The organism is Streptomyces sp. NPDC054842 (assembly GCF_053611025.1).
This window is the reverse complement of sequence record NZ_JBSGZN010000014.1, coordinates 55,936-112,569: the sequence shown is the minus strand read 5'-3', so window position 1 is coordinate 112,569 and position 56,634 is coordinate 55,936. Positions and strand designations below refer to the sequence as shown.

The window sequence follows — 56,634 nt, the reverse complement described above, 5'->3', positions numbered from 1 at the left end:
GTCGAACCTCGTTTGTCGTTGAGTCGCCGACCGGCCATTTACGCGCATCCGAATGGGGCCGCACCGGTAAGAGGATGCGGCCCCGGTCGAAAAGGGCGGGATTCACGCCGCGAGTACGGCCGATTCAGGCAGCGGGACCAGCCGGATTCGCTCGGCATCTCGGCGTCCAGGTGAAAGGACCGGAGCGCCGATCAGCACACCCAGAGTCCGTCGGCCTTGTCGTTGTTGGCGCTGCCGACGTTGGAGCTGGCCGACGGGGCGGTGGAGACCCACAGCTGGGCCCAGGACGAGCCCGTCCAGTTGTACACGTGGGTCTGGGTGCCGCGGCTCTGGTTGTTGTGCCAGGACGTGGTCTGGTCGTTGAAGCCCCAGTTGGCGAGGTTCTCGAAGTTGCAGTCCGACCAGGTCAGGCGACGGCCGTCGAAGTTGGAGTGCTCGTACAGGCAGGTCCAGAGGTAGCTGCAGTTGGCCGTGCCGAGCGCGCCCAGGGGCTCATTGACGGCCCTGGCCTGCTTCTCGCCCGGCAGCGGGAAGGTCATGACGGCCTTGCCGCCACGCCACGCGACCTGGTTGACGCCGATCTGCTTGCCGCCGGGCGTCTTGGCCATCTGCTTGTCGATCTGCCGCTGGAGGCCGGCCACTTCGCTCTTGTTGAGGCCCGCCTTCTGGGCCTGGGCCGCGATGGTGCTGTCGAGTTGAGTCGAGGCGGAGGTCGGTGCTGCCAGACCGAGCGTGGCCACGGCGCCGGCGGCCAGGGCGACGCCTATCTTGATTCTCGTGCGCATGGGGATCATTTCCCTTCAGTCACGATGCTCTTGAAATTCCCGAGCGCTCGAAACGCTAGTCATCACAATGATCGCTAGGCAGGAAGTTTCCGGCTATTCATTGACCGAAACATGCCACAACCCGGTTCAAGTGAACGGACCGGCTCTTTCCGTTCGCGGATATCCTTACGGCTTCCCTCTGGCTGCCCGACGTTCACCTATTCAGTCGATCAAGGTCTGACCAGCCCCTGTCGGGAATTCACCCTGGACGATTACCGTGCCGCCGTATCCGAATTAACTCATCCGCTTGTGACGTGCCAAGGATTTCAGCCAGTGGCGACTTCGGAGCAGTCACCCGCCGCACGGAAGTCGCAGGGGTACGAGCCCGATGTGGCCGGCGGTGCGACAGCTCGCTGCCGCCCTGGCGCGCGCAGCGGATAGGCCGCTCGGGCGCGCGCAGCGGATGGGCCGCTCGGGCGGTCCCGCCGCAGGACGCCGGTGCGGTTGCCGTTCGAGGAGGCTCGTCCCGACATGATGTGACACTCCATGACCCCTGCATGAAGAAGTAACCACCCGCTTGCTCGGCCCGGGGAAGGACGCGTATGCCGAAGCTGCCGTCCGTGGCCGCGTCCATCGGAGCGAGCCGGCGCGCAGTCCGCGTCACGGTGGCCGCGGCCACGGGGTTCTATCCCGCGGCCCACCTGCTGAGCCAACCCGTCATCGCCGTGTACGCCCTGTTCACGCCCATCGCGTTCGGGCTGCTCTCCCCGCTGCCCGGATCCGCGCGCCGACGGGCCGGAACCGTGCTGCGGGCGGTTCCGGCCGCCGTCGCACTGGTCGTGCTCGGCACTGTGCTCGCGATGACGACCTGGTCTGCCGTCGTCGGCATGTTCGTGGTCGCCTTCGTGCTCACCTTCGGAGCGACCTGCGCGCCCCGGCTCGCAGGCATCGCTCCGGGACTTCAGCTCTTCTACATCCTCGCCTGCTTCCCGCCTTACGAGCCGGACACCCTGCCCGAGCGGCTCCTCGGGCTCGCCGTCGGCACGATCCTGACGATCCTGTGCGAACTGTTCCTCTTCGCGGAGCCGTCGCAGCCGTCGTACCGGGAACGGATCGCCGACGCCCTCGACCTCGGCCACTACGCGGCGGGCCGTCTCGTACGGGGAGAGGCGACGGATCCGCACCTGGCGGCGCGGCTGCGCACGGCCGGCCGTGACCTGCGACTGTCGCGCCAGCCGCCGGCGAGCAGGCCCACCGGCGCGGGGCGGACGGATCGCGCGCTGGCGCAGGCGGGATCGGCGACCCGCCGTCTGCTGGACCAACTGGCCACGCTGACACGGCTCGCCCCCGTACCCGCGGACCTGGCCTCGGAGACGCTGCTGCGGGGAATCGCAGGGACCTGCGCCGACACGGCAGGCATCCTGCGCGGCGGGCGTGCCGTCGCCGGGCCCGGGCTGATCGAGGAGATGACCGCCCGGTTCCTGACCGAGCGCGGCACGAGCCGGGACGGCCACGGAGACTCCCTGCACGGGCTGTTGCGCCGCCAGTCGACCGTGCTGACCGTCGCGGTGTCGGCCGTGACCGCGCGCACGGCTGCCGCTCTGGCGACCGGTATCCGCCGGCCGACGCCCGGACTGCCCCACGAGCAGTTCTGGTATGCCGAGGCCTCGCCGGTCTCTCTGTGGTGGGTTCGCGTCCGGGGCAACCTCACCCCGCGCTCCGTCGTCTTCCAGAACACCGTCCGTACGGCGATCGGACTCGCGCTCGCCCGTCTGGTCGCCGGATCGCTGGACCTCTCGCACGGCTTCTGGGTGCTGCTGAGCGTCCTGACCCTGGCACGCACCACCGCGGGCGCCACGTGGTCCACCGTCCGCTCGGCCGCCGCCGGCACACTGATCGGCGCGACGGCCGCGGGCGTCCTCCTCCTCGCGGCGGGGGACGCCACCACGGTGTACGAGTACCTCCTGGTGCCGATGATGCTGGTGGCCTTCAGCGTGGGCCCCGTCGGCGGACCGGCATGGGCGCAGGGGCTGTTCACCCTCGTCGTGTCCACGGCGTTCGCCCAGATCGCCCCCGTGACCTGGCGGCTGGCGGAGGTCCGGCTCATCGACGTGCTGACCGGCAGCGCGGTCGGACTGGTCTGCGGTCTGCTGGCCTGGCCCTCCGGTGCGCGCGCCGAGATGCGGCGCAGCGTCGCCGAACTCTTCCGGACCGCCGCACCCGTCGTCCGCGCCACCACCGAGGCGGCGACCGGCCCCGCGGCCCGCGAGGCGGCGTCCGCCGTGTCGCTCTGGCCGACCCTGCACCGGCTGCGCATCGCTGAAGCCGCCTATGCGCAGTACCGCACCGAGCCTTCGTCCCACACGAGTGAGGACGGTCCCGACTGGCTCGCCGCCCTCAACTACGGCTCCCGCGTGCTGGTCGGTGCCTACTGGCTGCCACCGGCGGACGGGGCGCCCGGCCTGCCTTCCCCACTTCTGAGCTGGGCGCAGCGAGCCGCCACGGAACTCGTCTCGGCGACTCGCGAGGCGGCGGACCTGCCGACGGGAGGCGTCCACGTCCGACTCGCGCCCCTTCCCGCAGGCCTCTTGCCGCAGGCGTCACCACCAGCGCTCTCGCTGCTGATCGACGTGGAGGTGTGGCTGCACGCCCTCGCCGCGGACCTCGCCGCCGCCTCTGGTGCCGACAGCGCCGCGTCCACCCCCATCACCCAATGACAGGCGCCGACGTGTGGCCGGCGCGTCATGTGCTCGGCTGCCGCGTCGCGAGGGACACGAGCGGACTATCGTTGCCGTCATGGTCTCTCACCCTTCGGTACAACCCACCGTTCTCCAGGCTCCGTTGCGTGAGCAGTTCGAAGCGTTTCTCGATGAGCACCGCTCCGCCCTGCACGACTGCCTGAACGGGCTGACCGAGGAGCAGGCGCGCAGGTCGCTGGTCACGTCCAAGACCACTCTCCTGGGTCTGGTCAGGCACGCCACGTTCGTGGAGAAGGTCTGGTTCGACGAGGCGATCACCTGTCGGTCCCGCAGCGACATCGGCATCCCCGGCTCTCCCGACGAGTCCTTCGATCTCCACGAGGACGACACGATCGCCTCGGTGCAGCGCGCGTACCAGGAGGCTTGCGCGGCGTCCCGGCGGGCCACGGCGGTGCTGACTCTGGACGACCTCCTGCTCGGGAACCGTCGCGGCCCTCTGCCGCTGCGTTGGGTCTACCTGCACACGCTGCGGGAACTGGCCCAGCACTGCGGTCACGCCGACATCCTCCGCGAACAGATCCTCGACGGCCCCGCGCCCCGCGGCTGACCCCCGACCCTGAGCGCGCCCGGTTCGGCCGGCCGCTTCCCGGCCAACATGTCTCATATCAGAGTCTGTTGAGGACACGGAGTGGCTCGGGGCTCACTGCTCGGCCGAGGGTGCGGTGCGCCCCGGCCGGCGGCCGGGAGGTTGCCGGGGAGCAGCGGTCAGCCGAGGGCCGTCCGGGACCGGACGCGTGGTCGGCGAGGCGGTGGTGAGTGTGAGTGCTTCACCGTAGTGACGAATCGTCATGGGCGTGCCGTCCAGCAGCTCGTACGTGATCGACCCGGACTGGATCTCCACGCGCAGGCAGCGCTTCCGGAACGTCACGTGGAACGCGAGGCGCCTGAGTCTCTCGGGCAGGCCGGGCGTGAACGACAGTGTCTCTCCTTCGTGACGCATGCCGCCGAAACCACAGACCAGCGCCATCCAGGTGCCGGCGAGTGAGGCGATGTGCAGCCCGTCGCGGGTGTTGTTCTCCAGGTCGCTCAGGTCCATCAACGCCGCCTCGACGGTGTAGTCGTAGGCGAGTTCCTTGTGCCCGACCTCGGCCGCGATGACAGCCTGGCAGCAGGCGGACAGTGAGGAGTCCCGGACCGTGAGGGGCTCGTAGTAGGCGAAATTGCGGGCCTTGTGGCCGGCGTCGAAGGCCTCGCCGCACGTGTACATGGCCAGGATCAGGTCCGCTTGTTTCACCACTTGCTTTCGGTAGATGTCGAAGTACGGGAAGTGCAGCATGAGCGGGTACTGGTCCACGCGTGTGGCGCCGAAGTCCCAGGGTTGGTGGCTGGTGAACCCGGAGTGCTGCTCGTGCACTTGGAATTCGCCGTTGTACGGAACGTGCATCGCCGCCGCCGCGTCGCGCCACTCCGCCAGTTCCTCGTTGTCCACCCCGTACGCGGCCGCTCGCTCCGGATGCCGTACGGCGGCTTCGGCAGCCGACGTGAGGTTCCTGGCCGCCATGAGGTTCGTGTAGGTGTTGTCGTCCGCGACCGCACTGTATTCGTCCGGTCCCGTCACCCCGTCGATGTGGAACGCTCCGCGGCTGTCGTGGTGTCCCAGTGACATCCACATCCGGGCCGTTTCCACGAGCAGTTCGAGTCCGCTGTCCTGCTCGAACTCTGCGTCTCCCGTCGCGCAGACATAACGGGTGACGCTGTCGGCGATGTCCGCGTTGACGTGGAAGGCGGCTGTGCCGGCCGGCCAGTAGGCGCCGCACTCCGAACCGTCGATGGTGCGCCAGGGGAAGGCGGCGCCGCGCAGGCCGAGTTGCCGCGCCCGGTCGCGCGCCTGGGGAAGTGTGCTCTGCCGCCAGCGCAGCGCTTCCGCCACGGGCTCGGGGACGGCGTAGGTGAGCAGGGGCAGGACGAACATCTCCGTGTCCCAGAAGGAGTGGCCGTCGTAGCCCGTACCGGTCAGGCCCTTGCTGGGTATGGCCCGCTGTTCGGCCCGGGCGCCGGCCTGGAGCACGTGGAACAGCGCGAACCGTACCGCCTGTTGCAGCTCTTCGTCGCCGTCCATCTCGACGTCCGACCGGGCCCAGAAGGCGTCAAGATACCGGTGCTGTTCGTCCGCCAGGCCCTGCTGCCCGGTGGTGCACGCCGCCGACAGGGCCGCTTCCACCTGATCGCGCATGGCGGAACGCGAGCGCACGCTGGACCACCCGTAGGCGACGGTCTTCTCGATCCGCAGCCGCTGTCCGGGGGCCAGTTCCGAGGTAACGGTCAGGCGGGCCATGTCCGCGGAGCTCTCACTGCCGGCCCGGGTCGCGGAGGGCCCCTCGACGCTGTGGTCGGCCACCGCGGCCACCCGTAGCCCGCTCCTACGGGTGCGGTGGATCAGGGCCAGCCGGTTGCCCACCGCTCCGTTCTCCTCCGGAGCCAGGGGTGCCTGGAGGGCTGCGGCCCGACGCGGATCGTCGCCGGCCGAGGGCAGCTGCTCGTTGGCGATGAGTTCCGACTGCACGACGATGCGTACGGGGGCGTGCACGGCCTCCACCTCGTAGGTGACGGCGCCGATGGAACGCTGGGTGAAGGAGATCATCCGGGTCGAGCGGACTCGGACCGTGCAGCCCGACGGAGACGTCCACTCGCAGCTGCGGGTCAGCACGCCCGCCCGCAGGTCGAGGATCCGTTCATGGCTGTGCAGCCGGCCGTAGCGCAGGTCGAACGGCTCGTCGTCGACCAGGAGCCGCAGGATCTTCCCGTTGGTGACGTTGATCGCCGTCTGACCCGATTCCGGGTTGCCGTACCCGCTTTCCGCATAGGGCAGCGGATGCAGTTCGTGAACCCCGTTGAGATAGGAGCCGGGCAGTCCGTGCGGCTCACCCTCGTCCAGATTGCCGCGCCAGCCGACATGACCGTTGGACAGCGCGAAAAGCGACTCGCTCTGCGGAAGCAGATCCAGGGCCAGAGATGTTTCTTTCAGAGACCATGGATCGACCGCGTAACAGTCGGCCGTGATCATGACGAAGCGCCGTTCCCGGCATCTCGGTGCCGCACACAAGCATGGGGCCGGAACGATCGGCGCTCACCTGCCATCCCCATGCCTGGCCGCCCGTAATCGCCGGTGCGCGCGCCGAAAGGTGAATGAGCAGCCATCTCATCCCTCCCGGGCTTGGCGTATTCCACCGACACTACGCCGCCCTACCTGCGTCAGCGACCCGCTCCGGGGCGCGTGGCAACGGCCCGACCGTGCGAGCGGTGAGGAGCCGCCGCGCGGGCGGTCGCACCGGCGGCCCCTTAGACTGGAGCGGGCCACAATGAGGCGATGACCGGTTGCGGAATCGACGGCGGCGCCGCCAGGAATAATGACGCGCACATTGTGCGTCCGTGAGTTCGCGCGGCGCCCGCAGGCCGGCCCTATTCAGGTCGTGTACTCCGCCGCGAGCATTTCGTAGCCATTGACAGCCTCGGCCTTTTCCCATCGAGAAGGAGATCGCTGTGGATGTCGACTCTGATGTCGCTCTGTCCTCCCTGGGGAGTCATCTCACGTACACCCCCAATCCGAGCCGCGCCGAGACCCGGGAGCAGCTCTCCAGGGCGACGTACGACCTCCTCGTGATCGGCGGCGGCATCCTGGGCATCTCCACCGCCTGGCACGCCGCGCAGTCCGGGCTGCGGGTGGCTCTGGTCGACGCCGGCGACTTCGCCGGCGCCACGTCCTCCGCCTCCTCCAAGCTCCTCCACGGCGGTCTGCGCTACCTGCAGACCGGCGCGGTGAAGCTGGTGGCGGAGAACCACTTCGAGCGCCGTGCGGTCTCCCGCGAGGTCGCTCCCCACCTGGCGAACCCGCTGACCTTCTACCTCCCCGTGTACAAGGGCGGCCCGCACGGCGCCGCGAAGCTCGGCGCGGGCGTGTTCGCGTACTCGGCGCTGTCCGCCTTCGGCGACGGCGTCGGGCACCTGCTCTCCCCCGCCAAGGCCCAGGCCGAGGTGCCCGAGTTGCGCACCGAGAACCTGAAGGCCGTCGCCGTGTACGGCGACGACCAGATGAACGACGCCCGGATGGCCGTGATGACGGTCCGCGCCGCCATGGAGTCCGGCGCCGCCGTACTCAACCACGCCGAGGTCACCGGCCTGCGCTTCACCCAGGGACGCGTCACCGGAGCCGAGCTGAGGGATCAGCTGTCCGGCCACGAGTTCGGTGTGACGGCGCGCCTCGTGCTGAACGCCACCGGTCCCTGGGTGGACCTCCTGCGCGGCATGGAGGACCCGAACGCGGCGCCGTCCATCCGTCTGTCCAAGGGCGCTCACCTCGTCGTGAAGCGGGCGGCTCCGTGGCGGGCCGCGCTGGCCACCCCGATCGACAAGTACCGGATCACCTTCGCCCTCCCCTGGGAGGACATGCTGCTGCTCGGCACGACCGACGAGGAGTACGACGCCGATCCCGCCGACGTCGCCGTCACCGAGAAGGACATCGCCCAGATCCTGGACGAGGCGGCCGTCTCCGTACGCGACGAACAGCTGTCCCGTGATCTGATCACGTACTCCTTCGCGGGCCTGCGGGTGCTCCCGGGCGGTCCCGGCGACACCTCCAAGGCCAAGCGGGAGACGGTCGTCACCGAGGGCCGCAGCGGAATGCTCTCCGTTGCGGGCGGCAAGTGGACCACCTTCCGCCACATCGGCCGCACGGTCGTGAGGAAACTGGAGTCGCTGCCCGGTCACCCCCTGGGCGAGAACGTCGAACCGATCTCCGAGCTGCCGAAGAAGCCTCCGCTGCCCGGCATCGCCAATCCACGCGCCGTGGCCCACCGTCTGCTGACCGACACCCAGACACTGGGACACGGCATGACGGCGGACACGGCCACGCACCTGGCCACGCACTACGGTTCACTGGCTTACGACGTGGTCCGCCTCACGAACGACAAGCCCGAACTGGCGCAGCGCATCCACCCCGACGCCCCGGAGATCTGGGCCCAGGCCGTCTACGCCCGGGACTACGAATGGGCCGGAACGGTGGACGACGTGCTGCGCCGACGCACGACGCTGGCCATTCGCGGGCTGGCGACGGACGAGATCCGCAGCAAGGTGGACTCCCTCTTGCGAGCGCGCGGCGCTTGACGTCACGCCCCTGGCCCAAGGCAAGGGGTCCCATGTCCTGAGGTGAGGCCGATGTGGCCGTCCGGACTCTCCCCTCGGACCTGGCCGCGTCCTAACCTCTGCAGCGTGTGGTGGTCCCCCCGAAGCCGAACATCCTCGCCTTCGGCATCGCCGACCCTGACCGGTCAGCCCCGCCGGAAGACGGCAGCACCGGCCGGATGGTGCAGGCAGTTACAGGCCCTCGCGCGACGCTCGGCTCGCCGGTCGCCGGTCGCCGGCCATCGCGTGAGAGCGGCGAAACGCGCACCCCACACATGAGACCTACCGGAAAGCGGCCGAAAGGCGCACCATGCCTCAGCAGATCACCTGGCGCGGATTCGACGAGACGACCCGTCCAGGGGACGGTGCGCGGGTACTCGTCGACCGAGTCTGGCCCGACGGCGCGCTCTCACACGGCGCGCCTCTCGACACGTGGCTGCGGAACATCGCACCGTCCGCCGGCCTGCAACGCTGGTACGGGCAACATCCCCTGCAGTTCGGTGAGTTCCGCCGGCGCTACCTCACCGAGCTGGACGATCAGGAACACCGGCAGGCAGCCGCCCGACTCCGCGACATGGCCGAACACAGCAGCCTCACACTGCTCAGCGCCAGCCAGGACCTGGACCACAGTCACGCCGCGGTTCTCGCCGCCTGGCTGACCGCCGACAGGCACGATGACGCATCACCTCCCGACGCCCGGCAGCCATCAGAGCCCGGGCACGCGGACCCCGGTCCCCCTCCCACCGGCCCCCGCGCAGCGCTCTCCGCCGCGGTGGCGAACCTCAACGCGGGCGCGCTCGCGTTCGTCATGGGCACCGGCATCGTCTCCACCGCCCTCCACACCACCGGCGCCGACGCCGCGTCCGCCCTCCTGCTCTGGGTGGCCCTGGCCGGATTCGCCGTACTGGTGCCCGCCTACGGCTGGCGTCTGGTACGTCAACGTCGGCGCTTCGTGGCCGATCTCGTCGGACCCCGCTCCTTCGCCTTCCTCACCCTCGCCATCTCGGCCAACGTACTTGCCGCCCGCCTCGTACCCACGGGCCACACCACGATCGCCGCGGTGTTCCTGGCGTTCGGCACGTTGATGTGGGTGGTGCTCGACTACGGCATCCCCTTGGCACTCATCACCTCCGTCAAACGGGGCCCCTCGCTCGACCAGGTCAACGGCACCTGGTTCCTGTGGGCGGTGGGCTCGTTCTCGGTGGCCGTCGCCTCGGCATCCCTGGCCGCCGCGGTCTCCAGCAAGGAGCTGGCCGTACTGGCGGCGTTCTGCTGGGGCCTGGGTCTGATGCAGTACCTCCTCACCGCCGCGGTCGTGCTGACCAGGCTGCTGGCGCGGCCCGTCCAGCCGGAAGGTCTGATGACGTCGGTCTGGATCTTCATGGGAGCAGCGGCGATCGCCGTCTTCACGGGAGTACGACTCACCGCGCTTCCCCAGGACAGTGTGCTGCTCGCACGTCCACTGATCGTCGGGTCCTGCGTCGTGCTGTGGTCGTTCTCGAGCTGGCTGATCCCACTCCTGCTGGCCTTGGGCGTGTGGCGGCATGCGCTGCGCCGGATTCCGCTGCGCTACGAGCTCGGCTGGTGGAACATCGTCTTTCCCGTCGGCATGTACGCGGTCGCCACCCACGAGCTGGGGCGCGCGACGGGTACCGCGTGGATGACGACGATGGGCCGCTGGGAGGTCTGGACGGCCGCAGTGGTGTGGGCCGTCGTGTTCGCCGCGATGGCGGCCGTCAGACTCGATGCCGCGTGGACGAGCGCGCACGCACCGGCCTCCGGCGCGAGGCACGCTCCCTGACCGGGGATTCCCGACGAGGCGGACCTCAGCGCGGCGGGGCGCAGCGGCGGTACACCTGCGTCAGCTCAACGTGACCCGCTGATGCGGCTGACGCGCTGATGCGGCTGAGCAAGAAGCCTGTCATGGGTGGCGAGAGCCCGTTCACGCAACGCCGCGAGCCGGGCCATCTGCTCACCCATGCCGCGCGTACCGGCCAGTGGCATCAGGGTGTGCGGCCACACGCCGCGTACCAGACTGACGTGTCGTGCACCTCCGAGAGCCACCACCGGGTCGCGGGGCAGGAGACCCCGCGACGCCGCTTGTTCGAGGAGGATTTCGGCCGTCACGGACTCCGCCGCTCCATGACGTGTGTCGTACGGCTCGATGACGTCATCGAGGTCGAGGAGACCGTGCCGTGCGGAGAGGATGAGCAGCAGGGCCGGTCGTAGCGCTTCCGCTGCCCGGCGGCACGCACGGTGATAGGAGCCGACGTACATGTCCGCCGCCCGCGCCGCGCTGCCTAGCTTGCGGCTGCCGCACGGGATGACCACGAGTTCGGGTCCGATGCTGCTGACACAGTCACTCTCGTTCATGACGCCCGCCTGTCCGTTCCGTGGGGCCCTGGTGCTACGGCGGAGCGGGCCACGGGCGAGCGGCATCCGCCCATCCGCCCATCCGGACGTTCCGCGTCCGGCGGCCGCACCTCCCCGTCAGTGACAGCATCCCAGTCCCGAACCGCACTGCGGACGTGATGTCCCGATGTGCGGCTGTCATGGCAGTCACGGCACCATGGAGTGGGATACGCGGCGGTGGACGAGCCGCCCCGACCGGTGACCGAAGTGAGGCTTCGGCGCTGGTGAACGGCCTTGTGCTGACGCCGGTCGTACGGAATTCGGCACGGAGCAGTCCAGCCGTCACGCGTGCCGCCGCCCATGCCCTGCGAAGCGGTTCGTTGAACGAAGCCGGAAGGCGTCGGGGCCACCCACCTGATACCGGCTGAAGAAGCCGCACGGCGTGGAAGGACCACACAACGGACGGAGGAGCAGTGAACGATCTCTCGGAAAGCACCGTCGTCATCGTCGGGGGCAGCTCCGGTATCGGCCTGGAGACCGCTCGCCGGGCACGAGCGGCCGGCGCGAGCCTCATCATCACGGGCCGGGACCAGGAACGCCTCCGGCACGCATCCGACGAGCTCGGCGCCCCGGCGGCGACGCTCGACCTCGGCGACGCCGAGGGCCTGCACCGGTTCTTCGCCTAGTTGCCGGCACCCGTCGACCACGTGCTGGTGGCCGGAGGCGGGCCCATATACGCGCCGATCGCCTCGATGGACTTCGACCAGGTGGGAAGTGTGCTCGACGAGCATCTGGTGGGATCGCTGCGCGTCGCCCAGGAGTGTGCCCGGTGTGTCCTGCCCCCTGGATCGCTGACGTACATCACCGGGACCCACGCCCGCCGTCCCGGCGAGGGTCTGACCGTCGCGGCCATCGCGGCGGCCGCGCTTCCCGCCATCACGGCGAACGCCGCCCTCGAACTCGCTCCGGTCCGGGTCAACGCGATCGCGGCGGGGTTCGTCGACACCCCTCTCTCGGCCCGCCTGCTCGGTGACGAACTCGACTCCCGCCGGCAGCAACTACGCGCCACGCTACCGATCCAGCGAGTCGTGGGCCCCTCGGACGTGGCAGCACTCGCCTTGCACCTGATGACCAACACCGCGCTCACGGGGGCGACTTACGACATCGACGGCGGGCAGCAGCTCATCCGCTGAGGTCTGCTTCCGGAGCGGACTCGCAGCCGCTGATGGGCAGAGACTGCCGTTCGCATGGTCCAGCGGCTTGCACGTCTCCGGACAGCGGCCTACGCCGGCTCACGGGCAGGCCGCGGCACAGACCGCTGACCGACCGGCTGCGACACAGGCCGTACTGGCCGAGGGGCCGCGCCCAACGGTGAGCTGATCGGGATCAGGTGCGGCGCGCCTGGACCTTCGGGACGGTGGCCGCACCGAGGATCGGCTCAGTGGCGGCGCCGGAACAGGCCGCCCGGCACCGACCACCACGTGAAGAGGTCCAGTTCATGACGGCCTTCGAGACAGCAGCGTTGCGGTTCCCGCCCGAGTCGGCGTCGAGACGTGCCCACGTCGACATTCCTGGCGTCGTCACGGCGGCGTCGTGAGCGGCAGCGCGGACGCGCCGGACGGCGGCCGCTACGGCGAAGCCGTCTTCCCTCCCGACCGGGCCGGTGAGGGCGAGCGCATCGACTTCGGCGCGCTCGCCTACGACGACTTCACGATGGCCCGGCTGCGGAGCCTCGGCGTGGGACCCGGATGGCGCTGTCTGGACGTCGGGGCCGGGACCGGCACCGTCTCGCGCCGGCTGCTCGACGAGGCCGGGGTGGCGAGCGTGCTCGCCGTGGACCGCGACGTGCGTTTCCTCGATGCGCGGCCCGTGAGAGGGCTCGACGTGCTGGAGGCGGACATCAACGCCCCGCTGTCCGTCCCCGGCCCCTTCTCGCTCGTGCACGCGCGATTCGTGCTGATGCACCTGCCCTCCCACGAGCGGCTCATCGGCGAGCTGGCCCGGCTCGTCGCGCCCGGGGGTGTCCTGGTGCTCAGCGACGCGGTCGACCTGACGAGTGAGCGCACGCCCGACACGTCCTACGGCACTGCGATGCGGGCGATGTGGCAGGGACTGCGGACCACCATCGGCACCGATGTCTCCTGGGTGCCGTCGTACCCGCAACTGCTGCAAGGGGCCGGGTTGTTGTGCGTCGCAGCCGAGATGCACGTGCCGCCGCTGCTGCCGGGCAGTGCCATCAGCCGGTTCTGGGCGGACACTTGGGAGCGCAGCAGAGAGGCGATGCTGGCCACCGGTCTCCTCGATGACCCTGCCCTGGACCGGGCGATCCGCGACCTGAACTCGCCGGAGTGCGCCGCGCTGTCGGCCGGCATGCTCACCGCTTGGGGGTGGAAACCCGACGAGCAGCCGCGCTGACTGGACGGCGACGGCGCGGCGACAGTCGCTGCCTGGCAGCAGCCACCGAGGGACACGGACGTCGACCGATGCGTGCAGTGCATGGTGAGCCCGGCCCCTGGGGTCCTCCGGGAAAGATCGCCGCGGAAAGAACCTGACTGCCCTGCGACTACGTGTCTGTGCCGCTCCTACATGCCCTGAGGCGAGCACCCGATGTCAGCGACGTTCGTGGTCACCGTGGGTGTCGCCGCGGGCTCGGCTACGGCACGGTCCTCGAGTCCACGGCCGATGTGGATCCGCAGCAGCCCTTCGATGCCGCGGACCAGGGTCTCGCCGGCCTGGACGGGATCGCCGAGGTACCCGGCGCTCATCGCGCCGTCGCGGAGCATGACGTAATGCCGTCCGGCGTGCTCGGGGGGTGCCTCCGAGGCGCGTGCGAACAGTTCCGTGATGGTCTCCAGGTACCAGTCGCGGTGCCGTACGACGGCCCGGTGGACCGGGTGGTCGGGTGCGGGGAACTCCGCCGCCGCGTTGAGGAAGGCGCATCCGCGGTAGCCGGGCGAGCGGATCTGCTCGACCAGGGACGCGCCGATGCCCTGCAGGATCTCGACCGCTGACAGGTTCGCCGCCATCAGTGAGCCGACCTGCGCACGGATCACCTGGTCGACGCTTTCGATGTAGGCGACGGCCAGGTCCTCCTTGCTGGGGAAGTGACGGTAGAAGGTCGCGTTGGTGACCTGCGCCGCGGCCACCAGGCGGTCGACGCCCACCGTGTGGATGCCCTCCGCGTAGAAGAGCTGCCCCGCGGTCTTCAGGAGCCGCTCCCGGGCCGCGGACACCCTTCTGCCGGTTCCGGCTTCCGTCTGCGTCATGCCCCCACGTTAACAGGTAGAACGCTCTCTCTTGTTTTGCGGCCAGAGCTGTGTCAGGCTGCGAACAAGAAAGAGCGTTCTACCCATCTCGGCGCTCCGCCTGTCCCGGAGATGGAGTCTCCGGTCGAAACCCGGCACACGGCGGGGCCCACGCCCCCTGTCCGCGCCTCGACGGCGCAATGACGAACCGGGTCGGCCCGGCCTCCCCCCTCCCACCCAGGTACTCACCACCCACACACTGGAGATCCCCATGGCATCCGTCGCCTCCGCCGAGCGCAGCGGCACCGCGCCCGCCCTCAGCCGGCTCTACCTCGTCCGTTTCGTCTTCGCCGCCGCGTGGGCCGCGTTGCTGCTGCTGACGGGATCGGATCTCTCGACCGGTACCAAGCTGCTGCTGTTCCTGTATCCCGCCTTCGACGTCGCGGCGGCCGTCGTCGACCGCAGCTCGGCCCATGCCGCCGGACCGGTCAAGGCCCTGTACGCCAACATGGCCGTGAGCGCGCTCGCCGCCGTCGGGATCGCGGTCGCCAGTACCTCCGGGGTCGCCGACATCCTGCGTGTCTGGGGTGCCTGGGCGATCGTCTCCGGCTTGGTCCAGCTCCTCGTAGGCGTCGCCCGCAGGTCGATGGGCGGTCAGTGGCCGATGATCCTGAGCGGTGGCATCTCCGTCCTGGCCGGCGCCTCCTTCTTGCGCGGCGCCACCCAGGACGACCCGTCGCTGACCGCGCTCGCCGGTTACGCGGTGCTGGGCGGGATCTTCTTCCTGGTCTCGGCGATCCGTCTTTACCGCTCGGCCCCCAAGCGCTGACCTGCGCCGGCCGGAGCGCGGCCATCGAGCACGCCAGCCGACGGGTCCACCACTCGCTGGATGGCCGACGGTTGTGGGCGAGGACCGGGATCCGCAGCGGTCGCTCGCCCACCATCACGCCTTCATCTGCCCCAACGCTCGCGTCGGCCGTGCCGGGGTCACCAGGGCGTCGTTTCCGTCACTTGCGCCAGAACAGGTGGTGCGTGACTCCGCTCGGGCTGGGGACGACGTCCAGGTGGAACCGATCCAGCAGGTCCTCGGGCGAGTCCCACAGCCGTAGCCCGAACCCCAGCTTCACCGGTGAGACGGCCACATGCAGGGTGTCGACGAGGTCGGCGTCGAGAAACTCCCGGACCGTGCTCACACCACCGCCGAGCCGGACGTCCTTGCCCTGTGCCGCCTCCTTCGCCTGCGCGAGAACGGTGGCAGGGTCGCCGTCCACGAAATGGAACGTCGTGTCGGAGAGGGTGAACGAGGGCCGCTTGTGGTGGGTCAGGACGAACACCGGCGTGTGGAAGGGCGGCTCGTCGCCCCACCAGCCCCGCCACTCGTGGTCGCGCCACTCCCCGCGCTGGGGTCCGAACTTGTTGCGGCCCATGATCTCGGCGCCGATGTTGTGGCTGAAGTCCCTCGTGAAGTAGTCGTCGAGGCCCCGGCTCCCTCCGGGCTCGGACCGGTTGGGCCAGCTCGCCGTGGCCCCGGCCCACGCGAAGAGCTCCTGCGGATCGATGTGGTGACCGAACGGCCGCTCCAGACTCTGGTCCTCGCCGGCGGCCACGCCGTCGCTCGAGATGGTGAAGTTCTGCACGCGCAGCAGCTGATTCATGTGTCCCCTCATCGGTCGCTTCCTCGTAGGGCGGTGCGTCCTACGTGAGGATGTCGAACGGGACGAGGCTGGATCGACAACGCCGCCGAAGTTCTTGCGAATCGTGCCCGGTACGGCTGCTCACCTGCGTCGTTCGGCGGTACGCCGGCGCCCGACGACGCGGCGCGCGCGGTCGGGTGGCGCGTGGACGGCACGCGGGCCGGTCCGTCCGCACGACGCCGGCCGTGCGGACGACGACGCCCTTGTCGTCGTCGCCGCACAGACGGCCGGCCCCGCCCGCCGCGAGTCGGGCAGCCGAGGCCGGTGAGCGCCGATACGCGCCGAAGCGGTGGTGCACATCGCGCGCACCGTCCCCGCGCAAGTGCGCCAACGGGGCCATTGGCCCTCCCACGGACCCGCTCCCCGGCGGAAGCGGCTCCCGTACGCGCACATGCCGCGCTCACCTCACCCGACGTACGCCTGTCAGGTTCCCAGAGCCGCCAGCACCATGGACCGTGCCTCTTCCTGGACCAGACGCAGGTGGTCCTCTCCAAGGAAGGACTCCGCATAGATCTTGTAGGTGTCCTCGGTGCCCGAGGGCCGGGCCGCGAACCAGGCGTTGTCGGTGGCGACCTTGATCCCGCCGAGAGCGGCACCGTTGCCCGGGGCCTCGGTGAGCACGGTGGTGACCGTCTCGTCGGCGAGCGTGTCGGCGGTGACCTGGCGCGGGGACAGTTTGGCGAGGAGGGCCTTCTCGTCCCGCGAGGCCGGGGCGTCGATGCGCGCGTAGGCGGGGGCGCCGAAGCGTTCGGTGAGCTGCGCGTAGTGCTGCGAGGGCGTCTTGCCGGTGACGGCGGTGATCTCGGACGCCAGCAGCGCCAGGAGGATGCCGTCCTTGTCGGTGGTCCACACCGAGCCGTCACGGCGCAGGAAGGACGCGCCGGCCGATTCCTCACCGCCGAATCCGAGCGTCGCGTCGAAGAGGCCGTCCACGAACCATTTGAAGCCGACCGGGACCTCGACCAGCGGTCGGCCGACGTCCGCCGCCACCCTGTCGATCATGCTCGACGACACCAGGGTCTTGCCGATCCCGGCGCTCGCGGGCCACCGTTCCCGGTGCTTGAACAGGTACGCGATCGCCACGGCGAGATAGTGGTTGGGGTTCATCAGGCCGCCGTCCGGCGTGACGATGCCGTGCCGGTCGGCGTCGGCGTCGTTGCCGGTGGCGATGTCGAACCGCTCCCGCTGCTCGATGAGCGAGGCCATGGCGTACGGCGACGAGCAGTCCATGCGGATCTTGCCGTCCCAGTCCAGCGTCATAAAGCGCCAGGTGGGGTCGGTGAGCGGGTTCACCACCGTCAGGTCCAGCCGGTGCTGCTCGGCGATGCGGCCCCAGTAGGCGACCGAGGCGCCGCCCAGTGGATCGGCGCCGATCCGCACACCGGCGGTACGGATCGCGTCCAGGTCCAGCACGTTCGGCAGGTCGGCCACGTAGTCGCCGAGGAAGTCGTGGCGGCCGGTGCCGGATGCGGCCAGGGCGCGGGTGTAGGGGATGCGCCTTACGTCCTTCAGGCCGGCGGCGATGATCTCGTTGGCGCGGTCCTGGATCCAGGAGGTCGCTTGGGAGCCGGCCGGGCCACCGTTGGGCGGGTTGTACTTGAAGCCGCCGTCGGTGGGCGGGTTGTGCGAGGGGGTGACCACCACGCCGTCGGCCAGGGCGGACGTGCGGTTCCGGTTGTGGGTGAGGATCGCGTGGGAGACCGCCGGGGTCGGGGTGTAGCCGTCCGCCTGGTCGATGAGCACGCTCACGTCGTTGGCCGCGAAGACCTCCAGTGCCGTGATCCGCGCGGGCTCGGAGAGGGCGTGGGTGTCGGCGCCGAGGAAGAGGGGGCCGGTGGTGCCCTGGGCGGCGCGGTACTCGCAGATGGCCTGGCTGATGGCGGCGATGTGGTCTTCGTTGAACGCCGTGACGAGGGAGGACCCGCGGTGTCCCGAGGTGCCGAACGCCACGCGTTGCCCGGGATCGGCCGGGTCGGGGTGCAGCGCGTAGTACGCCGTGACGAGGCGGGCCACGTCGATGAGGTCCCCGGGGCCGGCGACCTGCCCTGCTCGCGCGTCCTGCATGTATCCGCTCCTCCGCATGGTCGGTCTTCGGGCTGCGACCATTCTTCCCTGACGGGCGCACTCGCACCCGCATCGCACGGCCGTTGCGCGGACGTCCGGCGGACGTCGGCCCACCGGCCCGCCCGCGGCGGTCACCTGCGCCGATGACACTCCCGGCCCGGCCGACCACCTCGTGCGTACGTCCCACGTTCCCCCCCGGACTCGGCCAGGGAGGCAGGGCCGCACGCTCGCGCCCGAATGGACAGTTCCCGCAGGTTGGGAAAACATTGATGCCAGGTTCGATCGCCTCAGCAGAATCCTGTGCTCCGGCGGAGGCCATCAGGCGTCGCCGCCACTTGTCGGCGTGCCCACGCGACGTGCCGGGGGCCGATCGCGGACGCCTCGGGCCAGGGAGTCATGGGGCGACCACTCTGCTCGATGCCATCAGACGGGCGACGACATGAACACGTTCTCTCCAGGGTTTCACGGGCGAACTCACCGCTTCGAAGGGCGCCTTCCTCCCGGCCAGTACCCGACGGAGGACTTCCCCGTCCTTTCCGCCGGACCCACCCCGCGCGTCTCGACGGACCACTGGGAGTTCTCGGTCACCGCCGAGGACGGTACGGCTGCGAGATGGACGTGGGAGCAGATGATGGCCCTGCCCCAGGAAGAGCCGACCGTCGACATCCACTGCGTCACGCGGTGGTCGAAGTTCGACACCCGTTGGCAGGGCGTGCCGCTCGACGCGCTCCTGGACGGTGTCGAGACCTCCGCAGACTTCGCCATGGTGGAGAGCTACGGCGGATACACGACCAACCTCCCGCTCGACGATCTGCGGGACGGCAAGGCCTGGCTCGTCCACACCTACGACGGCTTCCCGCTCTCACCGGAGCACGGAGGTCCGGCCCGTCTGCTGGTCCCCCACCTCTACCTGTGGAAGTCCGCGAAGTGGGTCAAGGGGATTCGCATGGCGCCGCAGGACGACCCCGGGTTCTGGGAGTCCGCCGGCTATCACAACCACGGCGACCCGTGGCGCGAAGAACGCAGCTGGACCGACTGACCGTGACGGGCACCTGGAGGCCGGCCCGGCTGGTGGCGCGGCATGCGCAGACCGCGACCGCGCGCACCCTGGTCCTGGACTCGCCGAACTGGCCCGGACACCTCCCGGGCCAGCACATCGACGTCCGCCTCACCGGCGACGACGGATACCAGGCGGTCCGCAGCTACTCCCTGGCCGGACCGCCCACGGAGGACCGGCTGGAGCTGGGTGTCCAGCCGGTGCCGGGCGGGGAGGTCTCCCCCTACCTCGCCGACGTCCTGCCCGTCGGCGCCCAGGTGGAGATCACCGGGCCGCTGGGCGGCTGGTTCGTGTGGCGGCCCGGCGACGCCGCGGCCGTGCTGCTCGTCGCGGGCGGCTCGGGGGTCGTGCCCCTCATGGCCATGGTCCGCGCCCACCAGGCCGCCGATTCCACCACACCGTTCCACCTCGTGTACTCCGTCCGCGGCCCCGACCAGGCGTGGTACCAGAAGGAACTGGCATCCAGCAGCGGCCCACTGACCGTGGACGTCCTGTACTCTCGGCAGGCACCGTCGGGCAACGGCCGACCGGCCGGCCGCATCCGAGCAGACGACCTGCCGGCTCCCGGCCGACCCGGACTGGCTCCGGAGCGCCAGTGCTTCGTCTGCGGTCCCACTCCCTTCGTGGAACACGTCAGTGACCTGCTCGTCGCCGAAGGCCACCTGCCCGGCCACATCCGCACCGAGAGATTCGGCTGATCCGACCCCCCGGACCTGGAGGCCTCATGTCTGTCCCCACCTACCGCGACGGCAACAGCCTCGCCGGACCCTTCGCCGACATCCTGGCGCTCGAACCCACCACCGCCTGGCGCCGGTGCCCCCAGTGCCGCCTGGTGTCACCGATGGCGGAACTGCACGTGTACGGCACCGAGCCCGGGCTGACCGGCCGCTGCCCCGGCTGCGACGGCATCGCCGTACGCCTCGTACGTCAGCCCGAGCACCTCTGGCTCCAACTGGGCAGCCCCCAGGCGGCCTTCCGCTTCGATCTGCCGGCCTGACCCTGCCGCTCTTCCTACTTGACCGTGAAGTCGGCCGCTTCGGTCTTCAGGGTCCGAGTGCCGTCCTTGGCGGTGGCCAGGACGGCGACGTGCCAGACGCCGCGCGGGGACGACTCGGCGTCGGACGCGGTGACCTTGGTGGTGTAGGTGCAGTGCACGGCGTCCTTCACCGCAGGCTTGCAGACGGCGGGCTCGGCGGCGGCCATGTCCTTGACCGTCAGCTTGTCCTTGGCGAAGGACGAATCCTGCGGCCAGGCCAGCACCTTTACGCTCTTCACGCCGGAGGACAGCTCGACGTCGGTGCCGAAGGTCAGCGAGCCGTCCCGGTCACCGTCGGGAGCCGTGTAGCGGGCGGTGCTGTGCGCCAGTGCGGGAGACTGCTCCCCGGCGTAGGCGAGGGCGAAGGCACCGGCACCACCGAGGACGACGACACCGGCGGCAACGCTCAGAGCAATACGTCGGGACATGGGATTCTCCGTAACTGTTTCCACTGCATCGGGGCGGCGCCTCCTGGCTGCGCCGCTGCACCGATACTCGCCTCGCCGGGGTCTGCCGGGCATCGGGGCACGTACTCACTTCGGCCTGAGTACGCCCGCGCCCTCGACAACTCGCCACTGCGATAACTCCTTTGAGGCGCCCCGTGGCGCGGGGCGCTACCCCGAGTACAACCGGAGCCCGGTCAGCATCGACGCTTCCAGATCCTCGACCTCAACTGGTCGGTATAGCCAGAGGAATTGCCACAGACGTCCATCCTCTCGATGCGTGTGACGTCGCACGCCGTGAAGGTCACTGAGAGCTGCTGAGCCGGAGCCGCACATGCGCTTCCCGCCGTTCGCAGGAGAGGTCCGGCGGCAGTGCGGCGAACTCGCCTAGATAAGGCCCGAGTTGAAGCGGCGCCCTCAGTCGCCCTTCGGGCCTCGGCTGCGGGTGAAGGTGAGGGCGGCTTCCGACCGGCGGAACGAGCCTCGCCATCGACGATCCACATCTGAGTGACGCAGGCCACACCCCCACGCCGTGATGCTTTGTGATCTCCGTGCGCTGGGTAAGCAGACCGCCCCTGTGACGGGTGGTCGTTCTGAGCATGGCTTTGCATGTTTTTCAGGGGAATTCTTTCTAGGGGTGGGGCAGTTGAGCCGCAGGACGCACCATGCGTACAAACCGCTGAGTCTGAAGCGGAGAGCATGGCTGACCATCGGAGCGGTCGTGCTGGGTGGCGCGGGAGCCGTCACCTACGCCGTCGCCGATCCGACCGACAAGCCGGACGATCACGTCGCGGACCGCAAGCCGGCCGTGCACACGGTGAAGCTCAAGGACGAGGGGGCCGGCCGCAAGGGTCTGGCCAAGCAGGACAGCGAACGGTTCAGCGCGGTGCTGCTGACCTGGAGCGACCCTTCCGCGAAGGCGAAGGGCACGCCGGAGGTGCGCCACCGCGCGGTGGAGACAGGCCGGTGGTCGGGATGGCAGAAGCTGCCCGACGACCCGTTCTCGGCCGACGGCGAGGAGGGCCGGCGTGCCGAGGCACGTGGTGGCACCGCGTCGATCTGGACCGGTGACGCGGACGGCGTCGAGGTACGTGTGGTCGGTGCCGACGGCACGGCGGCCAAGGGGCAGCCGGCCGGCATGGACGTACGGCTGCTCGACCCCGGCTCGGACCCGCGGCAGGACAAGGAGCCGGCCGCGTACGCGCTTCCGGCGGACGGGACCTCGCCCCCGGCCACCGACGGGCCGGAACCCACGCCGACACCGACCGACTCGGCCCCCACCACGAGCGCGGAGCCGAGCGACTCGCCGCCGGCCTCGCCGCCCGCGTCTCCGTCCGCTTCGCCGTCCCGGTCCGCCTCGCCGTCGCCGTCGCCCACCCGCACCGTGCCCTCGCCACGCCCCTCGACGGTCGTGAAGCCTCCGATCATCACGCAGGCCCAGTGGGGCGCGTCGACCGACTACGACGGCACGCCGGAGTACGGGACCGAGATCAAGGCCGCCGTCGTCCACCACACCGGGGTCGACAGTGACAACAAGATTTCCTGCGGTCAGTCCGGCGCCCGGCTGCGCACCATCCAGCAGGAACACTTCGCGCGCGGCTACTTCGACCTCGGCTACAACTTCGTCGTCGACCGCTGCGGCCAGATCTTCGAGGGCCGCAGCGGCGGCGTCGAGCTGCCCGTCATCGGCGCGCACGACATCGGCTTCAACACCAACACGGTCGGCATCTCCTACCTGGGCAACTACGAGAGCGCCAAGCCGGCCAGGGCGGGCCTCGACGCCATCGCCCGCATCGTCGCCTGGAAGTTCGGGATGTACGGCGTCGACCCGACCGGCAAGGTCACGCTGACCTCCGGCAGCGACGCCGGCGTAGACGGCAACAAGATCGCGAAGGGCACCTCCATCACCCTGCCGCGCGTCTTCGGGCACCGGGACACCAACAACACGGCCTGCCCCGGCGCCAACCTGTACCCGAAGCTGTCGCGCATCGCCACGCTCGCCGCGACCCCGGGCATCTCCCACGCCCTCGCCACGACCGACTACAACCGCGACGGCATCAGCGACCTCGTCGCCGGTACGCCGAAGGTGTCCTCCGGTGCCGGTTCGCTCACCGTCGTGCCGGGCGGCCTCGACGGCCCGCTCGCGTCGAAGAAGGTGTCTCTCACGCAGAACAGCAGCGGCGTACCGGGCACGTCGGAGTCCGGCGACGGCTGGGGCACCTCCACCGCGTGGGGCGACGTCAACGGCGACGGGTACGCGGACCTCGCGGTCGGCGCCCCCGGCGAGGACGACACCAGCGGCAACGCCGACCGCGGTGCGGTCACCGTGCTCTACGGCCCTTCCCTCAACTCCGGTCTGTCCCACACCACTTCGACGGTCAAGGCGGCCGGCGCCAAGCTCGGCTCAGCGGTCACCGTCGGCGACTTCAACGCCGACGGCAAAGCGGACGTCTTCGCCGCGGGCACCGGCACGGGCGGCAACTGGAACGTCCGCCTGACCGGCGGCGCCACCCAGACCGGCACCCTCACCACCTCGACGAGCGGTGTCGCCCACGAGGACGCCGCGACCGGCGACTTCAACCGGGACGGCTACGCGGACGTGGCCCTCAACTACCGTGACGCGGGCGCCACGGGCCGCGTCACCTGGTTCAAGGGCGGCGCGACGGGCCTGACGAAGGTCTCCACGATCACGGTCAAGGGCGGCCGCTCCATCGCCGCCGGCGACATCAACGGCAACGGCTACGACGACATCGTCATCGGCCAGCCGTACGCCACCGAGTCCGGCGCGGTCTCCGGCGGTCAGGTCACGATGGTTCCCGGCACGTCCACCGGGTTCACCACCACCGGCCTGGTGACGATCCATCAGGACACCACGGGCGTCCCGGGCGGCAATGAGTCGGGCGACGCGATGGGCGCCTCCGTGTCCATCGGTGACTTCAACGCCGACGGATACCCGGACGTCCTCGCCGGTCTTCCGAACGAGGACATCACCCGCGACTCCGTCAACCGCTCCAACGCGGGCCAGGTCCTGCTCCTCAAGGGCGGCTCGGCCGGCCTCACCGGCAGCGGCGCGCTCGCCTACTCGCAGGACTCCAGCGGCGTCCCGGGCTCCACGGAGACCGACGACAAGCTGGGCTCCGCCGTCACGCTGACCGACCTCTCCGGCTACGGCCGCGCGGACCTCACGATCGGCGCCGAGGGCGAGGACACGGGCAACGGCACACTGCTCCACCTGCCCAGCGGAAGCACCGGGGTCTCCCTCTCCGACGTCCTCTACCTGGGCACGAGCCAACTGGGCGTCCCGGCGGCGGCCCGCCTCGGGCAGGTCGTCACCCCGTAGGTGTCGGGGCGGCGGCTCGCCGTGAGAAGTGCGAGGGGTCTCGGTCATCGCGCCCGGGACCCTCGCACCCGCCCGGCACGCCGCTCCGGCTCGCCCGGAACCGGACGACGCACGTGAACGACGAACGGCCGAGACCCTGTGCAGCCGACAGGGTCTCGGCCCTTCGCCTGTCCGGGGCCCGCCGGATCGCAACCCTTCTTCCGTATCGGGACCGCGCCGTTCCCGGGCCTCCGCTGACACCCCGCGCTTCGCCTTGAGGTGAGCGCAGCAAGGGGACGCCCCGGCGCCCGTCCTGAGTCACAGGCATGGCGCCGGGCGCTCAAGTTCCGGAGAGAGCCTTGTCCGTGCGCGTCGTGAAGCACTCCGTCGTATCACCGGTGCTGGGCGTGAAGCAGGCCCGGACGGACGTGCCGGGGCCCACCACGCTCATGAGGGTGTGGACGTACGTGTTCGCCTCGTCGCTGCTGTTGACCCGGACGGCGCGCAGGGATTCCTTCCGTCCGGCCTCCCTGAGCTCGACACGGTCACCCACCTCGGCGCCCCACATCCGCGCCCAGCTCGTCCCGCACTCCTGGCTGTAGCGGATCTGGATCCAGGCGCCCGTGTCGGTCTCGTGCTCGGTGAGCGTCAAAGGGTTGGCGGCGCATTTCGTCGTGATCGGGTCCTTGTTCTGACAGGCGGTGTGCCGGCAGAGCGCCCCGGTGGCCGAGGGAGGAGTGGCGGCCGGTGACGTCAACTTGCCTTCAAAAGAAGGGAAATGGACGAGAACGAGGATAGCCACGACCACCACGGCGCAGACCGCGGCAAGAGCGGTGAGGACCGCGAGGCGCCGGTGCCTCGCCGAGTCGCCGCGGGTGCGATCGACGCCGTCGGGGCCTGTCGGACTCGGGCCCGCGTCAGGCGGGAGTGTCTGGGAAGGGCCGATGTCGCTCTCGGGTGCCCCGCTTCGGGCGGTGTCGGCCGACGCGAGGTCCGTCGCCGGTGTGTCCGTCCGGGGCCCCTTGTCCTGCCGAGCCGGTGTTCCCCGCGTCGGGCCGCTGGACGGGGTGCGGTCCGTCCGTGCGATGTCGAGCAGTGCCAGGGGATGGTCGGCGGGCTCCCCGGCGAGATCGCACAGCTCTTTGACGGCGCTGCGGGGTGGGAGGCTCTTGCCGTTGAGGTAACGGTCCCAGGACGACTTGCTGAAGGTGGTCGCCTGCGCGAGCTGCGCCAGACTCAGGCCGGTACCCGCCCTCAACTGCCGGAGGACGACGGCCAGTCGAGCGCCCGACGGCGAGGGGGCGCCCGGTGTCATCCGCGCAACGCCTTCCAGGAGCGCGGACCCAGCATGCCGTCGGCGTCAAGGCCCTCGCGCCGCTGGAAGGTTTTGACCGCCCGTAGCGTCAGCGGGCCGAACATCCCGTCGATCCCGCCGGGTGAGATGCCGGCCCGGCGCAGCAGACACTGCGCCTCGGCGACGTCGGCGCCCGAGGAGCCGTAGAAGATCTCGGTGTTCCGGCCCTTGTTGAGGCCTGCTGACCAGCGGCCCTCGACGCGGCTGACGCGGCAGGAGTAGGAAGGCGGCGAGGAGGCCGCGCTGGTGCCGGGCGACGCGGCGACGGGTGTCGCGGTCCCGCCCGCGTCGTGGCGCAGCACGAGCAGCAGCGCCACCGAGAGGGCCACGACCAGGACGCCGAGGCTCGCGGTGAGGGCCACGAGAGGGGAGCGTCCGGGAGCCGGCCCGGTGGCGAGGGGGGTCGTGAGCGTGATCGGGGGGATCGGCGGCCCGGCCTGCGGCTCCGTCGCGTTCTCCGAGTGCTCCGGCTCCTGCACGCGTTCCGGAAGCTCTTCCCGTTCCTCGTCCTGCTTCCGGGTCGTGAGCCCGGGCTCCAGGACGGCGTCGGCACGGCGGCTGTCCCAGACGTCGACGGCGACCTCGTGCAGCGCGACCAGGGGAACAGGGTCGGTGCCGGTGGTCCGAGCCAGCGCCTCCACTGCCTCTCTGGGCGGGAGCGACGTACCTCCGAGGTACCTCTCCCACGATTTGGCGCTGTAGCCGGTTCGGGCGGCCAGGTGCCGCATGGTCATTTCTTCGCGGTCCTTCAGTTGGCGTAACCGTTCCACCAACTGCTGTGCGCAAGGGTCGAGTTCAGCGGGCAGCGCTTTGTAGCGCGGCATGTTTCCCCCAAAGCGGTCATGAGCGTGAAACAGCGGCCCCCTCCGCTGCTGCGCATTCTGCATGAGCCCGCCACATCTGTCACAGGAGTCCCGCACGGCCGTCCCGTCGGGCCCTGTCGCCGCAGGTCAGCGGGCTGGTCGTCCCGGAAGACCGCCACCTGTCCCGTAGCCGTGGCCTTCGCACCGGGGCGCCCGGCACCTTGGGTCTCGCCACCTGCTCCCCTGGCGGAGCAGGTGCCCACCCCACAACCGAAAGAGGAACGCATGCGACCGAACGCTCTGGGCAGGACCATCGCCGGCCTCGTCGCCGTCGCCGGCCTCGCCGCCGGCACCGTGGCGACCGCGGGCACCAGCTTCGCGGCGACCGCGGCCACCACGCAGACGGCGGCCGCGCAGCCCGCCGCCGTCGCCGCGACGCAGAACTTCGGTCTGACCGCGGCCGAGGCCAAGAACGTCCAGGAGTTCCTCGCCGAGTACTGGGGCTACACCGGCGCCCTCGACGGTCAGCTGGGCACCAACAGCTGGAAGGCCTTCCAGCGCTGCCTCGCGACGTACTGGGGCTACACCGGCGCCATCGACGGGGACCCCGGCACCAACACCATCAAGGCGCTGCAGCGTCTGCTGAAGGACGACTACGGCTACACCGGGGCGATCGACGGCATCGCCGGCGCGGGCACCCGGGCCGCGTTCAAGCGCTTCGCCGCCTGACCGGTTCGCCCCGCCCGACCGGTTGACTCCGCCTGACCGGTTCGGTCCCGCCTGACCGCTCCGACCGGCCCGTTCGCGCCGACGATCGGGCCGGCCGGACCGGCAGTGGCCACCGCGTGACCGCCCCCGGCCTGTCCTGCACGGCGAGGACAGACCGGGGGATGCGTGTCTCCGCCCCTCGTCCGCACCGAAGGAGCACCTCCCCGCCATGCCCAGACCCGCATTCCTCGTTCGCGCCGAAGACGAGAACCCACGCCGCCGGGACCCGCACCGCAGCGGAACGAGGTGGCGCATCCGCATCGGGACGCTCGCCGCCACCGCGGCGATGGTCTCGGCCGGCATCGTGCTCGGAGCCGGTCCTGCCGTAGCGGCGCCGGCTCCGATCAGACTGACCTCCGCGTCCTGCCCGAGCGAGATCGCGCAAGGCCAGACGAGCGGCTGCGTCACGGAGTTGCAGAACCTGCTCAACGCGCACGGCGCCGCTCTGGTGGTGGACGGCCAGTTCGGATCGAGCACGCTCTACGCCGTCCGTGAGTACCAGGCCGCCACCGCCATCGCCGTGGACGGGCGCGTGGGCCCCGCCACCAAGAGCAAGCTGTACGCGACCGGAGGCTCGGCACCCGCCCCCGTCAACCTGCAGTCCTCCTCGTGCCCCGCGAACCTCGTCCAGGGAGACAAGGGCGGATGCGTCAGCGAGCTCCAGCGGCTGCTGCGCCACCACGGCTACGCGGTCGACGTGGACGGTGACTTCGGCGCCGGGACGGCGAGCGCCGTCCGGAGCTTCCAGTCCTCCCGCGGTCTGACGGCCGACGGCCAGGTCGGCACGAACACCAAGCGCGCGCTGTACGACACGGACGAAGCACCGTCGACGAGCCTGGACCTGAGGTCCGCGTCCTGCCCGCAGAACATCGTGGAGGGGCAGAGCGGCGGTTGCGTCGCCACGCTGCAGGCGCTGCTGAACGGCAAGGGCCGGAGCGTCGACGTCGACGGCAGCTTCGGCCCCGCGACCCTGGCGGCCGTCAAGGCGTTCCAGTCCGCCAGCGGCCTCACCGCCGACGGCCAGGTCGGACCCAACACCAAGACCGCCCTGTACTCCAACATCGGCGGGGGTGGCGGCAACGGCGCGCCCGCGCCGGTCAGTCTGACCTCCGCCTCCTGCCCGAACGAGATCGTGCAGGGCCAACACAGCGGCTGTGTGACGGAGTTGCAGAGCCTGCTCAACCACCATGGCGCGGATCTCGCCGTCGACGGCGACTTCGGCGCACTCACCGACAGCGCGGTCAGGGACTTCCAGGCCGAGAAGGGCCTCTCGGTCGACGGCCGCGTAGGACCCGGCACCAAGGCCGCTCTGTACGGCACGGTCACCCCGCCGTCGTCCCCTCCGCCCGGTGGGGGCTACGGAAAGATCCTCGACGTGGCCGATGCCGAGGTGGGCACGGTCGAGGGCAGCGCCCGTGCGAACAGCTACGGCGCATCCGTGGGTCTGTCACTGTCCACCAGCAACTACGCCTGGTGTGCGACCTTCGTGAGCTGGGTGGCCAAGCAGACCGGGGCCAGTTCCTACCGCAACTCCTACGTCTCGGGCTGGGTCAAGCAGGCGCGGGCCGGCAACTACCACCTGTCGGTCACGACCAGCCCGCAGCCAGGTGACATCGTGGCCTTCGACTGGGACGGCGGTAGCGACTTCACCGGCGGCAACGAGCACATAGGCATCGTGCGGACGGTGTCCGGGGCGTCCTTCACCACCGTCGAGGGCAACACGACCAACCCCAACGGCGGCAGCGACGGCGTCTACGTCAAGTCCCGTACGACGAACAGCAGTTACGACGTGGTCTTCATCCGGGTGCGGTAGGCGGACCTGGCCGGCTTCTGGACGGGGCCGGGGCGTGGCGGTCATGGTGCCCGTCCGGGACGTCCGCCGCGCATTCGGCGAGCTGCGCGTGCTGGGACGCTGCCCGCGACAGACGGCCGCCGCGGGGGTGACCGGCGTGCCGTGCGGTGCCGGCCCCGGTCATGGCCGAGATGGGGCCGTGCCCGGTGGCGGCCATGCCCGGTATGGGCCAACTGCGCACTGCGACGCGCCCCGGCGAAGCGCCGCGTCTAACCTGAGGTCGTGGGGCCGGAACCCCGAGCCCGGCCCCACACCCGACTCACGCGCTGCGGCGGGACTTCTTCGCCGGAGCCTTCTTCGCGGCCGTCTTCTTGGCGGGCGCCTTCGTCGTCTTCTTGGCCGCGGTCTTCTTGGCGGGCATCTCGTGAACGGTGGCGTCCTCGCCCTCGCCGCGGGCCTCCTTGGCCTTGCTGACGGAGGCCTGCAACGCCGCCATCAGGTCCATGACCTTGCCTGCGGGCTCCTTCTCCTCGGGCAGCTGCGGAGGCGCCTTGCCCTCCGCCTTCGCCTCGATGACCTGCTCCAGCGCCTCGCGGTACTCGTCGTGGAACTCGCCGATGTCCCGCTCGCCGATCACGTCCATCAGCGCCACGGCTTCCTGCAACTCCTGCTCGGAGATCTCCACCGGCTTCGGCGCGAGTTCCTGCGGTGAGCGGACCTCGTCCGGCCAGTACATGGTCTGCAGGGCGATCACTCCGTCGCCGACGACGCGCAGCTGGCCCAGGCGCTCCCGGCCGTGCCAGGCCATCTTGATGATCGCGACCTTGTCCGTACGTTCGAGGGCCTTGCTCAAGAGCTTGTACGGCTTGGCGGCGACCTGGCCGTCGTACTGCAGGTAGTAGCTGTCCCCCAGCCGCACGGCGTCGATACGCTCCGCGGGGACGAAGGCCACCACGTCGATCGCCTTCGCGGTGGGCAGCGGCATCTCCCGCAGCTCCTCGTCCGCGACGGGGACGATCGTGTCCTTGGTGAGCTCGTAGCCCTTGCCGATCTCGTCCTCGGTGAGCACCTGGCCGTCCAGCTCGCACACCTTGCGGTAGCGCACCCGGGACAGGTCCTCCAGGTGGATCTGACGGAACGAGATCGAGTGGTTCTCGGCCACGCTGATCACCTTGACCGGAATGGTGACCAGCCCGAAAGAGATCGCACCGGACCACAGAGGACGGGGCATGACCAACCTCCAAAGGGTGCCCTGAGAACACCGACTGCGGGACCTCGGACCAGGTGGGCGGATGTCAGGCCCGCCACCGAAGCGGTCGCTCGGCCACGTGCGCGGGACGCGCGCGTCGGAAGAGTCACTCGTTCCGGTGCCGCCAGGTCTGAGCGCTTCCGCGCACCCCCTCACGGTAGAGCCGTGGGCCTGCGGGCGCGCGTCCTGGTCGTACACGGGGGTGTACAGGTCTGTCCGATGCTGTGTGAGCGTCCGCCGTCCGGGCGGAGGCCACTTCGGCCCGAGTGCGTCGAAACACCACCGTTGGGCCACCGCGCGCCCGTCTCCGCCTGAGCGAGCGGATCACGCGCGGTTAGGTGTAGAGAGGAGTCATGTCGCCAGGTCTCGACGGATTTCGCCGGCCGATGCGAGCGGGCCGGGCACTGGTCGCCATCCCGATCGCGTGGATCGTCATGGTGTCCGTGATCGACGTCCTCGCGCCGCCCGACATCCACCTGGGGCCACTGCTCGTCGCCGCCCCGGCGATCACCTCCTCGTTCGGCGGGCCTCGGACCGTGGGGCTCATTGCGGCGCTGGCGGTGATCGCGCAGACGATCATCGGGGTGCTGCGCGATCCCGACGAGTTGCTCTCCGCCAATCACCAGGCTCAGGTCATCGCCCTGATCCTGGTGGGTGCGAGCCTCGTCCTGTTCTGCGTGGTGCGTGAGCGGCGCGCGGCAGAGCTGACGCAAGTCCGGTACGTGTCCGAGACCGCCCAGCGTGTGGTCCTGCCCCCGCTGCCCGCCCGGCTGGGTCCGCTGCGCGCCGCCTCCCTCTACCTCGCCGCGGAGGCCGAGGCACGGATCGGCGGTGACCTCTACGCGGCGGCGCGCACCACGTCCGGCACCCGGCTGATCGTCGGTGACGTGCGGGGCAAGGGGATGACGGCGGTCAGCGATGCCGCACTGCTGCTCGGGGCGTTCCGGGTCGCGGCCCACCGCGAGGCGAGTCTGGGCGAGCTGGTGGCCTACCTCGACCGCAGTGTGTGCTGGGACCTGATGGAGCCGGGTGAGGCGGGCCACTACGGGGAAACGTTCATCACCGCGACCGTCCTCGACATCCCCGACCGGGGCGGCCACGTCGAGATGGTCTCGTGCGGCCACCCTCCGCCCATCGTCCTGCGCGAGGGCCGGCCGACGACGATGAACGCCCGTCATCCCGCTCCTCCGCTCGGGCTGGGCGAACTGACGGACCCGAGCTACCACGTGGAGAGCTTCCCGTTCCTCCCGGGGGACCTGTTGTTGCTGTACACGGATGGCGTCACCGAGGCCCGCGACTCCGGCGGCACCTTCTACCCGCTCGCCGAGCGCCTCACCGGCTGGACCGAGAGCGATCCCGACGGCTTCCTCGGCCGCTTCCGGCGCGACCTGCTGCGCCACGTCGGCGGACACCTTGACGACGACGCCGCCATGATCGCCATCGAGCGCCCGGCGATGTAGGGGCGTGGCGGCATGCCGGGCCGCCATGTAGGGGCGCGACGGCATGTCGGTCACATGGTCGCGCCGCCGGTCTGGAGCCGGGGCGGAGCGGTCGCGTCCGTCCCAGCCGGCCCGGATGCGCAGGGGCGGAGTCCGTGGCCGGCGGCAGCGGCGGAACGTCGAAAGCGGCAGGGGAAGCGCGGTCAGGACGTCAGCTCGACCGTGCGGGGCCGGTCCGGAGCGGGCCGCAGGACACCGGCCGCCGCGGCGGCGGTCGCGCAGAACAGCGTGAGCAGCAGGAACGTGTGATTGAGGGCCGTCACCCGGGTCAGCCAGCCGATGACGGCGGGGCCTGCGAGCATGCCGATGTAGCCGAGGCCGGCGACCCGGGAGACGTTGGTGCCCGCGGCCGCGGGGTCGGCGTGCCCCGCGGCGCTGAACAGTTGTGGGATACAGCCGGACAGACCGAGGCCGAACAGCGCCCACCCGGTCAGCGCCGCCCAGATCCACGGCGAGAGGGCCACGACCGTGATGCCGACGGCGGCCAGAGCCGCGCCGTACCGCAGCACGGCCACCGGCCCGAACCGTGCGGCTGTCCGGTCAGCGAGGAGCCTGCCCGCGGTCATGGCGGCCGCGTAGGTCCCGTAGGCGAAGGCCGCGGTGCTCTCCGGTGCGTCCAGAACGGTCTTGAGGTGCAGGACGCTCCAGTCGTTTGCGGCTCCCTCGCACAGCATGACCAGCAGGGCCAGGACGGCCAGCAGCCAGATCCGGGAGGCGACGGCGCGCTTCTTTCCCGTGGTGCGGCCCTCGGCATCGTCCACCGGGTCTGCCGAGGCAGCCGGCAGAAGCGCGCGGGCCGACACCAACGCGGTGATGACGCCGATGCCCGCGGCGGTGCCCAGTGTCATGGCCGGACCCCAGCCGACCCCGACGGCCGCGGCACCGGCGAGCGCGGCCAGGACGCCGCCGACGGAGAACGTGGCGTGGAAGGCCGACATGACAGGCCGCCCGTACGCCTTCTCCACCTGTACGGCATGCGCGTTCATGCTGACGTCGAGCGTGCCGTTTCCGAAGCCGAAGAGCAGCAGGGCGGCGCCGAGCGTCCATGGCCGTTCGGCGAGGCCGGGCAGCAGCAGGGTCGCGCTGCACAGCACTCCGGCCAGGGGCACGACGGAGCGCGTGCCGAGCCGGTCGGACAGACGCCCGCCGACCTGCATGCCGACGAACGCCCCGGCCCCCAGCAGCACCAGGAATCCGCCCAGAGCAGCGTGGCTGATGCCCACACGCTCTTCGATGGCCGGGATCTGTACCACCCACATGCCGAGCAACATGCCGTTGAGCACGAAATAGACAAAGGTGACAACGCGGGATGCGCGCAGCGCTCGTTCCATGCGCCCACCATAACGAACAGTTGCCATGTTCGAAAGCCGTCATTTCAAACACCTTCAATGTTCGTTATGAGTGGTGTTGAATGCAGGCATGAGCACCGTGCAGCGGCACCGACTGATCACGCAGGCCGTCCAGGAGGCGGGCACGGCCACAGTCACCGCGCTGGCCGCCCTGACGGGTGCGTCGGAGATGACCATCCGACGGGATCTGGACCAGCTGGCCGCACAGGGTGTCCTCGAACGGTTCCGCGGCGGCGCGCGCGCCCTCCTCCTGCGAGGGGACGAGCCTCCCTTCGCGCTGCGGGCCCACGAAGCCGTCGACGCCAAACGCCGGATCGCGGCGGAGGTGGCGTCGCTCATCGCCGACGGCGAGACCGTCCTTCTCGACAGCGGCACGACCTGTCTCGAAGTCGCGCGCCTGCTGCACGGACGGCAGGTCACCGTGATGCCGCTGTCGCTGCAAGCCATCCACCTCCTCGGTGACGCCCCCGAACCGACCTCGCTCCTGGTACCCGGCGGCCGGCCGCGCCCCGGCGAGGGAACCCTCACCGGCCCCCTCACCCTCGCCTCCCTCTCGGCGCTGCGCTTCGACACCGCCGTCCTGGGCTGCTGCGGCCTGAGCGCCGAAGACGGCATGACCGCGTACGACCTCGACGAGGCCGCCGTGAAGAAGGCGGCCATCACCTCGTCCCGCCGCGTCATCGCCGCCGCCGACGGCAGCAAACTCGGCCGCACCGCCCACGCCCATGTCGGCGCATCCGCCCTGGTCCACACTCTCGTCACCGACAGCACAGCGCCGACCGACGAGATCGCCGCACTTGAGGCGACCGGCACCATGCTCAAGATCGTTTGACTGTCGGGCACTCAGGCGGGCGCGCTGCGGCGGAGAACCCGGATCGGGCCGTCCGGTGCGAGGGACTCGCCGTGGTCCGGATCCGGGGTCGGGTTCGGGTCCGGGTTCGGGTTCAGGTCCGGGTTCGGGTCCGGGTTCGGGTTCGGGTCCGGGTTCGGTCCGAGTTCGCGTTGGGGTCCGGGTTCGGTCCGAGTTCGCGTTGGGGTCCGGGTTCGCGTTCGGGTCCGGGTTCGCGTTCGGGTCCGGGTCCGTGTTCGGCGACACGGCTGCGCGAACAGGGCGGGCGCGCACAGGGCACTGAGCAGCGGATCTTTATTGACGGCGCCATGGACGGCGCCGTCAAGGGCGACGTATCGTGCGTCAGTCGCGTGATCTTTCCGCGGCCATTCGCGTATCACGCCCGTGGGGGGCCACACCACTATGTCCGCAGTTGATGGATCGCGCCCGGAACCGGCATCGCCGGCTTGGGCACCGCTTGCCTCGTTCAGCGTCCTGGCCTGCCTGATGGCCGGCCTCGTCCTCGCCGCCGCCTGTGACATCTTGAGTCTGGTGGCCTGCTTGCGGCTCAAGTCGGCGATCGGAACGGACGGCGGGTTCACCGCGGCCCCGAGTGGCGGCTTCGACTCGGCCGTGGCGCTCTACGACACGGCCGCCCGGTACCAGGTCATGGTGTACCTGCCGTGCGTGATCGTCTTCGTCGTCTGGTTCCTCCACATGCGTCGCAAGACGGAGCCCTTGGGCCCGGACCGTTTCCGCAACGGACCGAGCTGGGCCGTCTGGGCCTGGTTCGTCCCGCTGGCCAACCTGTGGATGCCGCACCGCGTGGCAGCGGACATGTGGACCGCAGCCACGCCGCTCCCACGCGACGGCGAACCGTACGTCTCTCGTCTGTGGCCGGTACACCTGTGGTGGACCCTGTTCCTGGCCAGCGGCCTGTTCACCCGTGTCGCCGCCTACAAGTACAAGCACGCCACGACGCTCGCCGAGGTCAGCTCCGGGGTGACTCAGGACATGGTCTCCGATGTGCTGCACCTCGCGGCCGCCGCAGCCGCCGCGTACTTCGCCTACCGCCTGACCGTCATGCAGCGGACCAAGGCGGCGGAAGGCCCTTTCGGCCGAACTCCTCTGCAAAGCCACGCGACACAGGGCACGGTATGAGCCCGGCCACCGCGCCGACACCGGAGAAGCGACGCGTTCACCGGGACAGACCGCGAAGGTGACTGTGCCTACGCGAGTCTCTTCCGCATCACCGTGCAGACCGTCTCGTAGCGGTGCAGCGAGCCATCAGGGCTCTGCTGGTCCCACGAGTCGCGCCGGCGGTCGTACGCGACATAGCCCAGGCGTTCGTAGAGCGCGCGGGCCCGGGGATTGCTTTCCTCCACCGCGAGTTCGGCCTGGCGCAGACCGCGGTCCCTGATCCGTGCTTCGGCGGCTTCGATCAGGAGCGTGCCGATCCCGCACGATTGCAGTGCGGGGTGGACCGCGAGCTGCCACAGTGTGCCGACGCCGTCCTTGACGCGGTAGTCGATGCCGCCCTTCGCCACGGGGATGTCGGTGGCGGGGCAGACCGCAAGGTAGTCGACCTCGCCGAGCCGGACACGCGCCAACTGCTCGGCGACGCGGGCCAGGTGGTGTTCTGACCCGGCCCAGCCGCACACCGACAGGTCCGCGTACACAAAGTCACGGACCGACAGCCGCAGAACGACACTGCTCATCTCCAGTACCTCCGGTGAGCCAGCTTCCACGCCGATCAGACCGAGCGCCACGCCATTTCGCGGGCGCGCGGTCCTGACTAACCGTCACATGGCGACAGCAACAGGTCGGGATGAAAACTGCGAACACAGCGCGGTGAGTACACGGGCGAACCTAGTCCAGAAGCAGAGCGGCCAAGCGTGGCAGGCGGCGAGTCATCTCGCCTCGGTCGTCGAAGTCGAAACTCGGTCCAGGACCTCGTCAGCGCGACAACGACCGTGAGGCGAGCTATACCGCCTGGACACTCGGCCATTACAGCCCTTGGCGATCGCCCCCGGTCGACGCTAGAAGGGCCCCGAGTTCTGCCGCGCGGCGTTCGCCGTGGCCACTCCCTGGGCGAGGCCCTGCTCCGCCGCGGCGCCCTCCAGCGCTCCCCGCTCCCCCGACCCGCCTCTGCGGCGCAGAACGACCAGGCACGCGACGGCCACGGCCACGAAGAGGACCACAGCGCCAACTATGAGGATCGTGCTTACCCGTGTGTCCGAAGGAGCCATCCAAGAGCACCTCGTCGGGCACCATCATCTCCCGCCGACCGGGCGGGCGATAGCCCGGTGAGCAGCGAGTGCCTCGATGCCCGCCTTGCCGATGAACGCGCAAGGGTCCCGCTTGTGGCCGTGCGACGCATGTACCGTCACCGCGCCGCCGACCCAGCCGTGGCGCGGTCCCACAAAGGGGAGTTCGGACGGCTTGGGTCAAGAGTCCGATCCCTCATGTCTCCCTTCGGGTAAAGACGCTGGATCACGGTGCGCAACCCGCCTTACGGTGACGTCATGAGCGATCACCAGGAAGCGCCTGTCGTGCCCGTCGAGGCATTCGAACCCCCCTACTACGTCGCGGTTTTCACTACCGTGCGGACCCAGGACCAGAGCGGCTACGGCGACACCAACGCGCGCATGGAGGAGCTGGTGAAGGACGTTCCCGGGTTCCTGGGCATGGACCACGCGCAGACTCCCGGCGGGCTGGGCATCACCGTCGGGTACTTCCGCGACGCCGACGCCCTCACCCAGTGGCGGACCGACGCCGAGCACCGCGCGGCGCAGAAGCGCGGGCGGGCCGAGTGGTACGAGAGCTACACCCTGCACGTGGCGAAGGTGGAGCGGAGCCACGGGTTCAGGCGAGCGTAGGGCGCGGTCGTCCGACAGCAGGACCTTCGCGGCGTCCGGGCCCTGACCGGGCCCCGTCGGCGTGAAGGCAAGGGGGTGAATCCGCAGGTTCGTGTGGTGATGTGGAGAGCGTGCGGTCGATCCACAGGTCTGCGCGGCCGCTTCGCGGGCATACGGCGGTGATCGGGAGGGCACACCCCCCGGCCGAGAAAACGCCGCGAGGCGCCGACCTGTGGGAGTACCGATGCCGACCGCCGTGCCTGAGAGACCCGGCGTCCTGCCTGGGGAAACGTCCGGAGCCGTCCGGGCCGCCCGTCTGCGCGCCCTGCCTCGCGGCACCGGCCGCGCCGCCGCACGGATCAGCGCTCTGACGCTCTGCCAGGCCGCGCTCATGGTGGGCCTCGGACTGCTGATCACAGGCCCCGCTCACGACGTGTGGCCCATGACCGCCGAGGACGACCTCAACGAAGGCGCCGAGCGGCACCGCACCGGCTTCCTCACCAGCCTGTCATGGTTCGCGTCGGAGGCCGGCAACACCCTCACGATCATCACCATCACGCTCGCGGTCTGCCTGGGCCTGGTCCTGATACCCCGGCTGCCGATGTGGCGTCAGGCAGTGTTCCTGTCCGTCGCCGTCTCGCTGCAGGCGCTGGTCTTCCTCGTCATCACCGAGTCGGTGGACCGTCACCGGCCGGAGGTGGACCGCCTCGACGCGTCCCCGCCCACCTCCAGCTACACCTCCGGGCACACGGGCGCGGCGACCGCGCTGTATGCCGGGCTGGCCGTGCTCGCCCTGTCCCGCATCCGTGGGCCCTGGCGCAAGGTCGTCGGCGGACTCCTGCTGCTGATACCGCTGTTGGTGGCGCTCGCCCGTCTCTACCGGGGCATGCACCACCCCACCGACCTCGTCGGCGGCCTCGCCAACGGCAGTCTGTCGCTGCTGATCGTCGGCCGGACTCTGTTCGCCGACGCCGTGGTGACCGCGGCTCCCGCCGCGCGTCCCGTACCGGCCGTCGGCGCCGGCCGCGGTGAACTGGCGGCGGGCCGCACCGTAGTGGTCTTCAACCCCACCGTGACCGATGAGAACGCCTGCGCCGCGCTGCGCGACGTGCTGCACCGACACGGTCACCGTGCGGTGGAGTTCGTGCAGACCACGATCGAGGACCCGGGAGGCGGCCAGGCCGCCCAAGCCGCCGCCGGCGGCGCGAGTCTCGTGGTCGTCTGCGGTGGAGACGGCACGCTGCGTGCGGCGGCGGACGCCATGGCCGGCAGCGGCGTCCCGCTCGCCCTGGTGCCCAGCGGCACCGGCAACCTGCTCGCCCGCAACCTGGGCCTTCCGCTGTCACCCGCCGCCGCGCTCGACGCGGCGCTGGGCGGAACCGTGCGCCACATCGACCTCGGCCGGATCGAGGGCGACCACCTGGAGGCCACCCACTTCGCCGCCATGTCCGGGGCCGGACTCGACGCGGCGATCATGGAGAACACCGACGACCGGACCAAGTCCTTCCTGGGCTGGCCCGCGTACGTCCTGGCCGGCATCACCACCCTGCGGTCCCCCCGGATGCGCGTGACCATCAGGCTCGACGGCGCACCGGCCCTGCGCCGTACCGCCCGCATGGTGCTGTTCGCCAACGTCGGCACCGTGCAGGGCGGCCTCACCCTCGTGCCCGCCGCCCGCTGCGACGACGGGCGTCTCGACCTGCTCATCCTCGACCCGCGCGGTCCCAGCGGCTGGCTCCGCGTCCTGGGGGCGCTGCTGCGAGGCGGGAGGTCACCCCGGCCCGCGTCGGTGGACACGCTCGCCGCGCACGACGCCGACGCCGGCGTACCGGTGGAGTTCTTCACCTTCGAGCGCGCCGAGCTCACCTTCGACGCCGAGCAGAGCCGCGAACTCGACGGTGATCCGGTCGCTCCCGGCCGGCGCCTGACCGCGGAAGTGCGCCCGGGCGCGCTGACGATGCTGCTGCCTTCCGGGGGTAAGTGATGGGTACGGCGACCAAGGTCCCGGAAACCAGGAACATGACCGGCGAGGAACTCTCCGCCGACGAGGCGCTGGTGTCACTGCGCCGCTACGGCCGCTGGCCGTTGCTGCGCGACGCCTTCGTCCGCTTCCGCTACGCCGACGGCTTCACGCACTCCCGCGCACTCGCCCTGCAGACGGTGCTCGCGGTGATACCGCTGGCCATCGCCTTCGTCGGCCTGTCGACCGCCCTGCACACGGAGGACATCGGCAGGCTCGCCGAGCTGACGATCCACCGGATCGCCCAGGGTCCCAGCGCCGAGGTGGTGGACGACGCACTGCAGCGCAGCAAGCGCAAGGCGGGCGACGGAGCTCAAGTGGCGCTGTGGTTCGGCCTGTTGTTCTCGCTGGTCAACACCACCACCGCCATGTGCCAGATCGAGCGCGGCGCGAACCGCATCTACGGCAACGAACGCGACCGCCCCTTCCACCTCAAGTACTTGCGCGGCCTGGTGATGTCCGTCAGCGCCGGCCTGCCGCTGGGCCTGGGCTTCATCGTGATGGTCGCCGGAGCGGACCTCGCCTCCTCGGCGGTGACGGTGTACCACCTCCAGGACAGCACGCTCACCGCGTGGAACATCCTGCGCTGGCCCCTCGGTCTGCTCCTCGTACTGATCTCCGCCAGCGCCATCTTCCGCCGCTCGCCCCGCCGCAAGCAGCCCGGCTACACCTGGCTGGCCTTCGGCGCCGCCGTGTACCTGGTGCTGTGGACCACCCTCACCTGGCTGCTGAGCCTCTACCTCGGCATCAGCGGCTCCTTCGACACCGTCTACGGTCCGCTGAGCGCCTTCATGTCGCTGCTGCTGTGGGCCTACCTGACGTCCATCGCCCTGTTCCTCGGACTGTCCTTCTCCGCGCAGCTGGAAGCCGCGCGGGCCATGCGCCCCGGTCCGATCGACACCGACCCGGGAGTCTGAATGGTGCTTCGCTTCACCACTCGCCGTATGCGTGAACGCCGCCGCCGGGAGGCCGACCGCAAGTTCGGCGCCCGCCTGCTCGGCGCGGCCGTCTTCGCCGCGCTGGCCGCGGTGCCGTTCGCCCTGCTGCTGATCCTCGTCAAAGGCCAGTGGCAGCCACTGCGCCGGCTGGACGCGGGCGCCGCGCGACGGCTGAACGAGACCGCGCTCGACCACCCCGCCTGGACCGACACCCTCCGTTTCCTGTCGAACTGGGTCTGGGATCCCGTGACCCTGCGCATCGTGGTGGCGCTGCTCACCCTGTGGCTGCTGCACCGCAGGGCGTGGCGGCTCGCCGCCTGGTCCGCGGTGACGGCCGTGGCCGGCGGACTGACCGGGCTGCTCGTCAAGGTGGTCGTCGAACGGGCCAGGCCCTCCCTCGAGGACCCCGTCGCGCACGCGCCCGGCTTCTCGTTCCCCTCCGGCCACGCCATGACCGCCACCAGCTCCTTCGCGATCCTCTTGCTGGTCCTGCTGCCGATGGTGCCGCGCGCCTGGCGGGCGGTGTGCTGGTGCTTCGCGGTGCTGTCGGTGGTCGGCGTCGGCTTCACCCGCGTCGCGCTGGGTGTGCACTGGTTCAGCGACGTGGTGGGCGGCTGGCTCCTGGGGCTCGCCGTCGTCGCGCTCACCGCCTGGGCCTTCGAGGCCTGGCGCACCGACATCGGGCGCCGCACCACCGAGCTGGCCGACGGCCTGGAACCGGAACTGACCGACGCGCACCCCGAGCCCGATCCCGTCCTGCGCGCGAAGCGCTGACGGTCGGCAACGCGCGGCGACCTCGGGGCGGCAACCACGCATGCGGTTGCCGCCCCGAGGTCTGTCCGTACGCCATGGAGTCACGGCCACTCCCCTGGCATGCCGGACGAGAACGGCGGTGAGCGGCGCCCGCAGGTACGCGCGACGCCCTGAGTGGTGGCCATCGCCCCTGAGGCGTCCCGTGGTTGGCGGCTTTTCGGCCTGACCATCCCGCCGCGACGGCCGCAGACTGGCAGTCACCCACCACAGGAGGCCGCCCGTGCGTCCCGTACTTTCCGGAAGACCCCGGCGAACCGTCGCCCGAGCAGCCGTCGTGCTGGCACTGCTCCTCGGCTGGTCCGCCGCCATCGGCCCCGCCGCCCACGCCGTGGAGCCGAAGAGTCGGCAGGCGGCTGTCGCCGTACGCGGCGGCGACACCCTCTACAGCGCCGGCACCCGCTGCACCGTCGCTTTCAACGCCCGCTCCAGCACAGCGACTTACGCACTCGTCTCGGGCCGCTGCGCGCAGGGAGCGGCGGCCACTTGGTATGCGGACGCGGCTCGCACCATCCCCGTGGGCGTCACCGCGGGCGTGAGTTTCCCCGGCAACGACTACGCGAGCATCCGGTACACGAACACCACGGTCGCCTACCCCGGCGAGGTCACGCTGGGCGCCGGCCTCGGCACCCGCGACATCACCGGCGCGGCGAACCCCGTCGTGGGACAGTCCGTCTGCCATGTCGGGCGAACCACCGGCTACCGGTGCGGAACCGTCCAGGCCGTGAACGTCACCGTCAACTACGGCGGGGGAATCGTCTACGGGCTGTTCCGGTCCACCATCTGCTCCGAGCCCGGAGACAGCGGCGGCCCCGCCTTCTCGGGCGGCACCGCCCTCGGCATCATCGTCGGCAGCAGCGGCAACTGCAGCACTGGGGGCTTCACTTACTACCAGCCGGTCGCCGAGTCCCTTTCGGCGTACGGGCTCACCCTTTACTGAAGCGGCCGATACGAAACGGCCCACCGAGTGGGACCGGCCGAGGGAAAACGGCCGAGGTACGTAGATCCTCATGGGTCTGGGTGACCCCGCCGGCTTGCTCGGGCGTGCCCTCGCGGCCGCCGCCGGTACCCCTGTGGAAGTCGACTCGGGGCGCCGACCACGTGAGGCCGGCGCCCCGAGGGCGGCACGGGAACGTCAGTCCGTGGCGCCTATGCGTTCGACGCGCTCGTTGACACCGTTACGGAGTTCGCCGAGCGTGGTGCCCGGCAGGGCCTTCGTCGGCGTCGAGGACGGTGGCTGCGTCTCGTCCGCGCAGGTCGTGCCCGAGGCGGGAACCTTGAGGTCCACCAGGTAGCCGACCACCGCGTCCGTCGCGCAGGCGCTGCGCCCGAACGCGGTGTGCCCCTCGGCCCGGAACGTGAGCAGCGAGGCGTTGTCGAGTCGCCGGGACAGCGCGACGGCGTCCTGGTACGGGGTGTCCGGGTCGCCGGTGGTGCCCATGACGAGGATCGGCGCGGAGCCCTTGGCCCGGTAGGAGCCGTCGTAACGGCTGGGGCGCTCACCACGCCACTGGACACAGGCGATGGCGTGCTGGTGGTCGTACGTCGGAGGCCCGTAGGCCATCGCCGGACCGAGCAGCGGCGCCGCCTCGGCGTTGGCCTCGACGTTCCGCTCCAGCAGGCGCAGGTTGCGCGGGTAGTCCCGGTCCACGCATTCGACGGCCACATTGGGGCCGAGGAAGTCGAAGCTGGCCGGGGACGGCGGCCGCAGCAGGAAGGACGTGTTGTCCCGCAGCTGAGCCTTGCGCAGCGCCGCGCCCAGCGAAGGCCAGATGACCTTGCCCTCGTTGATGTTGAACATCAGCCGGTAGACCAGGGTGTAGCCGTTGGCCTGGCCGCCGTTGGCGGTGGGCACGGGGCCGGCGTCCAGGTCGGCCTTCAGCTTCTCGAACGCCGCACGCGGGTCGCCGTCGCCGAAACCGCAGGTGGCCTGGTCGGCGGCGCACCAGTCCAGGAAGCGGCTCATCGCGCCGTCCAGCGCGAGGTACTGCGGCCGGTCGTAGGCGTAGGGGCGGTTCGCGTAGTGCACCGGGTCGTACGCGCCGTCGAGGGTCAGGGCCCGTACCCGCCCGGGGAACATCGCCGCGTAGACGGTCCCGATGTAGGACCCGAACGAGCGTCCGTAGTAGGTGAGTTGCTCCTCCCCGAGCGCCTCCCTCAGCAGGTCGATGTCCCGGGCGACGTACTCGGTGCCGATGTAGGGCAGCACCTCGCCCGCGTTGTCCTCGCAGGCCTGGTTGAATTCGGCTGCCTGACGCAGGGCCGGCCCGAAGGCGTCAGGCCCGGGCACGCCCTTCGCCTCGGTGACGGCCCGGGTGTACCGCGCGTCGTCGAAGCAGGTCAGCGCTGAACTGCGGCCGACTCCGCGGACGTCGTAGCCGAAGACGTCGAACGAGTCGCGCAGCGCGGTGGGCAGATCGTCGTAGTTGTTCCGCACGAAGTCCACGCCGGAGTTGCCGGGGCCGCCCGGCTGCATGAACAGCGTGCCCTTGCGCTTCGTCTGGTCCGCGGCCTTCTTGCGGATCACCGCGAGGGTGATGGTCTTGCCGTCCTGGTCGCGGTAGTCGAGCGGGACGTCGGCGTTCGCGCACTCGAAGCCACCCTGGCAGTCCGTCCAGGCGAGCGACGGAACGGGGGGCTTGTCAGGAGTCTTCGGCGAGGCGGCCGACTGGGTCGCCGTCCCCGTCCCTGCGGCCATGAGCGCGGCGAGCGCGGCCGCGACGACCGGGAGCCTTCCGAAAGGTCTTGGTATGCGATGTGGAGTGGTCATGGTCCTTCTCCCCCTGTGGTCGATGGGTGCCAAGTGCTCACCTCGCAAGATGAGTTCGGCCATCTGAACAGACGGGAAAAGAGCGAGATCGGTGCCACCACGGACACCTGAATCCCTCACCGATCTCAACGAGCGGACCGCCCCGGCCCACGTCCGCGCGAACCCTGCCACGGGCGGTGGGCGCCCGGATGGGGGAGGTCGCCGAAAAGAAGGGCGGGGACCGATGACTTTCCGCGCTGCCCGCCGTCATAGTTCATGGTTGGCGCGCCACAGCCGCGAGGGCGGTGGGGGCGCGACCGGGAACTGTCAGCGGAACACCAGAGACCGAGGAACCTTCGATGCGTACCCTGATCAGCACCGCGTTCATCTCCCTCGACGGCGTCGTCGAAGCGCCGGGCGGCGAGCCCGGCTACCGGAACTCCGGGTGGACATTCAAGAACATCGACTTCCTTCCCGAGGCGTTCGAGATCAAGGGCCGGGAGCAGCAGGAGGCGTCCGCCATGATGATGGGCCGCACCAGCTATGAGGCGTTCAGCCCCGTGTGGCCCGACATGGCGGACTTCGCCGACTACAAGGTGATGCCGAAGTACGTCGTCTCGACCACCCTCGCCAAGGAGGATCTGGTGTCGAACTGGGGTGAGACGACGATCCTGCGTTCACTGGACGAGGTGACCGCACTGAAGGAGACCGAGGGCGGGCCGATCATCATCCACGGCAGCGCCGCGCTGAACCACGCCCTCTCGGACGCGGGCCTGATCGACCGCTACCACCTGCTGGTCTTCCCCCTGCTGCTCGGTGCGGGCAAGCGGCTCTTCAGTGCCACGGACAAGGACGCGCAGAAGCTGAAGCTCGTCGAGCACGAGGCCTACGCCAACGGCGTGCAGAAGAACGTCTTCGACGTCGTCCGCTGACGGGCCGCCGCACGCGTCCCGCTGCCAGGTCGCCGGGGAGGAGCACGAGGTCGTGGGAACGGGGTCGTGCTCGTACCGGTACGGGTGCGACCGCTGCGCAACAGCCAAGGGTGCCCGGGTCACCGAACAGACCAGTTCCCCTCTCCCTCTACAGAGCCAGGAAGCGCTCCACTTCGCGCTTGAGTTTCGGTGCCGGATCGCTCAGCCCCGAAACGATTCGGCGGAGCTCACTCCCGAGTTCAGGCGACCTGCTCCACACCTCGGGACTCCTGGTCAGCACTGCGGACAGCAGGTCACCTTCGTACATGTGGCCCTCGGCCAGCGGATCCCGGCGCAAGACCTCCAACGCCAGCGGAAGGAGGTGGGGCAAACCCTCGTTCTGCCCGATGAGCAGCCTCATGTCCTCAACTGTCAGCTCACCGACCGGTTTACGCCGCAGCGCGTGGGCGGTCCTGATGAGGCGGGTCGCGTCGCCCGTCGGGTCCGGCCAGCGGTCGCCCTCACTTCGAGGGAGCGGTCGCGCTGCCGAGGTCGAGTCACAGAAGTAGTGTGCCAGGCCGGATCCTGGACGTGAACACACCGGCGGCGCGGTATGCCTCAGAGGCCTGTGCGGCGACGTAGGCCGACGCGCGTGCTGCCTGACGGGTGATGTTGGGCGGGTCGGCGGGCCAAGGACCGGGCCGGGCCTCGCCGTCGCTCGATACTCCGGCCATGAGAGCAGCTCCTCCCCCATCAAGGTCTCGCCTTGCCGCGGTCGCCGCAACCACCGCGCTCACCGCGCTCGTCGGCTTCAGCACCCCGGTCACCGCGGCCGGCGACGCGGCGCGCGACGGCGGACAGCGCCGGCCCTGTACCAGTTCCGGCCCGTCCGACAGCGGGCCGGCGCAGAAGGTCCTGAAGATCGCCGAGCAGGCCAAGGCCGAGCTGGGCCTCAAGTCCGTGATCCTGCGGGTCACGGCCGGGGACCGCGAGGTCATCACGACGGCACTCGGCGAGTCGATGACCGGTGTCCCGGCCGACCCCGCCATGCACTTCCGGAACGGCAACATCGCGATCAGCTACATGGGCACGGCCCTCATGCAGCTGGTCGACCAGGGCAAGGTCGGTCTCGACGATTCCGTCGCACGCTGGCTGCCCGACCTCCCGCAGGCCAAGAAGATCACCTTGCGCATGCTGGCCGCGTCGACCACCGGTCTCGTGGACTACGTCCCCCTCCCCGAGTTCCAGAAAGCCGTCGTCGCCAACCCGTTCCGCCAGTGGACAGCCAAGGAGCTGGTGGCTCTGGTGACCAGCAAGCCTCGCTGGTACAAGCCGGGCATCAACTGGAGCTACTCGCACGCCAATTTCGTCCTCCTCGGCGCCGCCCTGGAGAAGATCACCGGAACCCGGCTCGACGTCCTCCTGCAACGCCAGGTCCTGGGCCCGCTCGGACTGCGCGAGACCCGCAACAGCTTCACCCCGGACATCCCGACACCGGTCCTGCACGCCTTCACCGCCGACCGCGGGACGTATGAGGAATCCACTTTCTGGAACCCCTCGTGGACCACCGCACCCGGCGCGGTGCAGACCACGGACATCTGCGACCTGGCCCGCTCGGCCGAGGGCATCGGCTCCGGCGAACTGCTCTCCGAGTCCTCCTACAAGGAGCTGCTCAGCCCGGGAACGGTGAACCTGGGCCGCGCCACCGCCAAGTGCCCCGTGACGGTCTGCCGTACGAACAGCGAGGCCACCCACTACGGCATGGGCCTACTCGTCCTGGGTGACTGGGTGGCCCAACACCCCCTGTTCTTCGGGTACTCCGCCTCCCAGGCATACCTTCCGTCGAAGCGTCTGGCCATCGCGGTCTCGACGACGCAGGGTCCCAAGACCGCCGACGGCCACGCCGCCCACCTGCTCGCCCAGCGGATCGCCGCCGCCCTCGTGCCGACGGATCCCATCCCCGACTTCGGCTGAGCTGTTCTCACCGGCATCCGGCCCGTGCGGCGGTTGCGGTCCTCTGTAGAGGAGACGGCCGCACGAGGTCCGCGCTGAGTGGACCTGCCGAACACCAACATTCCGGCATGACCGCCGGGCCTCACGTCGGCCGCGCACGGCCTGCGCGGCGGATCTAGACCTGGCCGGTCGCGAACAGCTCCAGGTGTCCGCACTTCGGACAGCGGAACGCCTCAATCTGCCGCCGTGGCCGGCCCATCCGCTTGGCGCCCCCGAGAAAGCCCCGCTCCAACGCCCCCTCGATCCACCGGGCATAGCCGCGCGAGTGCTCACCGGCGTCCTCGATGAACCCCTCCGCCAGCCCGACCGTGCCGCATTGGGTGCATGAGTAGTTGTTCATCGCGCCAGTCTAGGAAACGTGGTCCGGCCGGGTGAGCACACGTAGGGCGGCAAGGCGGCGTGAACGTGGCCCGTCGGAAAGCAGGCAGCTCACGGCCGGAGGCACTCTCCCTGCGGATCGAAGCAGACGAGGCCGTGCCTACAAGCCAGTGCGGCGGCGTACTCGGATACTTCCTCAGCTTTGCTGTAGGACATGAGCAGGTACACGATCGGCCCCGATGCCTCATTGATGACCGGAGGCGACGCCCAAACAACACTGTGGTCGACGTCGTCCGGGTATCGCCCGAGGAGAGCCTCCACGTACGCCACGATGCGCGGTGCCGGAGGTACGGCGGCATCGTCCGACTCCAGGTAGCGCTCATAGAGCTCGTCATACGTCGAGCTCGCAACACGATCGTCGAATGGACGGTCGCCGTCCCACACGGCAAGGTCGTAGCTCATGGGCGCATCGTCGCAGGCAACGGTTCCGTCGCCACCAGCGGGTACTGAGATCTCTCCGGCAGTGATCTCGTAAGAGAGGTCCTGGTAAATCCGTATGAGGCCACCGCCCACATGAACGCCATCAGCGCCTCGTCGCCATGAACTGCTCCGCCGACAACTCGAACACTCTTACTCGCCGACCGGACGTCGGGTTGACGGTTTCACGGGCCAGCCGCATCCCCAGTTTGCCCATGATCCGTTCGGAGGCGTCGTTGCCCACCTGGGCGATGCTGACGATCCGCTCCAGTCCCGCCTCCTCGAAACCGAACCGTACGGCGGCGGCAGCGGCTTCCGTGGCCAGCCCCTGTCCCCAGTGGGAGCGCCCCAGCCGCCAGCCGACCTCGACCGCGGGCAGCACCTCCGGCATGAAATGAGGCACCGAAAGGCCGGTGAACCCGGCCAGCTCACCCGTGGACCGAATCTCCACGGCGAACAGACCGAAGCCCCGTTCCTCCCACTCGCTCTCCCATGCCCGGATCCCGTCGCGGGTCTGCCGTTCGTCACGGACACTGCCGTCACGGATCCATCGCATGACTTCGGGGTCGGCGTTGACGGCAGCCATGGGCGCAACGTCTTCCTCGCGCCAGCGACGCATGATCAGACGTGGTGTCTCAAGGGTGACCATCCGACCATTGTGGATCACCCTTGCGCCCCGGGTGCCGTCCCGTCACCCTTCACGAGCAGTCGCCCGCCTCCCGCCACAACCTCCTTCGATTGACAGGCTGAGGCGAAGTCCATCGCCGAACCCGCCATCCCGCCCACCTTTCAGCTTGCCTGCCTGCTCAAAGAGACGAACGGGGACTGTGAACGTGCCCTCAAACCGGCGGCGTGAGGACGTGCTGGAGCAACGCGCCGTACCGCGCCACCAGTTCCTTGCGGTCGGTCCTGAGAAGCGTCTCGTCCCGGGCCACCCACAGCGAGTACAACAGCCCTGCCGCCAGCGAGGCCGCCAGTCGCGAGCGGATGTCGGCATCGGGTCCGGTCAGGCGCCCACGCAGCGGTTCGATCAGGACCTTCTCGTGCGTGAGCTTCAGACGCCGCTGGATCTCGGGTTCGTTGCTGCCGCGCACGAGAGCGAGGAAGACGCCGCGGGCGCCGCCGTCGAGATGGACGAGGAGGTCGACGAGCCGTTCCCCCAGGCGGTCCAAGGGGACGTCGAGCAGCGGTTCGTCGTCGATGCTGAGATGCATCGTCTCCAGGAACAGGAGTTCCTTGCTCTTGAAGTGCCGGATCACCAGCGCGGGATCCGTTTCCGCTGCCGCCGCTATCTGGCGGACGGTCGTTCTGGCGTATCCGTGTTCTCGGAACAGCTGGGTGGCGGCTGAGTGGATGGATTCGCGTGTCGTGGTGGTGGAACCGGGCTGCGCCATGGGCCAAGGGTAGGGCTGCGACCCCGGGATGGCGGGAGCAGGCCGCGCGGTGGACGGTGACGGCTCGTCAGTATTTCAAGAAATCGCGTCAACAATGTTGACGCCGACACCGCGCCGGCTCACATTACTTATGGGTAGGACCGAGCGGTAACCCCCGCAACCGGACTCCACAACTGCCGGCGCGCCCACCGCCGTCAGGTGCGCGAACGTACCTCCCTTCATGCTCGAGCCGCTTCTTCGCTGCGGAGCCGACTGTGCCGTCACAGCCGCGCCCGCCCCACACCGCATTCGAGAAGAGAGAGCACATGCCCAAGCTTCGCCATGTCATGACCACGTCAGCCCTTGCCGCCGCGCTGACCCTCACCGCCACCACCGCACACGCGACATCGACGCTGGAGTACGTCGCTCTCGGCGACAGCTACAGCGCCGGGTCCGGTGTCCTGCCCGTCGACCTCAGCAACCTGCTGTGCCTGCGCTCCACCGCGAACTACCCCCACGTCATCGCCTCCAGGACGGGCGCCCACCTCAAGGACGTGACCTGCGGGGCAGCGCAGACCAAGCACTTCACCGAATCCCAGTACCCCGGCGTGGCTCCGCAGACGGACGCGCTCAGCACCGACACGGACCTCGTGACGTTCACGATGGGCGGCAACGACAACAACACCTTCATCAACGCCATCGTGGCCTGCGGCACCGCCGGGCTCTCCACCGGCGGGAAGGGCAGCCCCTGCAAGGACAAGAACGGCTCCTCGTTCGAGGACGAGATCGACGTGAACACCTATCCGGCGCTCAAGGCGTCCCTGGAGAAGATCCGCGCCAAGGCACCCAACGCCCGCGTGGCGGCGCTGGGTTACCCGTGGATCACCCCCGCCGTCGCCGATCCCTCCTGTTTCGTGAAGCTCCCCATCGCATCCGGTGACGTGCCCTACCTGCGCAGCCTCCAGGCACATCTCAACGCCGCGATCAAACGGGCCGCGGAGGAGACAGGGGCGACGTACGTGGACTTCTCCCAGGCGTCCGAGGGGCACGACGCCTGCAAGGCTTCCGGGACCCGGTGGATCGAGCCGCTGCTCTTCGGACAGAACGTCGTCCCGGTCCACCCCAACGCACTCGGCGAACGGCGCATGGCAGAGCGGGCGATGACTGTCCTCGGCCTCGGCTGATCCGGCCACAGGCGCTTCCGCGGCGCCCCTGACGGATGGAGGGTCTCCCGGCACGCGCAGGCCTGGCCGGACTCCGGCCGGGCCTGCGATCGGCCCCGGCCGCGGCCGCGCGGCACATCGTGCGCACCTACTTCATCGGAAGTCGTTGTTTCGGCAAGCAAGCCCATGCTCACCGTGCATGAGTACGTGTACTCATGCCAGGTTCCAACTCCCCGTCCGAAGCTGGCCACATGACGAATGCCAGCGCCCTCATCAGTCAGCTCGCTCACCCTCGACGTGCCCTCGCGATCGGCGCCCTCACCTGTCTGGTCCTTGCCGGCTGCGGAACCGAACAGCCCGGAGGCGGCAGCACACAGGGCGGTCCGGGCGTGAGCGCCGGCTCCAAGGTGGGGGCCCCGTCACCGTCGGCCGACCGGGCGGCGTTCGCGAAGATGCTCCGCGGAGTCGCCCGACGGTGTCCTGCGCCGGGGCCCGTCGCCTCGAAGCCGGTCGGTCCGCAAGAGAAGGAGAGTCTCGCCCCTGGTGAGACTCCTCCCACCGACCCGATCGAACCGGGCGCCCCCACGGGACCCGAGTCGGTGCTGACCGCCCGCGACTGGTGCGCGAGCGTCCAGCACGAACAGCGCATCATCGAGGCGCTGCAGGCCGTTTCGACGCCCACCCCCGCGAGCGTCCGCAAGACCCTGAACGACCTGGGATACATCGACGAACGCATCCACGGTCTCCAGCAGGACGGCAGCACCACCCGCTTCTACCTCGACCTGCGGGAGAGCGGCGGCCGGCTGTGCGAGGCGGGCACGGCAGCGGGCAAGACAACCGACGTGGTCCCATGCCTGGCACCCGCCACTGGAGCGTTCAGGGTCGATAAGGCGGAAGACCTGTCGTCGTGAAGCGCTGCTCAGGACTGCCGACAGGGACGGCAGCGGGGCGGTTGTGCCGCCGGTTCAGTCGGCTCGGGCGCTCGCGTGAAGACCCGGGCTGCCTTGCGCCACTGCACTTGCTTGAGTGATGCCGGGGTGGGTCCCTGTGCACGGGCGGCTCGGGACCGGTAGTCCGGCACGACTACGCGCAGGGCGTCGGGCTGACCGACACCCTCACCCGCGCAATTGGAGCAAGCCTCAAGAGCGTGCAGTACCACCACACGTGATCGAAGGGCGCCTGAGTGCCACCGGACTGTAGCGAGCAGACCGGACCGCCACCGGACCCGGCCTGCCCCTTGGACGGCGAGGTCAGTTGACCTGACCGGTCGGCCGCAGGGTCACGTGGTTGATCTCCATGCCGGCGGGCTGGTCCACGGCGAAGAGGATCACGTCCGCGATCTGCTCGGCGCTCATCGCGGGCGCCGCTGCCGGGACTCCCCCGCGCTCGTCCCAGAACGCCGTGTCGACGACTCCCGGGGCGACGAGGGTGACGCCGACCCCGTCCTTGGCGATCAGGAGCCGGGTGTTCTCGGCCAGGGCGTGCGCGGCCCACTTGGTGACGGAGTACAGGTTGCCCGGGGTGTTCCGGACGCCCGCGACCGAACCCACGACGACGATCCGGCCCCTGGACTCCCGCAGGTGCGGCAGCGTCTCCCGCACCAGCAGCGCCGGGCCGAGGACGTTGGTGAGGATCATGGCCCGCATCGCCTCGGGCTCCTGGCTCTCAAGGGTGCCGGGCAGCGAGAAGCCGGCGTTGGCGACAACCGTGTCCAGCCGGCCCCAGGTGTCCGTGATGTGCCCCACCGCCGAGGCGAGGTGGTGCTCGTCGGCGGCGTCGCCGGTGAACGTCAGCAGCCGCTCCCCGGCCCCGGCGGACGCGGCGAAGGCCGCCAGCCGCTCCCCGTCCCGGCCGGTGACGGCGACACGGTGGCCCTTCTTCAGCAGCGCGCGGGCGGTGGCGGCACCGATTCCGTTGGAACCGCCAGTGATCAGCGCGACGGGTTCCATGAGAGGGCCTCCTCGGTGACGGCGGGCACTGGCCCGACGGGTTCCTGGTGTGGCGCACGCGGACGGCCGCGTGCGCTGTCGACGGTCCCCGCACCGCCACCGGCCTCGGGCACGGTGGCCCGCGACGGGCCGCCTCGAAGGCGGTGGGCGGACTCCGCGGCACACCGGCGGTGACCGGACGCTCGCGGTGGGTCTCGACGCCAGTACTGTAACCGAGATCCGTGACGTGGTCCGTGCGCCGCCGACTGCCGCATCCGGGACGGGAGTTGCCGGGCGGCCGGCCCTCTCGCCGCCCGCCGGGTACCTCCGTCCCTCCTGCCGTGCGGCCGGCACCACCGCGCGGACGTGGGCTCGTGCCTGTGAGCATCCGGCAGACGCCGGCGCCTCACTGGAAAGTCGTCAGCACGCTTCGATCGACCAGAAGACGCCCACCTCTTCGTCATTCACCGCGATCAGGCCCAACTCCCCGAAGAGAGACAGCCCGTTCAGGTAGGCGGACGTAAGGAATCCATGGCTCCCGGTGCCCTCCAGCCCCGCGCTGAGGAAGTCGAAAGACGGGTCGGAGGCCGCGGCGGTCGCGTTGGTCCAGTAGCGCGCCGTCGGCCCGTACCGGTCGAGCAGGACGCGGGCATCCGCGAGCACGGCGTCGCGATCCGGCCGGGTGCGGACGGGGGCGCGTTCTGCCTGCCATTCCTCCGCCATGACGGCGAGCGCGCCGATCGCCGCCTCCGCCTCGACGGGATGCACGAGACGGGGCAGCTCCGCTGCGCTCGGAGGGTCGAAAGGGTAGGCGGGCGCCGCGTCGCGGGCGTCGTTGGCGCGGTCCCAGTCCAGGCGTATCCAGCCCCGCGGATCAGCGACCGATCGGGTCAGGACGGCAAGGACGTCGTGCACCCAGTCCTCGTTCCGCCGAGGTCCGGTGGCAACGAAGGTGTACGTGTCGTCGAGCAGCCGCAGCGCCGCGGCGTTCCACGCGCAGCGACGCGAGCGGAACTCCGCCAGCAAGCTCCCGACGTCACGAGCGAAGTCGGCACCCGGTTCGCGGGGGATGCGCTGGAGCCGGTCGAGAGTCCAGTGGACGAGTTCACGGTCTTCGTCCGCCGCAGTACCGACGACTTCGGGGAGCGGAGGATGAGGGCGACGGGTCCTGTCCCACAGCGCCTCCAGATGCACATCCAGCAAGTCCAGGGCGGTCCGGTCGGCAGGCGAGGGCATCGCGCCATGTTAGGCCGCCCCTGCCGGGATGCGGCAGCGAGGAACCACGACCGAGGAACCACAACCGGTGCACGCTCGCGCCCGCTGGGCCAGCGCTCGGCCGGGCACGCGGTCAGGGTCTCAGTCGAGGTAGTGCGCGCGTCCCTCGTCGTCGAGTCCGACGGAACCCTCCGGGATGACGCAGAACTCGTTGCCCTCGGGGTCCGCCATCACCAGGAATCCCCCGTCGGCGTACTGCTCCAGTCTGCGCCCGCCGAGCCGCTCGATTCGTCGCTGTTCGGCGGCGGGATCGGCCGACGTGACATCGAAATGCATCCGGTTCTTGCCCGAGGTGGGTTCGGTGGTCCGCTGAAAACCCAGGCCCAGGCCGTCCTCCCGCTGGAGCCAGACGTACGGGCCGGTGCGGCCCACGACGGGTCGGCCGAGCAGTTCGGACCAGAACGCGGCGAGCCGCTCGGGGTCGGTGGCGTCGACGATGAGGGCGTTGATCTTCATGGGTGAGTCCGCCATACCTCGATCCTCTCAAGCCTCTCCGGAACCGGACTTCACGGACATCAGCCGTGCCCAGGTGCCCAGACCTACGACATCTGCCGTGCTCGCGTACCCGGAGCACACGGCATCTACCGTGCCCACTTCGACGACCCCGACCGATTCACCCACTTTCGTGATGTGCAGCCTCTCTCGCCAAGGCGGCAAGCCCCGCGCGTGCTGCGATACACGGGACGCGCGGGTTGCCGCCAAGGTTCGGTTGAGGTCGGCCCGGTCCGGCCGGAGTCCGGCGCGGGCGGGCGTCGTCGCTCAGATCAGTTCGGGTTGCGGAGCGGGCTGCGGGGCGGGCGCCGCTCTCGGTTGCCAGGACCCGGTGACCCGTACGTAGTAGTAGATCACCGAGATCATGGCGAGGACGAGCAAGGGGCCGGTGAGCACGCGGTATTCGGCTATCTCGACCGACAGGTAGCGGTAGGCGACCATGAGCGCGACGCAGACCGTCGAGCCGTAGGCGACCAGTTGAATGCCCGACCGGTCCCAGCCGTGGTCGTACGCGCGCAGAGCGCCTTCGATCGTGAGGGTGAACACCACACCGGCGATGAGGTCTGCACCGTAGTGGTAGCCGAAGCCGAGCGTCGCGGCCAATGTCGCGACGAGCCAGAACGTGCCGCCGTACCGAAGGGCGCGCGGGCCCTTCCGGGTGTGGATGAAGATCGCGGTGGCCCACGCCGTGTGCAGGCTCGGCATGCAGTTGCGTGGGGTGATCTCGTCGAACGGCATGAGGTGCGGGGTGCCGATGGGGGGCAGCGTCCGCGGCCACAGGTCACCCACCGCCCAGGGCTCACTGGGCGGCATGTGCGGTGCCCACAGGCTGACGCCCTCCCAGTGGGCGGCGCCGGTGCCGTAGGCGAAGATCGGGCCGACGACCGGGAAGAGCATGTAGAAGGCCGGCCCCAGCAGGCCGATCATGAGGAACGTACGCACCAGGTGGTGGCGCGGGAAGCGGCGTTCGGCGGCCACATGGCGCAGTTGGTACAGCGCGACGACGACCGCGGCCACCGGAAGCTGGCCGTAGACGAAGTCGAGTGCGTTGAAGCCGATCGGGCCGGCGGCGGTGACGAGACGTCCCACCAGCCAGGACGGGTTGCCCAGCGCGTGGTCGGTGGTCGCCACGTACTGGTCGAGCACCATGGGGCGGGTGGTCGAGGTGAGGTACAGCCAGGCGTCGCCCGTCTTGCGGCCCGCGATCAGGAGCAGGGCCAGTCCCACGCCCTTCAGCAGCAGGACGCGTTCCCGGCCGGTGCGGCGGGTGAGGGCCACGACCGCGCAGCCCAGGACCACCCAGAGCGCGCCGTTGCCGAAGGGGTGGCCGTCGGTCACCTTGATGTCCGCCGCGAAACGGACCACCGAGAAGACGATGTCGATTCCGATCGCCGCGCCCAGCGCGATGAACCGCTGCCGCCAGGTGAGGACCACCATCATCAACGCCATGCTGGCGTAGAGCAGTCCGCCCGATTTGGGCGGGAAGAGCACCTCGCGCGCCTGGGTCGTGATCGGACCCGGCAGGCCGTAGTGGCGTACGGCGAATTCGAGCGCTATGAGGAACCCGAGAACCGCGACCGCCGCCACGGCCCACAGCCCCGCTTGTGGATGCCGCCGTATGTGTATCAACCCAGACCACTTCACTAGATGCCGCTCGTGCCACCCGTCCTACTCCCCCGGGCAAGACGGAATGAACACCGCTCGGGTTCCGGACAGGTTCCGACGTCCGGGTTTCACCGGGCGGCTTCGGTGCCGAGTTCCCGAGACAACCGACGTGCTCGACGTACAGAGTACGGAGCGTCGGCGGGAGTCCGGCCCGTGCCCCCCAACCGCACTCACCGGACGCACGATCCGGCCCCCTCAGCCCGTCACCCTGTCTGTCCGCCGAGCGAAGCACAGCGCATCTGCGCAGGTCAAGGGGTGTGCGGTGGCTGCCATCGGCCCGAGGGCGTGCCCGGCAGGACTGGCGTCGACGTCCCGGACGAGAGGGGGGAATGTTCGGGATCCCGGCAACCCCCGTGCCCGCCGAGACCAGTCGTGCCCCTTATCGACGGACATCACATGACATGTGTTCCGAGTGGCTTGTCGCGAGGGCGGCCCGGTGCGAAAAGCGGGCCTGTGGCGAGGTGACCACGCCCCGGGCCCGCTCATGATCCTGTCGTGAGGCTTACGGGATCACCACGCCCGGGCCGTTGTCACCGCTCAGGTTCTCGCCGAACAGCGCCTTCGACGCCACGGCGCTGATGTCCACCGGGTTCTCGGCGACCGACCGCGAGGCGGTCAGACCCGAGGTGCTGCCGCGCAGCAGCCATGCCGCGCCGCCGTTCACGATGGTGCCCAGATTCTCGCCGGGCGCGCCCGCGATCAGGTCGGCCTTGCCGTCGCCGGTCATGTCGAGCAGTCGCGTCGAACCGCCGAACACGTCACCGGACTCCGCGGCACCCGGCACGCCCGTCGTGTCCTGGTGGAACGCCTGCGCCCCCGTACCGGTGACACCGCCCCTGCCGCCTTTCAGCAGTACCACGGCGCCGGCCTTCGCCTTCGAGCCGATCGCCTCCCCCGGGACGCCGACCGCCAGATCGGGATATCCGTCGCCGTTCACGTCACCCGTGCTCAGCCGCCCGCCGAACTGGTCGCTCTTCTCGCTCACCCCGGGCACGCCCGCCGTGTCCTGCGTGATCGTCCGAGTACGCGTCTGGCTGGGACCGGACGCCGAACCGTAGTAGATCTTGACGGTGCCGGCGTCCTCCTCGTTCTCGGTGATGCCGTTGGGGAAGATCCGGGTCGCGAGGTCGTCGTAGCCGTCCTGGTCGAAGTCGGCGACGGCGGTGCCGGCCGCGGAGTTCAGCCGCTGTGGAACGGTGGACAGGCCGTCCTCGGTGCCGAGCCACAGCTTGCCGCCCTCGGCGTGGTTCTCGTAGACGTAGAAGGTCGCGAGGTCCTCGATGCCGTCGCCGTTGAAGTCGCCCGCGGCGGTGGAGTTGATGGTGTTGTCGGTGCTGTACACCAGCAGCTGCTGCTCACGATCCGGAGAGCCACCCCGGTCGAAGGGCCCGTAGAGCACGTCGTGGTAGTCGTACTCCTCGCCGTTGCTCATGAAGAGGTCGACGTGCCCGTCGTCGTCGAAGTCACCCGCGGTGATGTCGGCGCCGACCTGGGCGTTCGCCGGTGCCTTGATACGGACGGCGTCCTGGCCGGTGATACCGGTGGTCCGGCCCCAGAGGACGATGACCGACCCGCTGACGCCGGTCTCCGGCTGATAGTCGCGGGCGACCAGGGCCAGGTCCGTCAGCCCGTCGCCGTCCAGGTCGCGGGCGATCATGTCGTATCCGAAGACCTGGTTGTCCCCGGAGGCGCCGGGGACACCCGGGGTGTCCTGGTGGATGACCGTGGTGCGCGCGGGGTCGAAGCCCTGCGCGGAGCCGTAGGTGATCGCGATGTAGCCGGCCCAGGTATGACCGCCGACCTGCCCGCCGGGAGCGGCGACGGCGATGTCCTGGTAGCCGTCGCCGTTGAAGTCCTCGCGCACGGTGGCGGCGGTGCCCGCGGCGGAGGCGGTCCCCGCCATGACGGGCACACCGAACGACCCGATCAGGGCGGCGGCTACGGCGGTCGATATGGCGGGTCGGCGGATGCCCACGGTTCCTCCTTGTAGCGCGCGCGAGGTCGAGACGCGCACGCGAAAAGCGATTCACCTGCCAGACACGCGGCAACGGCTGATGGTTGTGCGCTGAACGGCATGTGAACGGGTGGAGGACGGGCGGAGTTCACAATCCGCGCGACGCCGGCATCGCTGGAAGTTGTCCGTGCGGCCC

Annotated in this window: 48 protein-coding genes and 1 pseudogene; 25 read left to right on the top strand and 24 right to left on the bottom strand. The window is 70.1% G+C overall.

What is annotated here, in order from left to right; genetic code table 11:
- Positions 1-191 precede the first annotated feature (191 nt).
- The gene (locus ACWGIS_RS13915; protein WP_453362625.1) at positions 192-785 is read right to left on the bottom strand and encodes a peptidase inhibitor family I36 protein; all 594 of its coding nucleotides are present in this window, start codon (positions 783-785) and stop codon (positions 192-194) included.
- A 581-nt stretch (positions 786-1,366) separates the two neighbouring features.
- Here ACWGIS_RS13915 and ACWGIS_RS13910 point away from each other — a divergent pair.
- Both ACWGIS_RS13910 and ACWGIS_RS13905 read left to right on the top strand, forming a co-directional pair.
- Entirely contained in the window at positions 1,367-3,481 is a 2,115-nt protein-coding gene (locus ACWGIS_RS13910; protein ID WP_453362624.1) for an FUSC family protein, read from the top strand.
- Positions 3,482-3,560: 79 nt separating this feature from the next.
- Positions 3,561-4,070, top strand: a complete 510-nt coding sequence (locus ACWGIS_RS13905) for a DinB family protein (protein WP_453362623.1) — start codon at positions 3,561-3,563, stop codon at positions 4,068-4,070.
- Positions 4,071-4,163: 93 nt separating this feature from the next.
- Here the strand turns inward: ACWGIS_RS13905 and ACWGIS_RS13900 are convergent, their stop codons facing one another.
- Positions 4,164-6,527, bottom strand: a complete 2,364-nt coding sequence (locus tag ACWGIS_RS13900; RefSeq protein ID WP_453362622.1) for a glycoside hydrolase family 65 protein — start codon at positions 6,525-6,527, stop codon at positions 4,164-4,166.
- Positions 6,528-7,003: 476 nt separating this feature from the next.
- On the opposite strand from ACWGIS_RS13900, the gene ACWGIS_RS13895 reads away from it, so the two are divergent.
- Positions 7,004-8,623 (top strand): FAD-dependent oxidoreductase, encoded by a 1,620-nt coding sequence (locus tag ACWGIS_RS13895; RefSeq protein WP_453362621.1) that lies wholly within the window; start codon positions 7,004-7,006, stop codon positions 8,621-8,623.
- 328 nt (positions 8,624-8,951) lie between these two features.
- The gene (locus tag ACWGIS_RS13890; RefSeq protein ID WP_453362620.1) at positions 8,952-10,442 is read left to right on the top strand and encodes an SLAC1 family transporter; all 1,491 of its coding nucleotides are present in this window, start codon (positions 8,952-8,954) and stop codon (positions 10,440-10,442) included.
- Between the two features lie 65 nt (positions 10,443-10,507).
- On the opposite strand, the gene ACWGIS_RS13885 is transcribed toward ACWGIS_RS13890, so the two are convergent.
- Positions 10,508-11,014 carry a DUF6884 domain-containing protein gene (locus ACWGIS_RS13885; protein ID WP_453362619.1) on the bottom strand — a complete coding sequence of 169 codons (507 nt, stop codon included), beginning with the start codon at positions 11,012-11,014 and terminating at the stop codon, positions 10,508-10,510.
- A 452-nt stretch (positions 11,015-11,466) separates the two neighbouring features.
- Between ACWGIS_RS13885 and ACWGIS_RS13880 the strand changes: the two are divergent.
- Together ACWGIS_RS13880 and ACWGIS_RS13875 are read left to right on the top strand one after the other, a co-directional pair.
- Positions 11,467-12,186 (top strand): annotated as a pseudogene (locus ACWGIS_RS13880) (SDR family oxidoreductase).
- A gap of 400 nt (positions 12,187-12,586) precedes the next feature.
- Positions 12,587-13,408 carry a class I SAM-dependent methyltransferase gene (locus ACWGIS_RS13875; RefSeq protein ID WP_453362618.1) on the top strand — a complete coding sequence of 274 codons (822 nt, stop codon included), beginning with the start codon at positions 12,587-12,589 and terminating at the stop codon, positions 13,406-13,408.
- A 167-nt stretch (positions 13,409-13,575) separates the two neighbouring features.
- On the opposite strand, the gene ACWGIS_RS13870 is transcribed toward ACWGIS_RS13875, so the two are convergent.
- On the bottom strand, positions 13,576-14,259 hold the full coding sequence (locus ACWGIS_RS13870) for a TetR/AcrR family transcriptional regulator (protein ID WP_453362617.1): 684 nt from the start codon (positions 14,257-14,259) through the stop codon (positions 13,576-13,578).
- Positions 14,260-14,509: 250 nt separating this feature from the next.
- Here ACWGIS_RS13870 and ACWGIS_RS13865 point away from each other — a divergent pair, with 250 nt between their 5' ends.
- Entirely contained in the window at positions 14,510-15,067 is a 558-nt protein-coding gene (locus ACWGIS_RS13865; RefSeq protein ID WP_453362616.1) for a hypothetical protein, read from the top strand.
- 178 nt (positions 15,068-15,245) lie between these two features.
- Here the strand turns inward: ACWGIS_RS13865 and ACWGIS_RS13860 are convergent, their stop codons facing one another.
- On the bottom strand, positions 15,246-15,893 hold the full coding sequence (locus ACWGIS_RS13860; RefSeq protein ID WP_453362615.1) for a dihydrofolate reductase family protein: 648 nt from the start codon (positions 15,891-15,893) through the stop codon (positions 15,246-15,248).
- A 462-nt stretch (positions 15,894-16,355) separates the two neighbouring features.
- A complete protein-coding gene (pgm, locus tag ACWGIS_RS13855) occupies positions 16,356-17,996 on the bottom strand; it encodes a phosphoglucomutase (alpha-D-glucose-1,6-bisphosphate-dependent) (RefSeq protein WP_453362614.1) in 1,641 nt (546 codons plus the stop codon).
- 439 nt (positions 17,997-18,435) lie between these two features.
- On the opposite strand from pgm, the gene ACWGIS_RS13850 reads away from it, so the two are divergent.
- From ACWGIS_RS13850 to ACWGIS_RS13840, 3 genes are read left to right on the top strand one after another with little or no spacing between them, the layout of a single operon-like run.
- Complete coding sequence (locus ACWGIS_RS13850; RefSeq protein WP_453362613.1) at positions 18,436-19,035, top strand: molybdopterin-dependent oxidoreductase; 600 nt, start codon at positions 18,436-18,438, stop codon at positions 19,033-19,035.
- Positions 19,032-19,751, top strand: a complete 720-nt coding sequence (locus ACWGIS_RS13845; RefSeq protein ID WP_453362681.1) for a ferredoxin reductase — start codon at positions 19,032-19,034, stop codon at positions 19,749-19,751. Before ACWGIS_RS13850 ends, ACWGIS_RS13845 begins: the two co-directional genes overlap by 4 nt.
- A 26-nt stretch (positions 19,752-19,777) precedes the next feature.
- Entirely contained in the window at positions 19,778-20,050 is a 273-nt protein-coding gene (locus tag ACWGIS_RS13840; RefSeq protein WP_453362612.1) for a DUF6510 family protein, read from the top strand.
- 14 nt (positions 20,051-20,064) lie between these two features.
- Here ACWGIS_RS13840 and ACWGIS_RS13835 read toward each other — a convergent pair whose 3' ends face one another.
- On the bottom strand, positions 20,065-20,517 hold the full coding sequence (locus ACWGIS_RS13835) for a DUF5707 domain-containing protein (protein WP_453362611.1): 453 nt from the start codon (positions 20,515-20,517) through the stop codon (positions 20,065-20,067).
- Between the two features lie 661 nt (positions 20,518-21,178).
- Here ACWGIS_RS13835 and ACWGIS_RS13830 point away from each other — a divergent pair.
- A complete protein-coding gene (locus tag ACWGIS_RS13830; RefSeq protein WP_453362610.1) occupies positions 21,179-23,872 on the top strand; it encodes an FG-GAP-like repeat-containing protein in 2,694 nt (897 codons plus the stop codon).
- A gap of 319 nt (positions 23,873-24,191) precedes the next feature.
- Here ACWGIS_RS13830 and ACWGIS_RS13825 read toward each other — a convergent pair whose 3' ends face one another.
- On the bottom strand, positions 24,192-25,166 hold the full coding sequence (locus ACWGIS_RS13825; RefSeq protein WP_453362609.1) for a DUF2690 domain-containing protein: 975 nt from the start codon (positions 25,164-25,166) through the stop codon (positions 24,192-24,194).
- Positions 25,163-25,939 (bottom strand): peptidoglycan-binding protein, encoded by a 777-nt coding sequence (locus tag ACWGIS_RS13820; RefSeq protein WP_453362608.1) that lies wholly within the window; start codon positions 25,937-25,939, stop codon positions 25,163-25,165. Before ACWGIS_RS13820 ends, ACWGIS_RS13825 begins: the two co-directional genes overlap by 4 nt.
- Before the next feature lie 354 nt (positions 25,940-26,293).
- Between ACWGIS_RS13820 and ACWGIS_RS13815 the strand changes: the two genes are divergently transcribed.
- Complete coding sequence (locus ACWGIS_RS13815) at positions 26,294-26,737, top strand: peptidoglycan-binding domain-containing protein (protein WP_453362607.1); 444 nt, start codon at positions 26,294-26,296, stop codon at positions 26,735-26,737.
- A 208-nt stretch (positions 26,738-26,945) separates the two neighbouring features.
- On the top strand, positions 26,946-28,589 hold the full coding sequence (locus tag ACWGIS_RS13810; RefSeq protein ID WP_453362606.1) for a peptidoglycan-binding protein: 1,644 nt from the start codon (positions 26,946-26,948) through the stop codon (positions 28,587-28,589).
- Positions 28,590-28,887: 298 nt separating this feature from the next.
- On the opposite strand, the gene ku is transcribed toward ACWGIS_RS13810, so the two are convergent.
- Complete coding sequence (gene ku, locus ACWGIS_RS13805) at positions 28,888-29,799, bottom strand: non-homologous end joining protein Ku (RefSeq protein WP_453362605.1); 912 nt, start codon at positions 29,797-29,799, stop codon at positions 28,888-28,890.
- Between the two features lie 371 nt (positions 29,800-30,170).
- Between ku and ACWGIS_RS13800 the strand changes: the two genes are divergently transcribed.
- The gene (locus tag ACWGIS_RS13800) at positions 30,171-31,277 is read left to right on the top strand and encodes a PP2C family protein-serine/threonine phosphatase (RefSeq protein ID WP_453362604.1); all 1,107 of its coding nucleotides are present in this window, start codon (positions 30,171-30,173) and stop codon (positions 31,275-31,277) included.
- Between the two features lie 182 nt (positions 31,278-31,459).
- Here ACWGIS_RS13800 and ACWGIS_RS13795 read toward each other — a convergent pair whose 3' ends face one another.
- The gene (locus ACWGIS_RS13795) at positions 31,460-32,647 is read right to left on the bottom strand and encodes an MFS transporter (RefSeq protein WP_453362603.1); all 1,188 of its coding nucleotides are present in this window, start codon (positions 32,645-32,647) and stop codon (positions 31,460-31,462) included.
- Positions 32,648-32,735: 88 nt separating this feature from the next.
- Here ACWGIS_RS13795 and ACWGIS_RS13790 point away from each other — a divergent pair, with 88 nt between their 5' ends.
- Positions 32,736-33,497, top strand: a complete 762-nt coding sequence (locus ACWGIS_RS13790; RefSeq protein WP_453362602.1) for a DeoR/GlpR family DNA-binding transcription regulator — start codon at positions 32,736-32,738, stop codon at positions 33,495-33,497.
- A gap of 549 nt (positions 33,498-34,046) precedes the next feature.
- Positions 34,047-34,655, top strand: coding sequence for a DUF4328 domain-containing protein (locus tag ACWGIS_RS13785; RefSeq protein ID WP_453362601.1), 609 nt, complete (start codon positions 34,047-34,049; stop codon positions 34,653-34,655).
- 68 nt (positions 34,656-34,723) lie between these two features.
- Here the strand turns inward: ACWGIS_RS13785 and ACWGIS_RS13780 are convergent, their stop codons facing one another.
- Both ACWGIS_RS13780 and ACWGIS_RS13775 read right to left on the bottom strand, forming a co-directional pair.
- The gene (locus ACWGIS_RS13780) at positions 34,724-35,212 is read right to left on the bottom strand and encodes a GNAT family N-acetyltransferase (protein ID WP_453362600.1); all 489 of its coding nucleotides are present in this window, start codon (positions 35,210-35,212) and stop codon (positions 34,724-34,726) included.
- A 321-nt stretch (positions 35,213-35,533) separates the two neighbouring features.
- Positions 35,534-35,695, bottom strand: a complete 162-nt coding sequence (locus tag ACWGIS_RS13775) for a hypothetical protein (RefSeq protein WP_453362599.1) — start codon at positions 35,693-35,695, stop codon at positions 35,534-35,536.
- Positions 35,696-36,019: 324 nt separating this feature from the next.
- On the opposite strand from ACWGIS_RS13775, the gene ACWGIS_RS13770 reads away from it, so the two are divergent.
- From ACWGIS_RS13770 to ACWGIS_RS13750, 5 genes are all read left to right on the top strand, one after another.
- Positions 36,020-36,373: an antibiotic biosynthesis monooxygenase family protein gene (locus ACWGIS_RS13770; protein WP_453362598.1), complete on the top strand. Its 354-nt coding sequence runs from the start codon at positions 36,020-36,022 to the stop codon at positions 36,371-36,373.
- Positions 36,374-36,596: 223 nt separating this feature from the next.
- Complete coding sequence (locus ACWGIS_RS13765; RefSeq protein ID WP_453362597.1) at positions 36,597-38,336, top strand: diacylglycerol kinase family protein; 1,740 nt, start codon at positions 36,597-36,599, stop codon at positions 38,334-38,336.
- Positions 38,336-39,289: a YihY/virulence factor BrkB family protein gene (locus ACWGIS_RS13760; protein ID WP_453362596.1), complete on the top strand. Its 954-nt coding sequence runs from the start codon at positions 38,336-38,338 to the stop codon at positions 39,287-39,289. Before ACWGIS_RS13765 ends, ACWGIS_RS13760 begins: the two co-directional genes overlap by 1 nt.
- Positions 39,290-40,084, top strand: coding sequence for a phosphatase PAP2 family protein (locus ACWGIS_RS13755; protein ID WP_453362595.1), 795 nt, complete (start codon positions 39,290-39,292; stop codon positions 40,082-40,084). It abuts the gene before it with no gap.
- Between the two features lie 313 nt (positions 40,085-40,397).
- The gene (locus ACWGIS_RS13750; protein WP_453362594.1) at positions 40,398-41,060 is read left to right on the top strand and encodes a S1 family peptidase; all 663 of its coding nucleotides are present in this window, start codon (positions 40,398-40,400) and stop codon (positions 41,058-41,060) included.
- Positions 41,061-41,255: 195 nt separating this feature from the next.
- On the opposite strand, the gene ACWGIS_RS13745 is transcribed toward ACWGIS_RS13750, so the two are convergent.
- On the bottom strand, positions 41,256-42,890 hold the full coding sequence (locus ACWGIS_RS13745) for an alpha/beta hydrolase (protein ID WP_453362593.1): 1,635 nt from the start codon (positions 42,888-42,890) through the stop codon (positions 41,256-41,258).
- Between the two features lie 338 nt (positions 42,891-43,228).
- Here ACWGIS_RS13745 and ACWGIS_RS13740 point away from each other — a divergent pair, with 338 nt between their 5' ends.
- Complete coding sequence (locus ACWGIS_RS13740; RefSeq protein ID WP_453362592.1) at positions 43,229-43,801, top strand: dihydrofolate reductase family protein; 573 nt, start codon at positions 43,229-43,231, stop codon at positions 43,799-43,801.
- 148 nt (positions 43,802-43,949) lie between these two features.
- On the opposite strand, the gene ACWGIS_RS13735 is transcribed toward ACWGIS_RS13740, so the two are convergent.
- Entirely contained in the window at positions 43,950-44,534 is a 585-nt protein-coding gene (locus ACWGIS_RS13735; protein ID WP_453362591.1) for a contact-dependent growth inhibition system immunity protein, read from the bottom strand.
- Here ACWGIS_RS13735 and ACWGIS_RS13730 point away from each other — a divergent pair.
- On the top strand, positions 44,513-45,754 hold the full coding sequence (locus tag ACWGIS_RS13730) for a serine hydrolase domain-containing protein (RefSeq protein ID WP_453362590.1): 1,242 nt from the start codon (positions 44,513-44,515) through the stop codon (positions 45,752-45,754). The two genes, ACWGIS_RS13735 and ACWGIS_RS13730, sit on opposite strands and share 22 nt — an antisense overlap.
- Before the next feature lie 154 nt (positions 45,755-45,908).
- Here ACWGIS_RS13730 and ACWGIS_RS13725 read toward each other — a convergent pair whose 3' ends face one another.
- From ACWGIS_RS13725 to ACWGIS_RS13710, 4 genes are all read right to left on the bottom strand, one after another.
- A complete protein-coding gene (locus tag ACWGIS_RS13725) occupies positions 45,909-46,133 on the bottom strand; it encodes a hypothetical protein (protein WP_453362589.1) in 225 nt (74 codons plus the stop codon).
- 89 nt (positions 46,134-46,222) lie between these two features.
- Positions 46,223-46,573: a hypothetical protein gene (locus ACWGIS_RS13720; protein WP_453362588.1), complete on the bottom strand. Its 351-nt coding sequence runs from the start codon at positions 46,571-46,573 to the stop codon at positions 46,223-46,225.
- Between the two features lie 121 nt (positions 46,574-46,694).
- Complete coding sequence (locus ACWGIS_RS13715; protein WP_453362587.1) at positions 46,695-47,237, bottom strand: GNAT family N-acetyltransferase; 543 nt, start codon at positions 47,235-47,237, stop codon at positions 46,695-46,697.
- Positions 47,238-47,427: 190 nt separating this feature from the next.
- The gene (locus ACWGIS_RS13710) at positions 47,428-47,982 is read right to left on the bottom strand and encodes a TetR/AcrR family transcriptional regulator (protein WP_453362586.1); all 555 of its coding nucleotides are present in this window, start codon (positions 47,980-47,982) and stop codon (positions 47,428-47,430) included.
- A 305-nt stretch (positions 47,983-48,287) separates the two neighbouring features.
- Between ACWGIS_RS13710 and ACWGIS_RS13705 the strand changes: the two genes are divergently transcribed.
- Both ACWGIS_RS13705 and ACWGIS_RS13700 read left to right on the top strand, forming a co-directional pair.
- The gene (locus tag ACWGIS_RS13705; protein WP_453362585.1) at positions 48,288-49,145 is read left to right on the top strand and encodes an SGNH/GDSL hydrolase family protein; all 858 of its coding nucleotides are present in this window, start codon (positions 48,288-48,290) and stop codon (positions 49,143-49,145) included.
- A gap of 230 nt (positions 49,146-49,375) precedes the next feature.
- Positions 49,376-50,035 carry a hypothetical protein gene (locus tag ACWGIS_RS13700; RefSeq protein ID WP_453362584.1) on the top strand — a complete coding sequence of 220 codons (660 nt, stop codon included), beginning with the start codon at positions 49,376-49,378 and terminating at the stop codon, positions 50,033-50,035.
- Between the two features lie 339 nt (positions 50,036-50,374).
- Here the strand turns inward: ACWGIS_RS13700 and ACWGIS_RS13695 are convergent, their stop codons facing one another.
- The 5 genes from ACWGIS_RS13695 to ACWGIS_RS13675 form a co-directional block, all read right to left on the bottom strand.
- Positions 50,375-51,073 carry an SDR family oxidoreductase gene (locus tag ACWGIS_RS13695; protein WP_453362583.1) on the bottom strand — a complete coding sequence of 233 codons (699 nt, stop codon included), beginning with the start codon at positions 51,071-51,073 and terminating at the stop codon, positions 50,375-50,377.
- 399 nt (positions 51,074-51,472) lie between these two features.
- Positions 51,473-52,288, bottom strand: a complete 816-nt coding sequence (locus ACWGIS_RS13690) for a hypothetical protein (RefSeq protein ID WP_453362582.1) — start codon at positions 52,286-52,288, stop codon at positions 51,473-51,475.
- 120 nt (positions 52,289-52,408) lie between these two features.
- On the bottom strand, positions 52,409-52,798 hold the full coding sequence (locus tag ACWGIS_RS13685; protein WP_453362581.1) for a VOC family protein: 390 nt from the start codon (positions 52,796-52,798) through the stop codon (positions 52,409-52,411).
- Between the two features lie 288 nt (positions 52,799-53,086).
- Positions 53,087-54,406, bottom strand: a complete 1,320-nt coding sequence (locus tag ACWGIS_RS13680; RefSeq protein ID WP_453362680.1) for a phosphatase PAP2 family protein — start codon at positions 54,404-54,406, stop codon at positions 53,087-53,089.
- Between the two features lie 580 nt (positions 54,407-54,986).
- Positions 54,987-56,459, bottom strand: a complete 1,473-nt coding sequence (locus tag ACWGIS_RS13675; protein ID WP_453362580.1) for an FG-GAP and VCBS repeat-containing protein — start codon at positions 56,457-56,459, stop codon at positions 54,987-54,989.
- Between the last annotated feature and the right edge of the window lie 175 nt (positions 56,460-56,634).

Excerpts from the sequence above, each read along its gene's own strand:
- ACWGIS_RS13835 (WP_453362611.1), bottom strand. The coding sequence starts at position 20,517 with ATGTCCCGACGTATTGCTCTGAGCGTTGCCGCCGGTGTCGTCGTCCTC.
- ACWGIS_RS13840 (WP_453362612.1), top strand. The coding sequence starts at position 19,778 with ATGTCTGTCCCCACCTACCGCGACGGCAACAGCCTCGCCGGACCCTTC.
- ACWGIS_RS13905 (WP_453362623.1), top strand. The coding sequence starts at position 3,561 with ATGGTCTCTCACCCTTCGGTACAACCCACCGTTCTCCAGGCTCCGTTG.
- ACWGIS_RS13815 (WP_453362607.1), top strand. The coding sequence starts at position 26,294 with ATGCGACCGAACGCTCTGGGCAGGACCATCGCCGGCCTCGTCGCCGTC.
- ACWGIS_RS13790 (WP_453362602.1), top strand. The coding sequence starts at position 32,736 with ATGAGCACCGTGCAGCGGCACCGACTGATCACGCAGGCCGTCCAGGAG.
- ACWGIS_RS13690 (WP_453362582.1), bottom strand. The coding sequence starts at position 52,288 with ATGCCCTCGCCTGCCGACCGGACCGCCCTGGACTTGCTGGATGTGCAT.
- ACWGIS_RS13820 (WP_453362608.1), bottom strand. The coding sequence starts at position 25,939 with ATGACCATGCGGCACCTGGCCGCCCGAACCGGCTACAGCGCCAAATCG.
- ACWGIS_RS13700 (WP_453362584.1), top strand. The coding sequence starts at position 49,376 with ATGACGAATGCCAGCGCCCTCATCAGTCAGCTCGCTCACCCTCGACGT.
- ACWGIS_RS13745 (WP_453362593.1), bottom strand. The coding sequence starts at position 42,890 with ATGACCACTCCACATCGCATACCAAGACCTTTCGGAAGGCTCCCGGTC.
- ACWGIS_RS13795 (WP_453362603.1), bottom strand. The coding sequence starts at position 32,647 with ATGGAACGAGCGCTGCGCGCATCCCGCGTTGTCACCTTTGTCTATTTC.
- ACWGIS_RS13915 (WP_453362625.1), bottom strand. The coding sequence starts at position 785 with ATGCGCACGAGAATCAAGATAGGCGTCGCCCTGGCCGCCGGCGCCGTG.
- ACWGIS_RS13910 (WP_453362624.1), top strand. The coding sequence starts at position 1,367 with ATGCCGAAGCTGCCGTCCGTGGCCGCGTCCATCGGAGCGAGCCGGCGC.
- ACWGIS_RS13760 (WP_453362596.1), top strand. The coding sequence starts at position 38,336 with ATGGGTACGGCGACCAAGGTCCCGGAAACCAGGAACATGACCGGCGAG.
- ACWGIS_RS13885 (WP_453362619.1), bottom strand. The coding sequence starts at position 11,014 with ATGAACGAGAGTGACTGTGTCAGCAGCATCGGACCCGAACTCGTGGTC.
- ACWGIS_RS13740 (WP_453362592.1), top strand. The coding sequence starts at position 43,229 with ATGCGTACCCTGATCAGCACCGCGTTCATCTCCCTCGACGGCGTCGTC.
- ACWGIS_RS13800 (WP_453362604.1), top strand. The coding sequence starts at position 30,171 with ATGTCGCCAGGTCTCGACGGATTTCGCCGGCCGATGCGAGCGGGCCGG.
- ACWGIS_RS13860 (WP_453362615.1), bottom strand. The coding sequence starts at position 15,893 with ATGAATCAGCTGCTGCGCGTGCAGAACTTCACCATCTCGAGCGACGGC.
- ACWGIS_RS13870 (WP_453362617.1), bottom strand. The coding sequence starts at position 14,259 with ATGACGCAGACGGAAGCCGGAACCGGCAGAAGGGTGTCCGCGGCCCGG.
- ACWGIS_RS13720 (WP_453362588.1), bottom strand. The coding sequence starts at position 46,573 with ATGAGCTACGACCTTGCCGTGTGGGACGGCGACCGTCCATTCGACGAT.
- ACWGIS_RS13825 (WP_453362609.1), bottom strand. The coding sequence starts at position 25,166 with ATGACACCGGGCGCCCCCTCGCCGTCGGGCGCTCGACTGGCCGTCGTC.
- ACWGIS_RS13755 (WP_453362595.1), top strand. The coding sequence starts at position 39,290 with ATGGTGCTTCGCTTCACCACTCGCCGTATGCGTGAACGCCGCCGCCGG.
- ACWGIS_RS13850 (WP_453362613.1), top strand. The coding sequence starts at position 18,436 with ATGAACACGTTCTCTCCAGGGTTTCACGGGCGAACTCACCGCTTCGAA.
- ACWGIS_RS13810 (WP_453362606.1), top strand. The coding sequence starts at position 26,946 with ATGCCCAGACCCGCATTCCTCGTTCGCGCCGAAGACGAGAACCCACGC.
- ACWGIS_RS13685 (WP_453362581.1), bottom strand. The coding sequence starts at position 52,798 with ATGGCGGACTCACCCATGAAGATCAACGCCCTCATCGTCGACGCCACC.
- ACWGIS_RS13715 (WP_453362587.1), bottom strand. The coding sequence starts at position 47,237 with ATGGTCACCCTTGAGACACCACGTCTGATCATGCGTCGCTGGCGCGAG.
- ACWGIS_RS13730 (WP_453362590.1), top strand. The coding sequence starts at position 44,513 with ATGAGAGCAGCTCCTCCCCCATCAAGGTCTCGCCTTGCCGCGGTCGCC.
- ku (WP_453362605.1), bottom strand. The coding sequence starts at position 29,799 with ATGCCCCGTCCTCTGTGGTCCGGTGCGATCTCTTTCGGGCTGGTCACC.
- ACWGIS_RS13725 (WP_453362589.1), bottom strand. The coding sequence starts at position 46,133 with ATGAACAACTACTCATGCACCCAATGCGGCACGGTCGGGCTGGCGGAG.
- ACWGIS_RS13890 (WP_453362620.1), top strand. The coding sequence starts at position 8,952 with ATGCCTCAGCAGATCACCTGGCGCGGATTCGACGAGACGACCCGTCCA.
- ACWGIS_RS13865 (WP_453362616.1), top strand. The coding sequence starts at position 14,510 with ATGGCATCCGTCGCCTCCGCCGAGCGCAGCGGCACCGCGCCCGCCCTC.
- ACWGIS_RS13695 (WP_453362583.1), bottom strand. The coding sequence starts at position 51,073 with ATGGAACCCGTCGCGCTGATCACTGGCGGTTCCAACGGAATCGGTGCC.
- ACWGIS_RS13900 (WP_453362622.1), bottom strand. The coding sequence starts at position 6,527 with ATGATCACGGCCGACTGTTACGCGGTCGATCCATGGTCTCTGAAAGAA.
- ACWGIS_RS13780 (WP_453362600.1), bottom strand. The coding sequence starts at position 35,212 with ATGAGCAGTGTCGTTCTGCGGCTGTCGGTCCGTGACTTTGTGTACGCG.
- ACWGIS_RS13765 (WP_453362597.1), top strand. The coding sequence starts at position 36,597 with ATGCCGACCGCCGTGCCTGAGAGACCCGGCGTCCTGCCTGGGGAAACG.
- ACWGIS_RS13770 (WP_453362598.1), top strand. The coding sequence starts at position 36,020 with ATGAGCGATCACCAGGAAGCGCCTGTCGTGCCCGTCGAGGCATTCGAA.
- ACWGIS_RS13735 (WP_453362591.1), bottom strand. The coding sequence starts at position 44,534 with ATGGGGGAGGAGCTGCTCTCATGGCCGGAGTATCGAGCGACGGCGAGG.
- ACWGIS_RS13705 (WP_453362585.1), top strand. The coding sequence starts at position 48,288 with ATGCCCAAGCTTCGCCATGTCATGACCACGTCAGCCCTTGCCGCCGCG.
- ACWGIS_RS13710 (WP_453362586.1), bottom strand. The coding sequence starts at position 47,982 with ATGGCGCAGCCCGGTTCCACCACCACGACACGCGAATCCATCCACTCA.
- pgm (WP_453362614.1), bottom strand. The coding sequence starts at position 17,996 with ATGCAGGACGCGCGAGCAGGGCAGGTCGCCGGCCCCGGGGACCTCATC.